The sequence below is a fragment of the Novosphingobium sp. AAP83 genome (genome assembly GCF_001295795.1).
Taxonomy (GTDB): domain Bacteria; phylum Pseudomonadota; class Alphaproteobacteria; order Sphingomonadales; family Sphingomonadaceae; genus Novosphingobium.
Genome location: NZ_LJHY01000058.1, coordinates 1 through 57,671, shown reverse-complemented (window position 1 = coordinate 57,671; position 57,671 = coordinate 1). Strand labels below are relative to the sequence as shown.

Genomic DNA, 57,671 nt, shown 5'->3' with positions numbered 1-57,671 from the left:
ACGCCAAACTGCTGCTCAATCGCGCGCACCCATGCCAGATGGGCGTAAAGGCTATCGACCGAGAGGCCAAGCAGCGCGCAATCGAGCGCAGCAAACTCTGCCTTCAACCGCGCAAGGCCAACGAATTCGGTGGTGCAAACCGGCGTGAAGTCTGCCGGATGCGAAAAGAAGATCAGCCAACGCCCGCGATAGGATGAAAGGGTCACGTCCCCCTTGGTTGAGCGCGCAGCGAAATCTGGCGCGACGTCTCCGATGCGGATCGTGCGTGCGACGGTGGCGATTAGGGTTTCAGTCATAAGTCCTTCCGTGTCGGCAGCGACAGCCATGCCCATGAGGAGCGTTTGACACAACTTTGTTATTTGATTACACAGTTTATGTAAATATGATTTATCTGGAGAATTCCGTGGCCGATTCGCTGCTCGATATCGCCCTGAACAAGGCCAACGCGCAGGTCTCTGCTGCACAAGCGGGCGTGCCAATCATCAAGGCGTTCTTTGATCAGTCGACTTTCACGGTCACTTACGTGGTTCACGATCCCGAGAGCCGACGCGCTGCGATTATCGACAGCGTGCTGGACTATGATCCAGCTTCGGGTCGCACCTCCTCCTCTTCGGCAGACGCGGTGATCGCTTATGTTGAAGAGAAGGAGCTTGGCGTTGATTGGCTGCTCGAAACGCATGCTCATGCCGATCACTTGTCGGCAGCGCCCTATCTCCAGCAAAAGCTCGGCGGCAAAATCGCGATTGGCGAGCATATCGTCACGGTGCAGAATGTGTTCGGCAAGCTGTTCAATGCTGGTGGCGATTTCCGGCGCGATGGTTCGGACTTCGACCAATTGTGGAAGGATGGTGACCAGTTTGCCATCGGAAACCTCAGCGTGACGGTGCTGCATGTGCCCGGACACACGCCTGCCTGCATCGCCTATGTCATTGGTGATGCGGTGTATGTGGGCGATACCATGTTCATGCCCGATTACGGCACCGCCCGCGCCGATTTTCCCGGCGGCGATGCGCGCACGCTCTATCGCTCGGCGCGGCGTTTGCTCTCTTTGCCGCCGGAAACGCGGCTGTTCATGTGCCACGATTATCTGCCTTCCGGGCGCACGGAATATGTCTGGGAAACCACGGTAGAGGCCGAACGCAAAGCCAATATCCATATCCATGACGGCCAGACCGAGGATGATTTTGTGGCGATGCGCGAGGCGCGCGATGCCAAGCTGGACATGCCGCGCCTGATCCTGCCTTCGGTGCAAGTGAATATGCGCGCAGGGCACATGCCTGCGGCTGAGGAGAATGGCGTGACGTATCTCAAGATTCCGGTGAACGCGGTATGATTGCGACGTTTCCCCATGCTGTGCCGGTGCAGGGCTTTACCGGTGGCCTGCTGATCGGATTGGCGGCGGCAATCATGCTGCTGGGCCTTGGCCGGATTGCCGGGGTGAGCGGCCTTGCCGCGCGCGCAACCGGCATTACCGACGCCGGAGCGCCGCGTGATGTGGCCATCGCTTTCGTGCTGGGGCTGCCGCTTGGCGCACTGGTGATCGCGCTTGTAACCGGGGGGATCGAAACCCGTTTCCCGCCGACGGTTTGGCCTTTGATTATCGGCGGTTTGCTGGTCGGCTTTGGCACGCGGCTGGGTTCGGGATGCACCAGCGGACACGGCGTCTGCGGCCTTTCGCGGCTTTCACGCCGTTCGATGGTGGCCACCGCGATGTTCATGGGCAGCGGCTTTGTTACCGTCGGACTGCTGCGGGCAGGGGGTATCTTGTAATGCGCAGTATTGTAGCTCTTGCATCGGGCGTGCTGTTCGGTGCCGGTCTAGCATGGTCGGGCATGGCTGATCCGATGCGCGTGCAGGCATTCCTTGATCTGTTCGGCAACTGGGACCCGACACTGGCCTTCGTCATGGGCGGAGCGATCATCCCGATGGCCGTTGCCTGGATTATCAAGGGCAAGCTTTCCACCCCGCTGGCCGCGCCCGCGTTCGAACTGCCCGGCACCACCAAGCTGGACCGCCCGCTGGCGATTGGCGCGATCCTGTTCGGCATGGGCTGGGGCATCGCAGGCCTTTGCCCCGGACCCGCGCTGGCGGATCTGGCCATCGCGCCAATGGCGGTGCTGCCCTTCGTGATCGCAATGTTCGCTGGGATGTTGGTGCAGCGCATTTTCCCTTTCAACAAACTTTGAGATGAAGGCTATCGCGCGCTATCTGCCGATCTTTGAATGGGGCCGCACGTATAACAGCACGGTCCTGACCAACGATCTGGTCGCCGCCTTGATCGTCACGATCATGTTGATCCCGCAAAGTCTGGCTTATGCGATGCTGGCGGGGTTACCGCCCGAGATCGGGCTTTACGCCTCGATCCTGCCGATCATGGCCTATGCACTGTTCGGCACCAGCCGCACTTTGGCGGTTGGCCCGGTTGCGGTGATCTCGCTAATGACGCTGACGGCGGCCAGCAGCATCGCACCGCCGGGGAGCCCGCAATTCATTGCCGCAACGCTGATCCTTGCGCTGCTATCGGGCCTGATGCTGATTGCGATGGGTGTGCTGCGGCTGGGCTTTCTGGCCAACCTGCTAACGCATCCGGTTGTTTCGGGGTTCATCACCGCCAGCGGGATCATCATTGCGACCAGCCAGTTGAAATCCCTGCTGGGCGTTCCCGCCAAGGGCGAGGCGCTGCCCGAATTGGTAACGACGCTGATCGCCAATATCGGTGCCACCAATCTCCCGACTCTGGTCATCGGCGTGACGGCAACCGCCTTCCTGTTCTGGGTGCGCAAAGGCTTGAAGCCCCTGTTGGTGCGGATGGGACTAAAAGCACGGCTGGCGGATCTGGTGGCAAAAGCGGGGCCGATTGTTGCGGTTGCGGCATCGACCATCGCGGTGATCGCGTTTGATCTTGAGGCCAGGGGCGTCAAAGTGGTGGGCGCCATTCCGCAAAGCCTGCCGCCGTTCAGCGTGCCATTGTTCGATGCCGGTTTGTGGCAGCGACTGGCAGTGCCCGCCTTGCTCTTGTCGATCATCGGCTTTGTGGAGAGCGTTTCGGTCGCGCAGACATTGGCCGCCAAAAAGCGCCAGCGCGTGGTGCCCGACCAGGAGCTGATCGGCCTTGGCGCGGCCAATGTCGCGGCCAGCTTTACTGGCGGCTATCCCGTGACCGGCGGCTTTGCCCGCTCGGTCGTCAATTTCGATGCAGGCGCGGAAACGCCCGCCGCCGGGGCCTTTACCGCTATCGGCATCCTGATCGCGGCGCTGTTTCTCACGCCACTGCTCGCCTCGTTGCCGATTGCCACGTTGGCCGCCACGATCATCGTCGCGGTGCTCAGTCTGGTGGATTTCAAAACACCGCAAGCCGTCTGGCGCTATTCCAAGGCGGACTTTGCCGCGATGCTGGCGACGATTGCGGTAACCCTGCTGGTGGGCGTTGAGCCGGGTGTGATCGCGGGCGTTGCGCTGAGCCTTGCCTTGTTCCTGTGGCGCTCATCGCGTCCGCATGCGGCCATCGTCGGGCGGGTGCCGGAAACCGAACACTTCCGCAATGTGAAGCGGCACAAAGTCTTCACCGACCCGCGCATCCTGACGATCCGGATCGACGAAAGCCTGACTTACCTTAACGCCCGCTGGCTGGAAGAGTTCGTGCTCGAAGAAGTGGCCGCGCAGCCTGCGCTGAGGCATCTGATCCTGATGTGTTCGGCGGTCAACGCGATTGATGCATCGGCGCTGGAAAGCATCGAGGCGATCAATCACCGGTTGTCGGATGGCGGCATCATGCTGCACTTGTCCGAAGTGAAGGGGCCGGTGATGGACGCGCTGGAACGCTCGCACTTGCTGCACGACCTGACGGGCCGCGTGTACCTTTCCCAAAACGCTGCGTTCGATGCGGTAATTGCATTTGCCGATGCCGACGAAGAAGCCCAGGCCCCCGCTGACCTTTGGCTCGCCAGAGGGCTGATCTGACGACGAAGCTGGATTAAAATTCTATAGTAGCAGCGGTTTATGCTGCCCAATGAGGCTGAACATGATCGAGCAAGAATGGGCCATAGTGCTGGCGCGGGCGCAGTTTGCGTTTACCGTCAGTTTCCATTTCCTGTTTCCCGCTTTTACCATCGGGCTGGCGAGTTTTCTGGCTGTGCTCGAAGGGCTGTGGCTGAAAACCGATGAAGGCGTTTACGCCAATCTCTACCGCTATTGGCTGAAGATCTTTGCCGTCGTGTTCGCCATGGGCGTCGTCTCGGGCATTGTCATGTCCTACCAGTTCGGCACCAACTGGTCGGTCTTTTCGGACAAGGCGGGTCCAGTGATCGGGCCGCTGATGGCCTATGAAGTGCTGACTGCGTTCTTCCTTGAGGCCGGTTTTCTGGGCGTCATGCTGTTTGGCATGAACAAGGTGGGGCGCAAGTTGCATTTCGTGGCGACGCTGGCCGTGGCGGTGGGCACGTTCATTTCCGCGTTCTGGATCTTGTCGGTCAACAGCTGGATGCAGACGCCGGTTGGCTATGAAATTGCGGCCAATGGCCAGTTCATGCCCGGCGATAGCTGGTTGACGATCATCTTCAATCCCAGCTTCCCTTATCGGCTGATCCACACCCTGCTGGCCGCTTACCTGACAACCGCCTTTATCGTGTGCGCTGTCGGCGGCTGGCACTTGCTGCGCGACAAGGCCAATCTTGGCGCGCGCAAGATGTTTTCGATGGCGATGTGGATGGCCACGATTGTCGCTCCGCTGCAAATCCTTGCAGGCGATTTCCACGGGCTCAACACGCTGGAGCACCAGCCTGCCAAAGTCATGGCGATGGAAGGGCATTATCAAAGCCATCCCGAAGGCGCGCCGCTGATCCTGTTTGGCATTCCCAACAGCGCAAAAGGCAGCGTCGATTATGCGATTGAAATTCCCAAGGCATCATCGCTGATCCTCAAGCATGATCTTGATGCGCCGATGAAGGGATTGGATACGGTTGCCAAGGCCGACCAGCCTCCGGTGGGTATCGTGTTCTGGGCGTTCCGGATCATGGTGGGGATCGGCTTTGCGATGCTGGGCATCGGTCTGTGGAGCCTTATCGCGCGCTGGCGCAAGCGGCTGTTCGATTGGTCGCTGCTACACAGGTTTGCAGTTGTGATGGGGCCATCCGGCCTGATCGCGGTGCTGGCAGGTTGGGCGGTGACCGAAGTGGGCCGCCAGCCATTCACCATTTACGGTGTGCTGCGCACGGTCGACAGCGCATCGCCGCTGGATGCACCTGCGGTGGCGGCCTCGTTGCTGGCGTTCATCGTGGTTTATTTCAGCGTGTTCGGCATGGGCATCTGGTACTTGCTGCGCCTGATGAAGAAGCCACCCGAAGCGCATGAACCACTGTTGAGCGATGCACCAATCCGCTCTGCTGGTCTGACGCCTGCACCGGCAGTTCTGGAAGGAGATCCGGCATGATTGATCTTACCGTGATCTGGGCGGGCATCATCGGCTTTGCCATTGTGGCCTATGTGGTGATGGACGGGTTCGATCTGGGCATCGGCATCCTGTTTCCCTTGTTCAAAGTGGGCAAGGACCGCGATACCGCGATGAACAGCATTGCGCCGGTTTGGGATGGTAATGAAACCTGGCTGGTGATGGGCGTTGGCGGCTTGCTGGCGGCGTTCCCGCTGGCCTATGCGATCATCCTGCCCGCGCTTTATGCCCCGATGATCGCTATGCTACTGGGGCTGGTGTTTCGCGGTGTGGCGTTCGAATTCCGCTGGCGTGATCCGGCGCACCGTGCGCTGTGGGACCGGGCCTTCACCGCCGGATCGGTGATTGCCACCTTTGCGCAAGGCATTGCGCTGGGGGCCTTGCTGCAAGGGATTACGGTTGAAGGGCGCAGCTATGCCGGCGGCTGGTGGGAATGGCTATCGCCGTTCAGCGTGCTGACCGGATTTGGTTTGCTGGTAGGCTACGCACTGCTAGGCGCGTGCTGGCTCAACTGGAAGACCGAAGAGGGATTGCAGCGGCAAGCGGTGACATATGCAGGCAGGCTCGGCATCGCCTTGCTGGCGATGATCGGCGCGATCAGTCTGGCGACGCTGACGCTGGAGGCGGAATATGCGCAGCGCTGGTTAAGCTTCCCCGGCATTGTCGCCACCGCGCAAGTGCCGCTGGCCACTATGCTCGTTACGTTCCTGTTTTACCGCAGCTTGCGGTTGAAGAAGGATGCGCAACCGTTCTTCTGGGCGCTGGCGCTGTTCGGTCTGTGTCTGGTCGGGCTTGGCGTTTCGATCTGGCCCGATGTGATCCCGGCGCGGGTGACGATCTGGGAGGCGGCAGCACCGCACCGCAGCCAGGTGTTCATGCTGGTGGGCGCATCGATCATGGTGCCGATCATCCTGGCCTATACCGCATGGTCATACTGGGTATTCCGCGGCAAAGTCGGCCACGACGGGTATCATTGATGCGCGATAGCCTGAAAAAACTGGCGTGGTTCGTTGGCATCTGGGCATTGAGCGTGATTGCCATCCTGATTGTGGGCTATGCGATCCGTATGGTGATCGCCTGATCTGCGGCGCAGTGGCAAAGTCCTGCGCCGCAGATTGAACGCAATTCGCGCTTATTCGTCCCACGGCGGAATTTCGCCTGCGCCGACCTGGCTGGAAATGCCGAGCAGGAAGCCGCCATAGACTTCGGTAGCGTTGGGGTATTTTTCGGCCATGATGGCGGCGAGTTCCTTCGAGGTTTTCGAACGGCTGCGCGCATCGACGAAAGCTTTGATATAGCCGCGCGTCCACGCAATGCTCATGCTATCATCGGGCAGGCCGGGGCGGGTGTGGCCTGCAACAATCCGCACGGGGTTCATGGCGTCTAGGCTGTCGAGGACTTTGAGCCACGCGTCGTGGTGCGCAGGGCCATGTTCGCCGAGCCAGACGTAAACGCCGTTGTAGAGGACATCTCCGGCGATCAGTGTGCGCGTTTCGGCATCCCACACAACGGTGGAATGGACATGATCGCCCTGCATCGGGCCGAGCACTTGCAGTTTGTGCCCTTCAAGATCGACACTGTCACCGACCATCGCCACCGGCTGCACCGGGCGCTTTGGGGCGTTGATGCCCAATTGCCCGCTCCAGCGCTTGAACTTGATCGGGATCGACTTTTCCATGTCCTTGGCGGCAACCGGGTGGGCCACCACTTTGGCATCGGGGAAGGCATCTTGCAGCACGTCCAGCCCGAAGAAGTGATCGGGGTGATCGTGGGTGATGATGATGGTTTTCAGCACCTTGCCGCTATCGAGAATGTCGGCCACCACGCGCAGTGCATCGGATCGCGCGAAAGGCACATCGACCAGCACGGCATCCTTCTCGCCCGTCACCAGAGTAACATTGGCGACCATGCTGACCGGGCTGGTGGCGATGATCTTGTAATCGAGCGGTTTGGCCTGCGCCGCGCTGATGGACAGCGCGGAAGCAGAGATCAGGGTGAGAATTCTGCGCATTATGGCGTCTCCTCTGCGGGCATTAATGGGCGGTTTGGCCGCCATCGATGGTGAATGTTGCGCCGTTGATGAAGCTGGCTCCGTCTGAACACAGGTGCAGGACAGTGGGGGCGATTTCTTCAGGGCGTGCAGCGCGGCCCGATATGTTTTGTGCAAAGAACATGTCGGTGAAGGCGTTGCTATCGGCCCAGTGCTGCGTCATCGGGGTGACGACAAAGCCCGGCGCGATGGCATTTACGCGGATGTTTTCGAGCGCATATTCGACTGCGGCCGCTTTGGTGAGGCCGGAAACCGCGTGCTTCATCGCGCAATAGGCGCTCATATTGGGGTCTGCGATCAGGGCGCCGACGCTGGCGGTGTTGACGATCACGCCGCCGCCAACGCTAAGGAAATGAAGGATTTCGGCCTGCATCGCGAAGAACACGCCCTTGAAATCGACATCGATAGCAAGGTCCAGTTCGTCTTCGGGCACTTCATGGATCGGGCGTTGCGGGGGCAGGACACCGGCGTTGTTGAAGGCCGCGTCCAGCCGCCCGAAACGCTCGACGCATTCGGCGACGAGTGCGGTGAGTTCTGCGGATTTGCGCACATCGGTGTGGCGGAAAATGGCACGGCCACCTTCGCCCACGATCATGTCGACGGTATCGGCGGCGCGGGCATCGATATCGCCGATCATCACGGCGGCACCTTCGCGCGCAAAGGCAAGCGCGGTGGCGCGGCCGATGCCGGTGGCAGCGCCGGTGATCAGCACGGCTTTTCCTTCAAAACGCATCATCAGATGATCCCCGATTTGCCCGGGGCAAGGATGCCGTTGGGGTCGATGGCATGCTTGATCTTGGCGTTGAAACCGCGATTCACCTCGCCATATTGCTGTGCCACTAGGTCCATCGAATTGACCCCGGTGCGGTAGCTGGCCCAGCCTTGCGCGCCAAAACGGGTGACCAGTTCGCGATAGCAGGCGTCGGCTTTTTTCTCTTGCTCGGCATCGGATTTGTCGAACAGGAGCGCGATGATGTGGTGCAGATCGCGCCAGCCGATGGCGTAAGCGGCGGTGTAGTCGAAGCCGTACTTCTCAAGGATGTCCTTGGCGAGAATGGTCTGGCGTTCGGCCTCCACTCCGCGCGCTGCGGCCACAGGGGCGAACCATGCAAGGCCGCCGCCCGCACCGCGCCAGCGCAGCAGGCCGATCTCGTCGAGATTAAGCCCGCCTTCCATCAGCGTGGCGTGGTGGTGGAACCACGGGTTATCGCCCATTTCGGCAGAGGTCAGCACTTCGCCGCCGCTTGCGCCCAGGCTGGCGCGGATGATTGGCTCCACCGCCGCCACGGTCTGTTCGGTGCCATAGAGCGCGAAGTAGGTGTTCCACATGCCCAGACCATTGGCCTTGGCCGCTTTCTTCAGCGAGGCCTCGTCCAGCGGAGCGCCATCGGGCACGATCTCATTGCGTCGCTTGAACATGGCGAGCTGGTACGACGCGCTCATCATCAGGTTGCAATTGGCCACAAGGCTGGAGACACGTAAGGGACGCATGGCCTCGATGATGCGCGGGACATCGCCCATTTCGGCGTGGCGCACCATGAACGGTTTGTAGACCGGCGGCTTTGGCATCAGCCACAAGCCCATCTTGGTGACAACGCCGAAATTGGATTGGGTGAACAATCCATCGAGGTAGGGTCCGTAGCCCCATTTGAACGCCTGCCATGCGGTGCTGCCCTTGATCGAGCCCATGCCGGTGCGCATCACTTGCCCATCGGGCAAGACCACTTCCATGCCGCACTGGAACATGAAGTGTTCGCCATAAGGGGTATATCCCACCCCGCGATCGAGGGTGTTGCCAACCGGCGATGCGATGGGGCCGACGGTGGGCACATCGATCCACAGCGGAATGTTGTTCTCTACCAGATAGTCCTTGAGCTGCTGGTAGGTAACGCCGGGTTCCAGCAGACAGGTGCCAAGATCGGCATCCACCTCAAGGATGCGGTTCATCCGTTTCAGATCAAGCACGACCTGGCCGGGTGTGGCAGGGGCAGCCATGCCATAGCCCATGTTCTTGCCGGTGGAGATTGGCCAGAGCGGCTGCTTGTAGGTATTGGCGATGCGGACGATTTCCTGCACCTGCTCCACCGTTTCGGGGCAAACCGCGCCGATGGGCACATGGCGGTTCAGCGGATCGGGCACATAGACTTTGGCATAAGGGGCGACCGCCTCTTCATCGCCGAACACCCATTCTGTGCCGACAACGCTGCGAAATGCCTTCATCGCGCCCGCAAAATCGGCCTTGGTCATGTGCGGGGCAAGCGGGGCGGGGCTCTGTGCGCTGGCTCCGGTGCCAAGGCCAAGGCTGGCCGCGCCGAGGATGCCTGCGCCGAGGAGGCCGCGACGGTCCAGATTGATCTCGCTCATTGGCCGTGCTCCTGCTTGCGCGCCGCGCTTTTCTGCACCCATGTGGCGAGCGCTTCGAGTTCGGACGGTGTAACTTCGGTGGTGCGAAAGGCGGGCATGCCGTTCTGGCCGTGGCGGACGATGTATTTGACCGATTCCGCAGGCAGCGCACGCCCGAGGATGATCGGGCCGACATTGCGCCCGTGGCAATAGCCGCAGGTCTTGGCGTAAATCTCGTCAGGCGTGCGCGCGCCTTGCACTTCCCCTAGCTTTTGGGCGGCCCCCAGAGGCACCGCTCCGGCCAGCATACTGGCAGCCACAATCGCCACGGCAATTCGCGTCATTCCCGGCTCCTCAATCCCTACAGGGTGCGGCCATTGCTGTGCCGCTTTCCCGGTCCTTTTGCTTTGACCAACATTACCAGTGCTTGGTGGGAGAGCTACGAAAAGCACTCCCCGCCTGTTCCATCTGGTGAAATTTCCAAAAACGGTGAGGCCCGATTATCCGCCCCGCAGCGTGGTGAGCAGCGGTTCAAGATCGGCCAGCAGGCAAGAGGGGCGGCTATGTTCGGGCAAGTCGGCATCGACCGACATCACACCTGTTGCCAAGCCCACCGAGAGGGCCCCTGCATCGTTTGCCATGCGCATTTCCAGCGCGGGGTCATCGCCCACCACGACCATATGCTTTGCCGCGCTGCGCGGCAGGCCCATAACGCCAAGGGCCGTTTCGAAGGCCACGCGTGACGGTTTGCCCAGAATGCGCGGGCGTTTGCGGGTCATAGCGGTGAGCATGGCATTGATCGGATAGCTGGCCCCGATGGCGCGGCCGTTTTCGGTGGCGAAGAAGGGCACGTTGCTGGCCGTGACCAGCCGCGCGCCATTCCACAGCGAATGGCAGCCTGCTTCTAGTGCATCGAAATCAAACTCGCGGAACCATCCAGTATAAACCGCTTGGACGCCTTCTGCCGCCTCCGATGGTCCGACCACTTCGAGGCCGGCATCGATAAGCGGCGCGGCGCAGCCCGCATTGCCCAGCACGCGCACTTTCGTCAGGCCGGTTTTGGCGAGCCAGATCGCGGCGGATGATGAGGGCGTGAGCATCTGGCGGTCTTCCACCGGAAACCCTGCGTTGCGCAGCGATTGCGCATAGGCGGCAGGCGGCTTGGCAGTGCCATTGGTAAACACGACAAAGGGCGTGCCCGCCGCCTTGAGCGTTTCGAGCACGGCGATGGCGTAGGGCAGCGCGCGGTGGCCGCCGCTTTTGGAATCCCCCAGCGCGATGGTGCCGTCCATATCGAAGATGAAGCCCGCTGCGCCGCGCAAGCGTGGGCCGAGGTCTGCGTTCAGTTTCAAAGCGATGCTCCGGCATGGAGGGCGAGGCGGAAAGTGCCGCGTTCAATCACGAGATCGCGCGCATTGGGCTTGGCTGCGAGCTGGCGCAAAAGCGACAGGATGGGCGCGGCCTGTGGCGAATAAGTGGCGCGCGAACGGCCGGCGGCAAGCATGGTGTCGACCTGTTCGCGCGGCATGACGGCGCGCAGCAGGAATTCCTCGTCGGGCAGGTTGGTGCCGAACTGGCGGCGCAAATCGGCCAGCGCGGGGAACATTGGTTCGTTCTCCAATTCGCGCGAACGGGGGCGGTCCATGATCGTGGCCAGCACTGCCGGATCGACCGGCGAGGTGGGCTTGCCGAATTTGCCCATGCAATAGCGGATCACCTGATCGGACACTTGCGCATAGCGGGTGTCGCCGATCACGTTGAACAGCGCCTGTGTCATGACCATTTGCGGGAACGGCGTGACCATGATCGGAAAGCCGAGATCGGCGCGGACTTGCCCGGTTTCGGCGATCACCGCGTCCATCCGGTCTGACAGGCCAAGCTCTTCAAGCTGGCGTGCTATGGTAGTCATCACACCGCCTGCGATCTGGTGGCGCAGGAAGCTGGCATCGAAGTTTTGCGGCATGCCGGGGGGCAGGCCTTCAGCCAAGGCGACTTGCTGCCAATAAGTGGTGAGGCGCTTGAGGGAGACTTTGTCTATGCCGACATCAAAGCCTGCTTCTTCAAGATTGGCGACCATGCGGTTGGCTTCGGGCAGCGAGGAGCCATCGCCGCCGGGGCCGACGCCGACGTGGATTGCCGAAATGCCAAGCCTGGCCGCTTCAAGGCTGGACATCATGCCAAGGCCGACGGTGGTGTGGGCGTGAATTTCGAGCGGGCGGTTGCCGATGGCTGCCTTGATCGCAGGAGCCAGCGTGCGCACGCGGTCAACCGATAGCAGCCCTGCCGGGTCCTTGATGTAGAACAGGTCTATGTCGGGGCTTTGGCCGACAGCGCGGGCGAAATCGGCATAGAACCGGTCGGTGTGGATTTCCGAGAGGGTGAAGGTGAGCGCGGCCATGACTTCGGCGCTGCCCTCACCCTTCACCAGCTTTGCCGCTTCGATCACGGCGGGCACCTCATGCATCGGATCGAGCAGGACGAAGCGCCCGACACCGTTTGCCTGAAGCGCGCGATAGACCAGCCGCATGAATTCGGGATCAGCCTGTTGCCATGCGATGAAACGCAAGCCGGTGGTGATGAATTGCAGCGGCGTCGTCGGCATGGCCTGTGCCATGCGGCGCATGCGTTCCCACGGATTGTTCCTGAAATATCGCACCGCCACGGCCATGTGGCTTGACGAGGAAAAATCGATCGCGCGAAAGCCGCAAGCCTCGGTAAGCGCGGCGGCTTGCAACATGTGCGCGGTGTGAAGGCCGGTGGCGCCCCACAGGCTCTGGTTGCCATCGCGCATGGTGACGTCGACGAGTCTTATCTCGGTCATTGGGCAAGTCCGTTGAGAAAGCCGGTATCGACGCCGCCTGCGATAAAGCGCGGGTCTGAAACGATGCGGCGATGGAGCGGGGTGGTGGTGGGCAAGCCCTCGATGTGCAGCGATGCCAGCGCCTTGTTCAGCCGCTCAACGGCCTGTTCGCGGGTCTGGCCATGCACGATCAGCTTGCCCATCAGTGAATCATAGAACGGGGGCACTTCGCCGCCGGTGCTGATATGCGTATCGACGCGCACGCCTTCGCCCGCAGGCCATGCCGCGCGGGTGGCGCGGCCCGGCGAGGGGCGGAAATCGGCATCGGGGTCTTCGGCGTTGATCCGCACTTCGATGGCGTGGCCGACCGGGCGGACCATCGCTTGCGTCAGCGAGAGCGGCTTGCCCGATGCCACCAGCAATTGCTGTTCGACGAGATCGACTCCGGTGATCGCTTCGGTGACAGGGTGTTCCACCTGAATACGGGCGTTGAGTTCGAGGAAATAGAACGAGAAATCGGTCGCATCGACGAGGAATTCGGCGGTGCCTGCGCCGCGATAGGATAAGTGGCGGGCAAGGCGCACGGCGGCTTGTTCAACCGCTTCACGCGCGGCCAGCGGCATGGCGGGCGCGGGCGCTTCTTCAACCAGCTTTTGGAAGCGGCGCTGAATAGAGCAATCGCGGGTGCCGAGGTGAATGGCATTGGCGCCATCGCCCAGAAGCTGGACTTCGACATGGCGGCCCATCGCGACGAAGCGTTCGACATAGACCGCAGCATTGCCGAATGCGGCTTGGGCTTCGGCCTGCGCCATATCCAGCGCACTATCGAGATCTTCGGCGCGATCGACGCGGCGCATGCCTTTGCCGCCGCCACCCGAAACGGCTTTGAGCAGTAGCGGATAGCCGGTTTGTGCAGCGCGGGTGTGGACATCGGCGCGGGTGGCCGCTGCGCCGCCGGGGAGGACCGGAAGCCCGGCTTCAACTGCCAGAGCGCGGGCGGCAAGTTTATCGCCCATGCCATCAAGTGTGGCGATATCGGGGCCGACAAAGCGCATTCCTGCGGCCAGCACGGCGCTGGCGAAGGCGGCGTTTTCAGACAGGAAGCCATAGCCGGGATGGACCGCATCGCAGCCCGAACGCACCGCAGCATTAACCACGCGCTGGACCGAAAGGTAGCTTTGGGCAGAAGGGCCGGGGCCGACGATGGCCACGTCATCGGCCATTCGCGCAGGAAGCGAGGCTGCATCAGCCTCTGACGCGCCCAGAACGGTGGCGATGCCCATCTTCTGCGCGGTGCGGATCACGCGCAGCGCGATTTCGCCGCGATTGGCGACAAACAGTTTGCGGATCATGTCATGCCAGCCGGAAGAGGGGCTGGCCTTTGGCGACCAGCGTGCCATCGGGCACAACGATTTCCGCAATCGTGCCACTGCGTCCGGCGTGGACCGGATTCATCAGCTTCATCGTTTCGACAATGCCGATCACGGTTTCGGGGCCAACGGTGTCTCCCGGCGCGGCAAACGCGGGAGCGCCGGGTTGCGGGGCATGGTAGAAGGTGCCGGGCAAGGGCGAACATATGGCGTTGGGATCAACCGCTGCGCTGGTGGGCTGCACAGCCACTTCGCCCGCTGCGCCTGCCCATTGCCATTCCTGGGTAAGGCTCTCGCCCGCTACGTCGCTCTTGGCGATCCGCAGGTGGAAGCGGCGTGTGGACAGGTCCAGTTCACGGTAACCCGACTTTTCGAGGATCGCGGCAATCTCGGCCACGTCTTCGTGGCTGAGCGGGAGATCATTATCCATTGTCAGATCAAACCTTTACGGCCAGCATTTCGCGCGCTGCGGCAATTACCGCATCGGAGAAGGCCTCGTCGTTGAAATGGGCGTCGATGGCGGTGACAGGCACGTTATCCGGCATGACTTGCGCCAGATATTCCGCGAAGGGGCCGGGTACGGAAAGGTCCTGCAAGTGGCCTTGCGCGCTGTCATGGCTGGAAAAACCGCCGAGCGGGGTGAACACGCGCACCGGGCCTTTGGCATCGCGCACATTTGCCGCAAGGTGATCGGCAAGGCGTTTGAGATCATCCACGCCCGTGCGCACAGCGGTGAGCTGCGGGTTGTGTTCGTGATAGCGGCGGCCGGGGAACTGCACCTCGGAGATGTTGAGCGGGCCGCCGATGATGAAGTCGGCATTGCCGGGGGCGATGATCGTGGGAATGCCTTTGGCGAGGCCAGCCTTGCCGCGATCCGGCCCGGAATCGGCCAGACCGCCGAAGATGTGATCGAGGATTTCGGTCTGCGACAGATCGAGCACCAACGCTGCGTCTTTGTCGTGCGCCAGGGCGTCGAGCGTGGGGCCGCCTGCGCCCGATGAGTGGAACACCATGACTTCGCAGCCATCGGATTCCAGTGCCTGCCGGATACGCTTTACGCTGGCTTCTGTGGTGCCCAGCGTGGTGATCAGGACCAGTGGCTTGTCAGGGCCTTTATCGCGTTTGTAACCCTTGGCCATGCCGGCGACGGCGTGGGCGGCATTGCGGAAAACGTCGTGGCTGATCGTGTTTATGCCGGAAATATCGGTCACCGCGTTCATCATCGCGATGTCCTTCACGCCCATGTAGGGCTTGGTGAAGCCCGAGGCCATGGTCGAGACGATCAGCTTGGGCAGGCCATAAGGGAAGCTTTGCATCAGCGCCCCTGCCAGTGCCGATCCCATTGATCCGCCAACCGCGAGAATGCCCGAGAGGGGGTTTTGCGCATCCCATGCATGGGCCGCAGCAATGGCACCGCGGATCATCGCATCCTGACATTTGCCTTCGTGGCCCAATGCCCGCACGCCTTCGATTGTCATGCCAGCGCCCTGCGCCACCGTTTCGGGCGAAATCTCGGCACCGCCCACAGTGCGGCGGACGCTGGGATCAAGGTGGACCACGTCAACGCCTGCGGCTTCGAGAGCGGCGCGGGTGAAGCGGGCTTCCTCTTCCTTGGTATCCTGCGTGCAGATGAAAAGGACGCTTGGCTTGGTCATGTTGGTTCCTCTCTCCTTTCCGTATAGCTGCGCCAGAGTGGTTGACTTTGCACGGGTGTTTCGAGAACTAGCGTTGCACAAGGTGAAACACAGATTTTGCCGGGAGAGGATTCGGAAGGAAAATGCCATGCTCGAACAGCGGGTAAAGACCGTGCGCGCGCTTGAACGCGGGCTGGACGTGCTGTTGGAAGTGCAGACGCGCAAAGCTGCCAGTCTGCACGAGCTGCATCAGGCAACCGGACTGCCCAAGGCGACGCTGCTGCGGATGTTGGTGACGCTGGGCCAGAAGGGGATGATCTGGCAAAGGTTGGCCGACGGAGCCTATCTGCCGCATGTCAATCAGGTGGAGCGGGCATCGTTCACGATGGCGAGCCGCATTGCCGAGATCGCCTCGCCCCATATGAAGGCGCTATCGACGCGGATGGCCTGGCCTTCGGTGCTAGGCGCGCCCCGGCTTGACCATATGGAGATCATCGAGACCAACAGTCCGTTGTTCCGGCTCGATTCGGCCACACTCGGACCCATCGGTGTGAAGCTCTCCTATATCCATACCGCCACGGGCCGCGCCTATTTGGCAGCGTGCGGGGATGCTGAACGGGATTCGATCATAGACCGGTTGCGCCCTGCCAATCCCCCGGAAGGAAGCGAGGCGGAACTGCGCCAGATGTTGAGCGGGGTCCGGCAACGGGGCTATGCCACCCGAGATCCCATGATGCCTTGGCCGGATCGTTCGAAACAGCTTGTTCTGCGCGATGGCCGGCGGTCGATGGCGGTGCCGATCATGGTCGAGGGATCGCCCATCGCCACGATCAATGTGACGTGGCCGACCCGCCGGGGCACAGACGAGGCGGTGGTCAAGCGGCACCTTGAAGCGCTGAAAGCAACCGCACGTGCCATTGGCGAAGCATTGGAGAAGAACCCTAGGTAAATTTCACCATGTGAAAACTGTATGCCCAGCTTATTATGTCTGGGCGCTGAATCGGCAATGCTCCGCAACAAGGGAGAAAAGTGCCGATGCGTCAGTGGTTGATATCCGCAGGTTCCACCTCGCTTGATGACGTCAAGTTGATCGAGGCCGATGCCCCGGCTCCGGGGCCCGGCGAAGTGGCCGTGCGTGTGCGGGCCTGTTCGATCAACTATCGTGACCAGATCATTCCTCTGGGTCTGTATATGGGCAGGCCGGTTGATACCGACACTGTGCCGCTGTCCGATGGCGCGGGCGAGATTGTGGCGGTGGGCGAGGGTGTGACTGCGTTGAACGCAGGCGACCGGGTTGCTGGCATCTTCTTTCAGGACTGGATGGACGGACCGCCCAATCCCGGCATGGGCGTGGCACTGGGAGCGCCGCCTGCGCCGGGGATGCTGCAAGACGTTGTAATTCTGCCCGAACACGGCGTGGTGAAACTGGCTGAGACACTCGACTTTGCGCAGGCAGCCTGCCTGCCTTGTGCCGGGGTAACAGCGTGGAACGCGCTGATGGAAGGGCCAAGGCCTGTTCAGGCTGGCGATACCGTGCTGGTGCTGGGCACCGGCGGCGTATCGCTGCTGGCGTTGCAGATCGCCAAGGCAGCGGGCGCGACCGTTATCGCAACCTCTTCCTCTGACGAAAAGCTGGAACGCGTTAAGGCGATGGGCGCCGATCACGTGATCAATTATCGCACCACGCCGGATTGGGGCGCAGAAGCGGCGCGGCTTGCGGGCGGCGGGGTAACCAAAGTGGTCGAGGTTGGCGGGGCAGGTACGCTCAAGCAATCGATCGCCGCAGTCGGCTTTGCCGGTGAAATCGCGCTGATCGGCGTGTTGACGCGCGAAGGGGACACCAACCCGCACGGACTGATGTTCAAGGGTGCGTCGATCCGGGGGATTTTCGTCGGGTCCAAAGACATGGCGCAGCGGCTCAACGCGTTCGTTGATGCCCATGGCATCAAGCCGGTCGTCGACAAGGCCTTTGCGATGGAATCGGCCAAGGATGCCTATGCCTATCAGTCGTCTGCGGGGCTTTTCGGGAAAGTCGTGATCACGCTTTAGACGCATTTTGGGCGCCGCCGTCCGCAGAGACGGGGCGCGGGAGAGGATGAGGATGGCGAACGTGCTGGGCTTCGGCCAGCCGCTTGGCGGTGTGATGCAGACTGCATTTGTGGTCGAGGACATCCGTGCCTCGATTGCGCATTTCCAGCGCGATTGCGGGGCTGGACCCTTTTTCCTGCTCGACCACTTTCTGGGGCCGGACCAGTTTCACAGGGGCGGGGAATCGCATGCTGACGTGGCGATTGCCATGGGCTTTGCCGGGCATATGCAAATCGAGCTGATCCAGCCGCTGGATGATCACCCTTCGGTCTATCAGGAGACCATCGGCCAGCACGGCTATGGCTTCCATCATTTTGGTATTGCCTGTGCCGATGTCGAGGCTGTGCTGCCGGATTATCTGGCGCGTGGCTATCAGATGGCTTTCAAGGCTGCGGTGCCGACCGGTGGCAGCGTTGCCTATCTGGAAGGCGGAGACGCAGCGGCATCCGGCTTTCTCGAACTGATCCCGGCAACGCCCGTTATGGATGCGCATTTTACGGCGATGTGGGCCGCTTCGCAAAACTGGAACGGGTCAGACCCCGTCCGACCGTTCATCTGAAGATATAAAAACAGGGGGGAAGGATGAACACAAACAACACTGCAGAGCCAAAGCGGGCCGGATACCAGATCTGGGTGACCGCGCTGTTGAGCCTGAATTTCGGCATCCTGTTTTTTGACCGCAATGCGCTCAACTTTCTGATGCCGTTCGTGCAGCCGGACTTGCAGCTTTCGAACACGCAAGTCGGCATGTTCAGTTCGGCGCTTTCGCTGACATGGGCGCTATCGGGGCTGGCGGTGGGCCGCATTTCGGACAAGCTGGGATCGCGCAAGCCGGTGATCGTTGTGGCGACGGTGGCGTTCTGCCTGTGCTCGCTCATCTCAGGCGCAGCGTCATCATTTCTGATGCTGCTGGGCGCGCGATTACTGATGGGCGCGGCAGAGGGCGGCGTGATGCCGGTGAGCCATTCGATGATCGTGGCCGAGGTTGCGCCCGAACGGCGCGGGCTGGCGATGGGCGTGGCGCAAAACCTCGGGTCGAATCTGCTGGGATCGGGCCTCGCGCCGGTCCTGCTGGTGCCGGTGGCCGTGGCCGTGGGCTGGCGCACGGGGTTTTACCTCGCCGCTCTACCCGGACTGTTCACCGCTGCACTGATCTGGTTCACGCTGCGCGAACCGCCGGTGCAAGTGCATGATGATGCCGCGCCAACGGTGACGCTGCGCGAAGCGTTCCGCCACCGCAACATGATCTTGTGCGCGCTGATCTCGATCCTGCTCGTATCCTATCTGGTGGTGTGTTGGGCATTCATGCCGCTGTTCCTCACCAAAGAGCGCGGCTTTGACCCAGAAACAATGGGCTGGCTGATGGCGACGCTCGGGATTTCCGCAGGGCTTGGCAGCTTTGTCGTGCCTGCGATTTCCGATGTGATCGGGCGGCGGCCGGTGATGATTTTCTTCTCATTTCTGGGGGTCATCCTGCCCTTGGCCGGGCTTTATTATCAGGGATCAACGTGGGTGCTGGCGGGGATATTCTTCTTCGGGTGGGGCCTGAACGGCTTGTTCCCGATGTTCATGGCAACAATCCCGGCAGAGTCGGTCGATCCCCGGTTAACCGCGACGCTGACCGGCGTGGTGATGGGCACCGGCGAAGTGCTTGGCGGTGTGCTGGCACCGTTCATCGCGGGCGCAATGGCCGATGTTTATGGCCTTTCTGCACCCTTGTGGCTGATGCTGGTCTGTGCAGTGTTGGCGGGGTTCTGCACGCTGGGACTGATTGAATCCGCCCCGCGCGTACTGGCGCGGCGCAACACTGCGGCATTTGCCTGAGCTTTACGCACAACGGAAGAACAACCATGGCTGCGCTTCTCAAGTTCAATACCAGCGATGTCGCTCCGTCCGAGCGTGCGCGTTACTGGAACGAGATCGCCGATCGGGCCTTTACCGGCACTTTCGTGAACGTGCCGAGCGAGGACTTTACCGGGCAAATGCTGGCGTGGCGGGTCGGCCAACTTGATATGATCCGCACCGATTCCACGCATTCGGCAGTGGGGCGCACGCCCCTGCCGCAGAATGAGGAGCGGTTGATCCTGCATCTGCAATGCCGCGGCACCAGCACGCACGAACAGAAGCGCGCTGAATGTGCGCTGCAACCGGGCGATTTTGTGCTGGCCAGCCCGCATGAGCCTTATTCGATCAAGCTGAGCGGCCATGAAATGCTGGTTGTTGAATTCCCTCGCGCGCCCTTAGTGGATCGCTTCGCGGGCGTTGATGATGCCCTGATGCAGCGGATGTGCGGATCAACGCCGGGCGGGCGGGTTTTCCACGATTTCCTGCTTTCGCTTTGGCAGCATGGCGAACGTGCGGGCGAGGACCCAGAATGGGAGAGCGGCGTCAACACCGTTTTCTATGATTTGGCTGCAATGGCCATGCGCGGTGCGCAGCGGCCGCAGGCTATGGTCGGCGATGCCGATTTGCGCGCAAAGGTGACGGCCATGGTGTCGGCGCATCTTGATGACCCGCTGCTGCGCACAGCATCGATTGCCGATGCCTGCCGCATTTCCGTGCGGACGGTCCAGAATGTGTTCGCGGCTATGGGCACGACGCCCACCGCCTATGTTCTGGAGCAGCGGCTGCGGCGGGCAGCCGATCGCTTGGTTGCGCGGCCCGATGCCAGCATCACCGAGATTGCGTTTGAACTGGGCTTTAACGACAGCGCCTATTTCACCCGCTGTTTCCGCCAGCAGTTTGGCGCAGCCCCGCGTGATTGGCGTTTGGGGCGCCGATAGGCTTCATAAAATCAGTGCATTACCGCGCAGCATTTGCGCGTTAGTCCTGATCGGTTTGCGCGCCAGTGCAAGCCACCACTTTCGTTAGCACCTATTACGCTCACGAGATCTTGGGGACCATCCTTGCGGGAGGTTCTACAATCAAGGCCAAAAGGGAGAGATAAGCATGAGATTGGCATCGATATCCATTGCAGCGCTGGCAACGGCCATTGCTGCACCAGCATTTGCGCAGGACAATGCGCAGGCTGAAGAAAACACCGGCGGTATCGCCCAGATCGTGGTGACCGCGCAGAAGCGTGCAGAAAACGTCCAGGACGTTCCTATCGCGATTTCGGCGTTCAGCGCAGAAGCGCTGCAAGAGCGCGCCATTGGCAGCGTCGCTTCGCTATCCAACATTTCGCCCAACGTAACGCTTGATGCCGGTACACCGTTCTCGGGTTCGTCGGCGGTGCTTTCGGCCTACATTCGCGGCATCGGTGCAAACGACTTTGCCTTCAACATCGATCCGGGTGTGGGCGTCTATCTTGACGGCGTTTATCTGGCGCGTTCGGTTGGTGCGAACCAGGATCTGCCCGACGTTGAGCGCATTGAAGTGCTTAAAGGTCCGCAAGGCACCCTGTTTGGTCGCAACACCATTGGCGGCGCGATTTCGATTGTCACGCACGATCCGGGTGATGAATTCCGCTTCAAGGGTGATGTGACAACCGGCCGTTTCGGTCTGCTGCAAACGCGTGGCACGGTTGATATGCCACTGACCGATGGCCTTGCTGCCTCGGTCAGCTTCTCGACCAAGAACCGCGATGGCTATGTCAAGCGCGTGGCCTTCCCGGGTGCGAGCAACTTCGCATCGACGCCGATCACCAATTACAAGGCTGCGGGTTATAACAACATCGGTCTTGGCACCGAGGGTGGCGACAACAGCTGGAACCTGCGCGGCAAGCTGCGTTATGACAATAAGAGCAATCTGCGGATCACCGTTTCGGGCGATTACAGCAACATTGACCAGTCGCAGTTGGCCAACACGCTGATCTCGACAACGCCAGCGGTGTTTGCAGGCACGTACAATTGCGCGATTGAAGGCATTGTAGCTGACAGCTGTGGGGGCGGTCCCCCTTCCTTTGCCTACATCGGCGGCATCGGCGGCCTGAACGGCATCTTTGATAACCCCAGCGTGTTCGGCGTGAATGTCGATAATGACCCGCGCAACAACCGTCTGCCATATGACAACCGGTTCGTTTCGAACGATATCGATGTGTCCTATGCCAATGGCAACAACTACTCGAAGATGCAGTCGTACGGCGGTTCGGGCACGATCGAGTTCGATCTTTCCGACACGATGATGCTGAAGTCGATCACGGCCTATCGCGAACTGCACTGGAATGCAGGGATGGACCTCGACAGTTCGCCGTTGAATTTCCTGCACACCAGCTTCACGATGAACCAGTACCAGTTCAGCCAAGAGCTTCAGCTCAATGGCTCGGCAATGGACAAGAAGCTGAACTATGTTCTGGGCGCATACTTCTTCAAGGAAGCGGGCGATCTTCATGACTATGTGACCTTCGCCGAAGGTCTGTTGCAGGTTGATGGTCCCAATGATCTTTCGACCAAGAACTATGCGTTCTTCGGCCAGATCGATTACCGCCCGACCGAACAGTTCGGGATCACCATCGGTGGCCGTTACACCAAAGAAGACAAGGAATTTGAAGGCTTCCAGTCCGATGCAAACGGCCTGACCTACAAAATCCTCAACCAGATCGGCGTGCCACCTTGCGCTTCGATCAATCCGATTTCGGATGCTTGCCGCGTTGCGGCCGGCTTCCCCAATCAGGGTCAGCCGCTGCGCTATTACATTGCCGGAACGCAGCGCAAATCGTTCAGCGACTTCTCGCCGAAGATCGGTCTGCAATATCACCCGAATGACGATGCAATGGTTTATGCCAGTTGGTCAAAGGGTTATAAGACCGGTGGCTGGACAACCCGCTTGTCCAACCCGCTGCCAACCGCGCCTGATTTTGACGAAGAAAAGGCAACGACCTGGGAAATTGGCGTGAAGTCAATGTTCCTCGACAACCGTCTGCAAATCAACGCAGCGGCATTCCACACCGATTACAAGGGCATCCAGCTGAACTTCCAGCAGGGCGTCTCGCCAACCATTCAAAACGCTGGCGATGCGCGGATCAAGGGCTTTGAAGTGGAGGTCGTTGCGGCCCCGACAGACGGCTTCATGATCAATGCTTCGGTTGGTTACACCGATGCAACCTACACGGCGGTTCTGGCAGGCGCGCAAGTTGCGGCCAACCCGTTCCAGGCAGGCGTGTTCCCGGGAGCAGAATTGCCCAAGACGCCAAAGTGGAAGTTTAACGTCAGCCCACGGTATGAATTGTCGGTTGGTGGCGATGCCAAGGTGGTGATCCTTGGTGATTGGACCCACACCACATCGCTGTGGAACGATACCGAACGGGCGTTCCTGCTTCAGCGTGGACCGACCGATATCGTCAATGGCAACATCAGCTATAAATCGGGCAACCATTGGGACCTGACTGCTGGCGTGACCAACATCACCGACGAGCGTTACCTTGTGACCGGCCAGGCCCAGATCGCAGGCGGTCAATTCTACGGCACCTACAGCCGTCCGCGCGAATGGTTCGTGCGGGTTGGCGTAGACTTCTGATCTAACGCTTGGGCGGGCGGGGCCGTATCGGATGGTCCCGCCCGCTTCCACCTTATCAGGGAAATAACAATGGCTGAAGCAGCGCACGCCGAATTCTGGAAAGACATCAAGCCAGTAGCCAAGGTGTTCCGCGAGGGCAGCTTGCCCGAAGTCTATCTCCCCAAGATTGCCGAGGGTGACGAACGCTATTGGGTGCCGATTTCGGAAACCGTATTTTCCAAGCCGGTCTGGATCAGCCCTTCCAAGAATATGTGGGCCGATGTGCTGATGAGCAAATCGGCGGGGCTGGTAAACCGTCATTACCACCCGCACCCGATCTGGGCCTATACGATCAGCGGCAAGTGGGCCTATCTGGAACATGAATGGACCGCGACTGCTGGCGATTTCGTCTATGAAACGCCGGGCGAGAGCCACACGCTGGTCTGCTATGAACACGAAGACCCGATGAAAGTGTTTTTCGTCGTCTCCGGCCCGCTGATGTGGCTGGACGAAGAGGGCAATACCGTAGGTCATTACGACGTGTTTGATTACATGCAGGCCGCGCGCGAGCATTACGACAAGGTCGGCATCGGTGCCGATTATGTCGATACCTTGATCCGCTAAAGGGACCAGACCATGACAGTGATGACCGCTCCGCCTTCCAACAAGGCTGAGATCGTTGACGTGCCTTTTGCGCACAAGGATCTGGTGGCGCGGTTAAGCCCCGGCGGGCGTTATATCGATGCGCAGACCGATATGGACAGCCCGTGGGTGCCGTTCGGCGATAATGCCGCGATCAAGCATCTGGCGTTCGATGTGCGGCAGAACCTCTATTCCAACATCCTGTGGGTGAAGGGGCCGGGCGTGATCGGTACGCATTTCCATCGCGGCACGATCACGATGGTCTGCCTTGAAGGCAGCGTGCGCTATCTGGAATACGATTGGGTGGCCACACCGGGCGGGCTGATCCTGGAAACACCGGGCGAAAGCCACACGCTCGTCACCGATCATCCGCAGGGCTGCAAGCTGTTCGGCTGGATGCAAGGCCCGATCGAGTTTTACGACGAGAACGCCACACTGGTCGATACCACCGACGTATGGTGGTTCATCAACCACTACGAGACGCATTGCCGCGAGAACGGCATTGCGATCAACCCCAAACTCTATCTCTGAGGCAATCATGGCCACGATGAGCGCACCGCCTTCGGGCGCATACAAAATCGTTGATGTTCCCGAACTTTACGGCGATCTGATCCGCACCAAAGGCGTCGAGGGCAGCTATGTCGGCTCGTCCGAGGCAGAAAGCCCGTGGGTGCCGTTTGGCGATAATGCCGCGATCCGTCATCTGGCGTTTGACGTGCGCGAGAACGTTTATGTCAACGTGCTGTGGATCAAGGGGCCGGGTGTGATCGGCACGCACAAGCATCGCGGTAAAGTGTGGGCAGTCGGGCTGGAAGGCACCTTCCGCTATCTCGAATACGATTGGGTCTGCGGCCCGGGCGATTTCATCACCGAAACCCCGGGAACGGCACATACGCTGGTGACCGACGATCCGGGAGGCATGAAGGCGCTGTTCCACATGCAAGGCGCCAACGAGTTCTTTGACGATCAGGGCAACCATGTCGAAACACTCGACGTGTGGTGGTTCATGAACCACTACGAAAGCTACTGCAAAGAGCACGGCATCGCGATCAACCCCGCGCTCTATCGCTGACGGTGAAGGCATGAGCGGCGAGAGGGTTCCGGTTCCGAAGCTTCCCGCCACGCCTGCGGGCACGTACTTGCGCAACACATGGTATGTTGCGGGCTGGGCTGCCGATCTGGGCGAGGCACCGCAGCAGCGCACGTTCTTGGAAGAGCCGGTCGCGCTGTTCCGCGATGCAGATGGCGTGGCGCAAGCGGTGAGCGGCCGCTGTCCGCATCGGTTTGCGCCCTTGGGGCATGGCAGCGTGGTAGAGGGCGCGCTGATGTGCCCCTACCACGGCTTACGCTTTGACGGGGCAGGGCGCTGCGTCCACAATCCGCATCCCGGCGGGCAGCTTCCCGATGCGCAATTGCAGGTCTATCCGCTGGTCGAGCGCAATGCGCTGTTGTGGATATGGATGGGCGATGCGGCAAAGGCGGATGCGGCGCTGATCCCGGACTTCGGCTGGCTATCGGACCCCAAGTGGGAGGCCGTGCGCGGCGCTACCGTGGCCGAGGGGCACTACGAGCTTTACAGCGACAATATCCTCGATCTCAGCCACGCCAATTTCGTGCATCCCGCGCTTGTCGCCAGCGCCTTTACCGAGGGTGAGCGCAAGTTCTGGCAGGATGGCGAACATGTCTTTGCCGAATATGTGCGGCTGAACGATCTGCTGTCTGTCGGCATATCGGCGGTGATGGATACGGCGGGCAAGCCGCAGGATTTCTACGGCCTCGTCCAATGGCATGCGCCCGCCGTGCTCTATTTCGATTTCCGCGCGGGCGATCCCGGCACGCCGCGCGAGGATTGCACGCTCCTGCCATCGCTCCACGCCTTCACACCCGAAACGCCTGATACCACGCACTATTTCTGGGCAACAGCGCGCGATTACAAGCTGGGCGATGCAGACTTTACCGCCGCGATGCGCGGCGCGCTGGAGTTCGCGTTCGAGCAGGAGGACATGCCGCTGATCCGCGATAGCCACCGGCTGATGCGCGGGCAGGACTTCTGGGATCTGCGCCCGCTCGTCCTTGGCGGCGACGGCGGCGGGGTGCGCGCGCGGCGCATGCTGCAACGCCTGATCGACCGCGAACACCAATAACCAAACGAGGATGCCAATGGGAACGCTCGACAAGTTCGATATCAAGGGGCGCAGCGCGCTGGTCACCGGCGCGGCATCGGGCATCGGCCTTGCCTATGCCGAGGCGATGGCCGAGGCGGGCGCGGCGGTGACGCTGGCCGATATCGACGCCGCCGGGGCCGAGCGCGAAGCGGCACGGCTGCGCGCCGAGGGCTATGAGGCACGGGCCGATACGATTGACGTGGCCGATTGGGATCAGGTGGTTGCCGCATTCGATGCCCACGCCAAGGCCTATGGCGGGCTGGACATCTGCTTTGCCAATGCCGGGATCGATACCGGCGCGGGCTTCTGGAACCCGGCTGGCCACCGCAATCCCGATGGCCAGGTTGATACGTATGATCCCAAGCGCTGGGAACGTTCGATCCAGGTGAACCTCAACGGCGTGTTCCATACCGTCAGCAATGCAGTGGGCTTGATGAAGCAGGAAGGCCGCGCCAACGGGCGCACCGGCGGTTCGATCATCACCACCGCATCCAACGCCGGACTGGTGACCGAGCCTATCGTCGGCCTGCCCTATATGCCTGCCAAGGCGGGCGTGCTGCACATGGTGCGCGCGCTGGGGCTGGAACTGGCAGAGTTCGGCATCCGCATCAACGCCATCGCGCCGGGGCCGTTCGTCACCAACATCGGCGGCGGCTGGCTCAAGAAAGACCCGGTCGCCCGCGCGGCATGGGACGCCATCGTGCCGCTGGGCCGCGTGGCCGAAACCGACCAGCTCAAACCGCTCGCCCTGCTGCTGGCGTCCGATGCCTCGGACTACATGACCGGCAGCCATTGCGTGATCGACGGCGGCATGATGCTCGGCAAATTCGGCTGATCGCTCACGAAGGATAGTGGGCCGATGCCATTTGCAAACATGATGGGTCCGGAAACCCACCCCGCTGCGACTAATTTCGCCTTTGGCTCAATAAGTCTCGCTCCCCTCCCTTGAGGGAGGGGGCTACCCCCTAAACGCCCCTCCCTCAAGGGAGGGGTTGGGGTGGGTTTACGACGCTTGTGTTTGCAACCAACCTCACCGCCAAAGGATAAGGAACACCCCCATGCGCGCCGTCGTCATGCAGGATTTGCACCAGCCGCTTGTCGTCGCCACAGTCGATGACCCGACGCCCGATGCGGGCGAGGTGGTGGTGAAAGTGGGGCGCTGCGGCATTTGCGGGTCCGATCTGCATATGACCGAAGACCCGGCCTATGGCATGGGGCGCGGCTCGATCCTTGGCCATGAATTTGCAGGCGAAGTGGTGGCGCTCGGCAAAGGGGTGGAAGGGCTCACGCTGGGCGATGCCGTTTCGGTCATCCCGTTGAAAAGCTGCGGCACTTGTGCTTCCTGCCGCGCGGGCGAAGTCGCGTGGTGCGATCACTTCGGCTTGCAGGGCGGCGGTTATGCCGAATATGCCAAGACCCGCGCCAACCAGTGCATCCGCCTGCCGCGCACCGCCGGCATGGACGACGGCGCGATTATCGAGCCGCTGGCCGTGGCGCTGCACGGCGTCAACATGTCGGGCATGAAGCCGGGCGATAAAGTGCTGATCCTCGGCGCGGGGCCGATCGGCCTTGCCGTCGCCTTCTGGGCGCGGCGCAAGGGCGCTGCGGATGTGATCATTCAAGACCTCGCCACCTTCCAGCAAGACCGCGCGCTGGCGATGGGCGCAACCGGCTTTTGCATCAGCGCGGGTGATCCGGCGGGCGCGGTGGACGCGATGCTGGGGGCCAAGCCCGATATCGTGTTCGAATGCGTCGGCGTGCCCGGCCTGATCGCGCAAGCGGTGGAACAGGTCCGCAAACGCGGCACAATCTGCCTGCTCGGCCTGTGCACCCGCCCCGATACCTTCAACAGCTTCGCCATGCTGTCCAAGGAAGTGCGCCTGATCACCTCGGCCTTCTTCACCCGTCAGGAATACGAAGAGGCCCTCGACGCCCTCGACGCAGGCGCCGCCGAACCCCGCGCGCTGGTGACCGATACCATCACGCTGGCGCAAACCCCGCAAAAGTTCGAAGCCCTGCGCAACCGGACACATGATTGCAAAGTGCTGATTGCGCCGGGGTTGTAGGGACTGGCACTCCATCACCGTAATTCCAATTCGGGGTTCCAAAATTGCCCACTCGGCGTCGGTCAGACTGCTTGGCAAAAGCAGTTCGGCTCTGGCATACTGCCGACGGATGGTGCGGATTCAAATGTGCAACTCCGCAGATGTCTCGCAGCTACGACCGAATCACATCACACTGATATTACCCAACTTCTTTGTCAGTCAGCCTCTAAAATCTGTAGTCCTGAATTCATAAAAATTTACAAAAGCATGTTAAAAGCCAGACTGGAGCAGTATTCATATCGAAGTTCTTGAGTGATGAAATATTTCTTTGTATTTTTTTTGGTATGAGTGATTCGTCAATTTCTCAAGATATGCAAGGATATGAAGCTTTATCTGCTTATGATCGAGCCATTGCAATAGAAAATTTGGATTTTGATCAAAAAATTCAAATACTTACAGTGATACATAATCACTATATGATGGATATTGAGCAAATTTGGAAGAGGTCAACAATATTTTTATTTCTAAGTTCCGCTCTTCTGGCTATTATTTTTTCAAAAGATAGTATAAGTGATCCTTTGTACAGAATAATTTTTTCAATGTTTGGTCTATTAACATCCTTAACATGGATTTGTGTTTCAAAAACAAGTTATAATTGGATTAAAATTTGGCGGTCGAAATTTATTGAGGTGGAGAGTTTTGTAAATCCATTCTTGTCATTTTGTATAGGCGAAATGAAAAGATCGAAATGGAAAGACGTAATGGGGAGGCCGCAAATATACTCCATTATCTTATCGGGAATTTCAGTTCTTTCTTGGAGCGTTATATTCGGTTTGCAGATTTACGATTATAAACACCCCGAACTTAAAGAAGCTAGTAAGGCATTAACTTCGTCCGAAAAAAATCAGCGGATAACGGTGGCAGGTCCGAAAACCCCGAAATAGGCCCTGTAATTCCAGAACCAGCAAACCCAATTGCTCCTTACATGCGCGGCGGAGTTCTCCGGAGCAGGGTCTCCAAATCTCGGGCGGTGTGCAGTACGCGCGCGATGCCGATGGGCCGCATCGCAGGGTCATAGCCGATCAGGTACGATAGCACCGGCCAGAACCGCACGTCTTCGTCCGTCAGGTCAATGCGCCGATGCCCGGCGCCCGGCGTTTCGCCAAGAAAACGCAGTGCCTTGGTGATCTGGCCGAGCACGTGCCTCGCCACCTGCACGCCTGCCGCATCGACATAGTAGTCACGGATTTGCTCGATATCCCGCTGCGCTTCGGGCGAGAGAATGAAGCGGGCGGGCACTATTGGTCTTGGCGCTCGATTGCTCCGAGATCGGTGTCGAGCCGCGCCATGAAGGCCTCACCATCGGTGCCTTGGCCGGTGCGCAAGGATGCCATTCCGGCGGCGATCTTTTCGCGCATGGAGGCCTTGTAGAGTTCCTGCATCTGGTCGCGCTCCTCCATCAGGCGCAACGCTTCACGCACAACTTCGCTGGCGGACGTGTAGCGCCCAGCGCTGACTTTATCATGGATCAGCGTTTCCAGTTCCGGCGTCAGGCTGACGTTCATGGCGGCTCCTTGCTCCATTTGCAGCCATGATAGGCCGATAACGAGAAATAACAAAGTTCGTTATCGACCTTCCTCCGCGCCTCCGCGCTTAGCCAAAGGAAAAAGCACAAACCGCTGTCCTACACGCCGCCAAATCCTTATCCGTCAAACCGCTCTTTGAACCGGTAAAACCCCCGGCACAGCCCGCCCGCACGCAGCGCATTTCCGCTGCGGGCAGGGGCCAATGCGCCCGCGAAAAGCCCGCGCCACCGGCCCCCTGATTTCTTCTTCAGAACAGTGTAAACTGTGTAAACCTGTTCAGGCTAAATGCCGCCAAGCTGAACAAATCGGCACTTGCCGGAGGAGGAAGCAGGCGGCGGTCTTGCGCTCGACGCCGGCCTAAATCGCGTTGATATCCACCACCGTCGGAATCGTATCGTTCAGCAGCACGATCTTCTTGCGCGCGATCTTCCACGCGCCGTCCACCCGAACCAGCCGGTATTCATAGCGGCCGAAGAAGCAATCAGTGCGGTTCATGCGGACGTCGAAGCGGTGGCAGGTGAAGGCGGCGGAAACGTCTGCGCTTTCATCGCCTGCGGCGGTGAGCAGGACGTTGGTGATCTGGTGGACCACGCGCGGCAAAGGGGCCGAGGCGGTGGACAGGCCCGAGGTGAGGCGCATCACGCGGTCCTCCAGATTGCGGCGGCCTTTGTAGTAGATCAGCGACAGTTCGCTATCGGGGTCTTGCGTGGTGGTGGTTTCATCGCGCCACGCGGGCATCCAGAATTCGGTATCGGGCGTGAAAAGATCGAGCCATTCGGCAAAGCGGTTTGTGTCGATCAGCAGGGCTTCGCGATAGAGCAACTCTTCGGCGGCGGCGCGGGTGAGCGGGGCGGTCATGCGGCGAACTCTGCTTTCATGCGCTTTGCCCAGGCGCGGTAATAGGCGTGGTAGAGCGTTTCATCGCACAGTTGCGAGTCTGCCAGCACGCTGCGCTCCGGGTACAGGTCGATCCGGTCGGCAAAGCGGTTGCCGCCTTCGACGCTTGCGGTCATCCCGCGGGCATAGCCTTGCAGCCAAGGCTCCAGCGTCCCGGCAAAGCCGATCTGGCAGTTTTCATAGGACACCGTGTCATCGGGCGTGGCCATGCCGGTGGGGTTGAAGAAATCCTCGTACTGGCGGATGCGCTGGCGGCGGGCGGCGGCGCTCTCCCCCTTGGGCGCGATGCACCAGGTGCGCATTTCGGTAAGGCCGGGGCCAAGCGGGCGGATCACGCGCAATTGGCTCGATGCGTTTTCGGCCACTTGCAGGTTGGGGAAAATGGTGAGGTTGTGCATGTTGAACATCCAGTCGCGCCGGGCCTCGCCGTGGCGTGTCGCCAGTTCGCCCGCGCGCTCATACAGCGGGATGGCAGGCGTTACACCGAACACGCCCCAGTTGAGCACATGGCCATTGGCAAAGCTGAAGCTGCCGCCGCCCACCCCTTGCGTCTCTTCCTTCCAGTAGTCGCTGTTCTCCCACACCGAGGCGACGACATCGCCGCTGATCTCCTGCTGCCGCCGTTCCAGCACGCGGATGTAGGATGGGTGGGCCGAGGTGAAGTGATAGGCGTCCGAGCAATTTTCGAGCTGGAGCTTCCAGTTGGCCTGATACGTGAAAGTGACCTGTCCGGGCACGAGTTCAAGGCCGTCATCGCTTTGATCGGCGACAAGATCGAGCAGCTTGGCGGCCTCGCCCAGATGGTCGGCCAAGGGCGGTACGTCAGCGGCGACGCTGCCGAACAGGAAGCCGCGATGGTTGGCAAAGTGAGGCAAGGCGGCAAGGTTGTGGCTATCGCGGTCAAAAGCTTGGGCATAGCAGCCCGCCTTTTGCCACTTCACCGCCTTGTTGCGGCCCGCGCTGTCAAAGCTCCAGCTGTGATAGGGGCACACATGGAGCCGCGCATTGCCCTGCCGTACTTGCGCCAGCCGCGCCCCTTTGTGCGGGCACGAATTGATGAACGCGCGCAAGATGCCCTCGCCATCGCGCTGGACAAGGACGGGTACGCGGCCTGCGGATGTTGTGAAGAAATCGTGGGCGTTGGCCGCTTGCGATTCCAGCCCGAGAAACACCCAGCCGCCTTCGAACAGCACGCGCATTTCAGCGTCGAACACTTGCGCGTCAGTAAAAATCGCGCGGTTGACGCGGAACACGCCGTCTTGCGGGCGGTCATCGATCAGATCGATCAGGCGCAAAGTCATAGTACCACCGCTTCGACCAGCGTGGGGCCAGTGGCGGCGAAGGACCAGCGCAGGGCTTCATCGAGGCTGGCAGCATCGGTGGCGCGGCGCGCGGTGAGGCCGTGGCCTTGCGCCAACAGGCAGAAATCGAGCTCGGGGAATTTGGTGCCGACCAGTTCCTGCATGCCGAAGTGCTGCCCGAAATGGTGCAGCGCTTCATAGCGGTTGTTCTTGATGATCACGAAGCTGACCGGCAGCTTATGCTGCACGGCGGCATGCAAGCCCTGAATGGCGTACATGGCCGAGCCATCGCCGAGGACCGCGATCACCTTGTCGTTCGGGCGGGCCATCGCCATGCCGACGGCGGCGGGCAGCCCGTGGCCCAAGCCGCCACTGGCGGTGGTGTAAAACGTATCCTTGCGAACAATGGGCAGGCGATCGTGCATCGGGCCACGGCTGGACGGGGCTTCTTCGACGATGATCGATTCCGGGCTGCGCAGCGCAGCGATCTGCTGGAGCACGTAAGCGTCGGTCATCGCGGCGCCATCAAGCGGGGGCAGCGGCTGGCGCGGGGCGTGCTGTGGCCTTGCGGTTGGCGGCGGGCCTTGGAGCAGCAGTTCAATCGCCATGTCGCACTGGGCGACAATGGCGGTGCCAGCCGGTGCCCAGGCGGCGTGAACGTGATTGTCGCCGATCAGCCAGACATCGCAGCCTGCGGGCACATGCGGGCCGTGGCCTTCGACGTGGTAAAGGCTCATCGGGCCGCCCAGCGCGAGCACGAAATCATGCGGGGCGAGCGCTGCCACAATCGCTTCGCGCCCGGCGGTCAGAAATCCTGCGAAGAGCGGATGATCTTCGGGGAAGCTGCACCGCGCAGACATTGGCGCGACTTTGACCAGCGCATTGTGGCGTTCAGCTAGCGCGATTACGTGGTCCCAAGCATTGTCGCGCGCGACGCCTGCGCCGACGACGATGAGCGGGTTTTTCGATTTGGACAGAGCAACACCGCAAGCAGCGATGGCGTCAGCATCGGGTGCGCGGATGGCATGGACGGTGCGCATTCGGAACGGTTCGCAATCGCGGTCCCAATCGTCAATCGGGATCGAAACGAAGGTCGGGCCGCAGGGCGGTTCCATCGCGACCAGCCATGCGCGGTGTAGCGCTGCGGGGACGTCTTCGGCGCGGGCGGGTTCGCACGACCATTTGACGAAGGGGCGGGGAAATTCTGCCGCTCGCTCGGCAAAAAGGAAGGGTTCGTAGGGCAGGATCGAGCGCGCTTGCTGGCCAGCGGTGACGACAAGTGGCGTCTGGTTTTTGAAAGCAGAGAATACATTGCCCAAGGCATGACCGACTCCTGCCGAGCTGTGCAAATTTACGATGGCTGCGCGCTTTGTTCCTTGCGCATAGCCATCGGCCATGCCGAGCACGACGCTTTCCTGTAAGCCCATGACATAACGAAAGTCGGCTGGAAAGTCTCGGAACATCGGCAGTTCGGTTGATCCGGGATTGCCGAACACCGTGGTCATGCCAAGCTCGCGCAGCAGGCCGATGGTCACTTCGCGGACGTTGGGCATGGTCTCTCCGGATTGTTATGGTTTGCACCGCTGAATGAACCTTTGCGGGCCTTGAAACAATTGCAATTTTGGCCGAGGTCATAAGCTTTATGCATAGATTGCGAGGCACGCGCGTTGCGGGTCTGTTTGGATAACACCGATATAGGCTGTCTGGCGATCCTGGTCATCTGGTGCCGTTGACAGTGTACATGGAAAAGGACTCGATTGATGAAGCGGATCGTGATCGTTGGTGCAGGCGCGATGGGCTGCTTGTTTGCCGCGCGCCTCGCGCTGGCGGGCAGCGCGGTTACGGTCGTCGATGTCGATCCGGCACGGCTGGCGCTGATCGCGGCGGAAGGCATCGTGCTGCATGACGATGCGGGCGAACATATCGCTTGTGTGGAGGCAAAGCTTGCAGCCGAAGTGACAGGGCCGGTTGATCTTCTGATGCTGTTCACCAAAGGGATGCACAGCGCTGCTGCGGTCAGGTCTGTTGCGCATCTGGTGCACACGGAATGCGCCGTGCTGACGCTTCAGAACGGCCTTGGCAATGTGGAGGCGATTGCAGAGGTTTTCCCTGCTGCACACATCTTGTGGGGCGTCACAGATTTTCCGGCTGATCTTGAAGCTCAGAATGCTGTCGCGTCGCATGGCGCTGGCCACATTGTCCTCGGCAATTATCCGGACGGTGCTGACGAACTCGCGGGCAAAGTCGCTGGGCTTTTTGCCTCTGCGGGATTGCATGCCGTGGCTGATCCACAGGCTATAATCGCGGTTTGGGAAAAGGTGGCGTTCAATGCGGCGCTAAATGCTTTGTGTACGGTTTCAGGTTTGCCGGTGGGCGGGTTGGATCACCCGGCTGGCCGCCGCGCAGCCAAGGCGGTGATCGATGAAATCGTGACGATTACGAAGGCCCTGGGCGTCGCGATTGATCGGCCACGTCTTGATGACAAAGTCCGCTTTGCGCTGGCCAACCACCGGACCCACAAACCTTCGATGCTGCAAGACCGCATCGCGGGTCGCGCGACCGAAATTGAATCGATCAATGGCGCTATTATTGCTGTTGCGGATGAGCATGCGATCCCGGCACCGGCGCTTCGTTTGCTGACAGATCTTGTGAGGCTGTGCGAGGGTAAGTGACACGGTGCGGCATTGAATCGCAATTATGATAAACTTTTGATATTTGTGATTTTCATGATTTTCATATTGAGATTCACTGAATTTATTTTGAATTAAAAAATGATCGATCTTGTTATTATATTTTACAAATAATTTATTGCGCAGGCCTAATAACCATCTTAGCCTTCACTTTGAAGAGGCGGGTTAAGGTGGCTCATGGCACAAGATTTTTCGCGGCGTGCAGTGATGGGAGGCGGGCTGGCGCTGGGGGGATTGCTGCTTATCCCCGGTCGAGCCGCAGGCGCAGGTTTGTTGGATGGTCTGGGACTGACCAGATTGCTCGGCAATGCTTCGGACAGTGCTCTAACCAAACTGGCTTTGCCGGACGGCTTCTATCGTGATGCTGCGACGCGCATCATACTGCCCGGCACAGGCGGCAAGCTGGCGAGAAGGCTGTTGCAGGGCGGTGACAAACTTGGCCTGACGACCAAGCTCTCCAAGTCCCTGAACGATGCAGCCAGTTTTGCAGCCGGAGAGGCGAAGCCTGTTTTTCGCAGTGCGATTAGCGGGTTAAAGGTAACAGATGTTCCCGGCATCATCACAGAGCGGACGGGTGGCACCAGCTATCTTGAGCGGACCGCAGGTACCGAACTGGGCGGCAAAGTCCGTCCGCTGATCGCCACGGCATTGGCCCAGGTGGGGGCCTTTGACCAGTTGGCAAAGCTTGGGAGCATGGGTTCTGTGCTGGGCAGCCTTGGTTTGTCTGACGCCCGGTTGATCGACAGCGTCACAAGCCAGGCCATGCGCGGCATCTTCAGATATATGGGGACTGAAGAAGCCGCACTTCGCAGCAATCCGGGAAAGATTTTGGGCAAAGTTTTCTAAGCGCCGGGCAATCGGATCGTTGTGGTTTCCGGCTTTAGCGCTTACGCAACGCTGTCATTTCCTCTGTCCCAAGCGCAAGCCGCACGCCAAGGGAGCCTGTACCGCCAAGGACAGGCTGCTTTCTTAGGCAGATGTTCAATGCGATGATTTGGCTATAACCTGCGCATGCGTTGACAATACGGGTCATCAGGTATTCTTGCGTCTCATAATTCTGGGCCTGCGCGATCTGGTTGATTTGCGCAATCAGCGGGTCATAATCGAAAACTAGCGCCATATCATCAACGCTCACCTGAACGAGATCAGGTGCGATGGTGAGCGTCAAATCAAGAATATGGGCATCGGGAACAACATCTTGCGGCCCGTATGTGCCGATGGCTGCGGCAATCCGGAGGTCGCACAATTCGATCTGGGCCACGCGCATCACAACCTGTTCCTTGCCAGTTACCTGCCGCTTGTTCCTGAACAAGACAGCGTTTTTCGGCAACATGGGCTTTCGGGGTGTGTTAGAGGCAGGGTTGCAAGCACCGCGCCGGGTTGCTGAAGCAGTTAGAGGACCATACCGGATAGGCCATGGCATTGCGTTTAAGACTTCCCAAGCCCGATGGGTTCATGCTGTTGCTCCTCGCCACAGTTTTGGCGGCAAGTGTGTTGCCGGCACGCGGTGAGGCGCTGGCGCTGTTTGATCATGCGGCTGATGTGGCAATCGTCCTTTTGTTTTTCTTGCACGGGGCCAAGCTTTCCCGCCAAGCCATCGTTTCAGGGATCAGCAATTGGCGGCTGCATCTTATGGTGCTGGGGTTTACCTATGTCCTGTTCCCTGCGCTTGGCCTTGGCGCGGCGCAGATCGCCGGGGGCATGATCGATCCTGTGTTGGCGCAAGGGCTGGTGTTTTTTGCGCTGCTGCCCTCGACGGTGCAAAGTTCCATTGCATTTACCGCGATGGCGCGAGGCAATGTCGCGGCGGCGGTTTGCAGCGCTTCGCTTTCCAACTTGCTTGGCATCGTGCTTACGCCGCTGCTGGTGGCGTTTTTGATCCATTCATCCGGCACGGCAGGTGTGGACGGACTTGCTTCGGTGCAGAAAATCGCCACGCAATTGCTGCTCCCGTTCATTGGCGGGCATCTGCTGCGCCCTTTGATCGGCAACTGGATAGAGCGGCACAAGAAACTGCTGCAACCTGTTGATCGGAGTTCGATTTTGCTGGTTGTCTATTCCGCGTTCAGTGCAGCGGTAGTGAACGGCGTTTGGCAGAGGGTAGGAGTGGTTGATCTGGCCGTGCTGGTTATCGCTTCTGTTGTTATCTTGGGCATTGTTATCGCAACAAACGGTCTGGTGGCACGCGCTGCAAAGTTGCCACGCGAGGATGCGATAGTGCTGCTGTTTTGCGGTTCGAAAAAGAGCCTCGTTTCAGGTGTGCCCATGGCGGGCGCCCTGTTTGCCCCGGCTCAAGTGGGCGTTGTGATCCTGCCACTGATGATCTTCCATCACCTGCAACTGTTCGTTTGCGCATGGCTTGCGGCACGGTATGCGCGAGAGTCTGAATGTGTGGTGACGGGCGTAAGGCATTGATAGGATTGTTGAATGGCGCACAAATGAGCACTACTTATGGGTGGTAGGCAGTCAATTGTGCGCCAACTCAAGCCTAAAACGAGAACTTGATCGTTCCGCCGAAGGTACGGGGATCACCAACCTGTCCCGCAATCAGGCCGGTGTTGCCGCCAGTGCCTGCCAGAAGCAAATCGATGTAATTCTGGTCAAACGCGTTGCGCACCCAACCGAAGACATCGAACCGATCAGTGCGGAAGCCTATGCGGAAGTTGTGGATCGAATAGCCATCGACGTTGGTGTAAATCGATGGCGAGGGGTTGGACGACCAGCTTGAACGGTAGCTGGCATCATAGCCGAGGTAATACTGGCCATCTTCGCCAAAAAGCGCCGCTGGCAGATTGGTTTCGGCTCCCCACGATGCGGCCCACTTCGAAACGCCCGGCAGAACCGATCCCGAAACATCCACAAACGGCGGGCTCACGCCCCCTGCGGTGCCCGGTGCACTGATCGCGCCGGTGTAAGTGCACTTGCCCGTCACGACGATGCCGGTGCTTGATCCGCCCGAAAGCTCTGGCGGCGGCGGTGCATCGCAGAAACTGGTGAACGTGGCATCGGTATAGGCGCCATTGAGGTAAGCGCTGAACCGGTCGCTTGGGCGAACCGAGAGGTCTGCTTCAAAGCCACGGCTGCGCACTTGGTCGGCATTGGCAAGATAGCCGCGCACGGTGCCAAGCTGGCCATTGCTGACGCTGGCCTGGAAGTTCTCGATCTCTGTCCAGAAGCCGGTGAGGTTGAAGGTGGCCTTGCGGTCCCAGAACTGGGTCTTGATGCCCGCTTCGAAGTGATCGACCTTTTCGGGCTTGATCGTGAAGGCTGATTCAATCGGCACACCGTTGGCATCGGTGGGAACGCCGTTCAGGTTGATCCCGCCGGTTTTGAACGAGCGCGCGTAAGTCGCATAGAGATTGACGTCGTCTGTGGCTTTGTAACGCAAGTTCAGGTCATACGACAGGTTCCACGCGCTGAACTCGGGCTCGAAAAACTGCGATGCCTGCACGCCGCGCTGCTGGGCAATCCACGGATCGTTGAAGTAGGCCGAGCCCGGAACCGGGGAGACGACCTGACGCGTCCCGTCCGATGCGGTGCCGGTTACGACCGAGTCATAGAGGCCCTTCTTCTTGTCATAATTGACGCGAATGCCCGGTGATACGGTGAAGCGGTCGGTCACGTCCCAGTTGACCTTGCCGAAGGCGGCAAGGCTGGTGTTGTCGAGCCGGATATCGTTGGTCGCAACAAACCGGTTCAGCACGTTGGGATTGTTTGACAAGGCGTTGGTCGGGTTGAGTAGCCACTTGCTGGCGGCAAGGCCGGTTTCCTGAACGCCGCTGGTGCGCACGCTCTGGTGGAAGCCGAACAGCCCAACTACGAAGTCAAAGCCGTCGCCCTTGTGGTTGAAACGGAATTCCTGCGTGTATTGGGTCTGCTTCGTGGGGTTTTCCACTTTGGTGTAGACGGGCAGCCCCACGTAGTCGCGGTCATTGGCCGGGCCCCAATCCCAATAGCGCCATGCGGTGATCGAGGTCAGCGTGTTGCTCTCATTCAGATCCCACACCGCGCGCGCCGAAAGGCCGCCATGCTCGTTGCGTGCCGCCAGACGGGCATCAACATCGGTCAGGCGGTCATAGGGATCGACATTGGGCAGCGGATAGTCTGCGCGGGGGTAGCCGGGGAAGTAGGTGAGCAAAGCGTGAAGCTGGCGATTGGCTGCACGCTGGGTCCGGCCAAAACTGGCGAAGGGAAGCGCGCAGCAGATCGGGTCCTGCAAGTTCCAGTCACCCGATACGGTCACGGCAAGATCGGAGTTTGGCTTCCACAGCAAAGCACCGCGCAAGCCGATGTTGTCGATCGACTGGATCTACGAATTGGTCGCCACGTTATAGATCGTGCCGCGACGGCTGGTGGTGGAACCGCTGATCCGCGCGGCCAGCGTATCAGACAGCGGCCCCGAAATGGTCGCTTTGCCCTGCTTGAAGTTGAGGTTGCCAAGCGTAACCTCGGCCTTGCCGCTCAGGTCGAAAGTGGGCGCAGACGTGGTGATGTTGATCGCGCCCGATGTCGTGTTCTTACCATAAAGCGTGCCTTGCGGTCCGCGCAGGGTTTCGATGCGGTCCACATCCACGAAGTCGAGCGTGGCAGACGCAATGCGGTTGTAATAGACATCGTCGATGTAAATGCCGACGCCTTGCTCAAAGCCATCGTTGGTCAATCCGAACGGTGCGCCGATGCCGCGGATGTTGATGAAAGTGTTGCGCGGGTTCTGTGAATAGAACTGCAAGGTCGGCTGAAGCTGCGTCAGGCGCGAGATGGCGAACGTGCCTTGCGCGGTAAGGCGTTCGCCGCCCACAACCGAGATCGCAATCGGCACGTTCTGCACGTTTTCCGAGCGGCGTCGTGCGGTGACAAGGATTTCTCCGCCCTGACCTTCAGGCGCGGCATCCGCATCGGCAGGCGCAGCTTGGGCGTCATCAGCGATTGCAGTGGCGGGTGCATCGACCGGTATTTCAGCCGCAAATGCGGTGTTTGAAATCAAGGCAAGGGGCGCTGCCCCTGCGGTTAGCAGGATACGGAGATTCATTGTCTGGCCTCATGGATTTGCCCGAACAATGCCTCCGGTGGTCCGGTCAGCGGTGCGGTGGATGTTTGCTTTTTGAATTCGTTTGCGAACTGATCAGCTTGGCTTGAGCCGCCGCTTCTCGGTCACGTCAATCTGGACCACCCGTCCTTCGTGGATGGTCAATGCGATGGTCCCGTAACGCAGGCCCTCCAGCGCCTCGCGCACGCTCGCGATGCTTTCCTCAAGCTGTCGCGCCCGCTCCGGGTCTTGCGCCGACTTATCAATCTCGTCAGTCATCATTGCCCCCTTGTAGAAGGTTGCAACATAAACTCAAGTTATTTAGTAGACATCAAACGAATGCTGCTGGGAGATAAAGTCCAGCTTTATACTCTACCCAATGAGTTGAATTTTGTTGCAGGTGAGTATGGCACTGTTTAGCGAGATCAAAGTGGTCTGGCCTGCTGTCAGTCCGCCCCGGCCACCTTGATCTCTTTGCCAAGGATGGCCTGCACATAGATACGCTGCACAAAGACGTAGCAGACGATAGTCAGTGGTGAGGCGAGGAGGACGCCGAGGAAACCGAACAGCAGTCCGGCCGCCAGTACTGCGAACAGCAGCAGGGCAGGGGGGACGTCCACCGCGTGCCTCTGGATCATCGGTTGGAGCACGTTTCCTTGCAGTTGCTGGATCACCAGAAACAGCACCAACGTCCACAAGGCAGCGACGGGTGAGATGGTAAAGGCCAGCAATACTGCCGGAATGCCGGAGAGCACCGGGCCAACCATGGGGATGATATCCAGCAGGCCCGCGATAATCGCCAAACCGCCTGATGCTGGAACGCCCAGCAGCGAAAGCCCGCCCCATGTCAGCGCGCCGATCACCAGCGACGAGATGGCTTGTCCCATCATCCAGCCGCGTAGGCCGGCACCGGCATTGTCCAGCGCTTGTGCCATGACCGGCTCAGCCTTTGCAGGTAGCAACAGCAGCAAACCACGGCGATAGACGTCAGGGTTTCCGGCCATGAAGATTGCGCCGACGATCACCAACACAAAATCTGCCAAACCGCTACTGGCAGCAAGCGCATAGCCTCCTGCCTGGGTGAGGATGCGGGAGATATCCTCGGCACCGACTTTTGCCAGATCGCGGGCCTGATCGCCGAGGCCGTAATTATCAAGGAAACCTTGAATTCGTTGCAGCGCAGCGGGCACTGTTTGTTCAATCGTGTCGAACTCATTCGCAAGCTGGGTGCCGAATAGCACAAAGCTGCCGATAAACACCGCAAACAGCCCTATTACCGCCAGAATCAAGCTGAAGGTCCGGCTCATGCCGGTGATTCGGGCGATCCATCCGGCAATGGCCTGAAACACTGCGCCAAGCACGATCGCTGCAAATACCAGCATGAAAAAGCGGTTAAGCTCAATCGCCAGCCAAAAAACGCCGATAATGGTGACAACGATGACGGTTGATATTGCGACCTGTCCAAACCCGATGGAGCTTGGCGTTTGGGGCATTTCAATCCCGCGCGATGGGGGCGTAGCGTTTTTTGCAGGTTCATCCATACAGAATTGATACCGCGCTTTTCGGGGTTTGAGGAGTGCTCAATGAAGCCCCGACTTTCATAGCGCCATTCCGCAGCTTGAGGCCCGATGCCAAAAACGCCAGGTTCGGCAACTAACGCTTTTTCTTCGCTGTTGTTGCGGTGAAATCAGGGTCTTTACCGGCCACCCAATCAACAAATTTGCGCACTGTAGGATTGGCCAGCAAGCCATCAACATCCATGCCGTGACGCTGCAATTCCGAATTGGTGAAATTGGCGATCAGGGTTTGCTGGCAAATCGGGTGCATGGGCACAACATCGCGTCCGCCCCGGCTTTTTGGAACTGGGTGATGCCATACCACGGTTTTGCCCGTTGGTCGGCCGCAAAGCCAGCATGGGGGCACGATAACCGGTGCTTCGTCCTCGTCGGGCAAGTCTTCATACGAACTATGTTTTGAATGTTTGCGGGCCATTATGCTGCCTGTATTTTCAAGTTTTCCGCCCATACCACACAGGATGGCCGTGCTGGCAAGGGAATGTCGCCGTAAAGGCCAAGGAACAGCTTTAACGATGGCTTCGGCGCGCAACGGAGCTATTTCCGCGTCATTCGCGTAAAGCGGCGTTTTTGATCTGGATGAGTGGTCCCAAGATGTAGTCGAGGATCGTTTGCTTGCCAGACAGGATGTTCACCTCGGCGGTCATGCCCGGAAGCACGGGGCGGCCGTTGCCGAAGTTTGTAGCATCTGCCCGCAGCCGTGCGCGGTAGTAAGTTTCACCCTTGGGGTCTTGCAGAACGTCGGGAGAAACATCGTAGACCTGCCCAGTGAGGCTGCCATAGACGGCTGAATCATAAGCGGAAATCTTGATCGTCGCGGGCAATTTGTCCCAAACTTCGCCGCGATCCTTTGGTGCGATGCGAGCCTCGATCATGATGATCTTGTCGACGGGCACGATCTCGGCCAAGGGTTCGCCGCCCCGGATCACGCCGCCAACGGTTTGGATGAACAGCTTGTTGACGACGCCATCCATGGGGGCGCGGATTTCTTCGCGCTGCGCCTTGTCCTGAAAGGCCAGCATGGCTTCATCCGCTTTGGCCAATTCCAGCCTGAGGCGGGAGGCCTGCTCTTCGGTTTCCTGCACCATCCGCGTCCACACTTCGCCCTGACGAGCAGAAGCGGAAGAGATTTGCGCGCGGGTTTCCGGGATCTGGTTTTGCACATCGGCGATGCGGGTGCGCAATGATAGCAAGGCCGAGCGCTTTTCCAGAACGTCACGCTCAGAGATCGCTTCGGCCTGGAATGCGCGTTCGAGCTTGCCCAATTGCACCATCAGCAGCGCTTCTTCGCTGCGCAAATTGGCGAGCCTTGCGCTGAGTGACGAGAGCTGCGCGCGCTTAGCGTTAGCTTCGCCCGAGGCGATGCCATCGACCGAGCCACGCTGCATGATGCGCGAGGCGAACAGGGCCTCTTCGGAGCGGGCAATTTCCGGGGCGAGTGTGGCCAGCGCAGGCGGCGTGATGAAATAGCGCGCGCCGCCCACTTCGGCGTCCATCCGGGCGAGCATGATTTTCTTGGCGGTGACGTCAATCCGCGCGTTTTCGAGGTCGGACGCGGTGATCTGGTTTTTGACCAGCATCAGGATCTGACCTTTTTCAACGCGCTGCCCTTCCTGAACGAGGATTTGCTGCACAATTCCGCCTTCAAGGTGCTGGATTACCTGATTTTGCACAGAGGGCAGGACGCGTCCTGAGCCACGGGTGACTTTCTCGATCTCGAAGATACTGGCCCAGCATAGAAAGCTGATGATCATGACGCCAAGCACGAGCAACAGCTTGCTGGCCTTGCGGGTTTTGATGCGCCCGCTCCATGGTTTCAGAGCAGTTTCCTGATCGGTGGCACCCATGACTTTACCAGAAAAAGCGTTGGCCAGTTCGCGGCTGGAGACGTTTTCATAAAGAAATGCGCCGCCCATCTTGCAAATGATAAGGTCTCTTAATCCTGCAATAGACATGAAACTGGCCCTCGTTTGATCGAAAGCAAATAGGGCGGATCATGCTTAAAGGCAGAGAACGCGAGGCTATGGGAATCTGCGTATTGGCCCGTGAACCCCAATTTACCTTTGTTTGGTTAATTCTCCGACAAGGAAATAGGGGCCGGGCCACACATGCAATCATCTGCCGCCAGTGTTAAAATGAGCTTGCTGGACCGCGCTTTCTTGTTCTTTACAGGCAAGACACCGCGTTACGATCAGCCGACTCATGAGCGGCAAGTGCTTTACCCGCTGAGTGTCGTCGCGGCTTTGGAACATCTGGCTGCCCACTGCGGATATACCGCCGATGCCGCGATGCTGACCGCAGCGCTGCCCGTGAAAGACGGCTTTTTCGATCCGCGCTATGTGCCGATTGCGCTGGCGAGGATCGGGATCGAAACCCGCGATTATGGTGCAGGCTTGGGCGAGGCAGGTTTGGAAGATTTGCCCCTGCTGGCGATGGCCGGAGGTGATGGTGCCATCATCATTACGGGCGCACCAAGTCGTACCACATTTACCATCATTGATAGCCAAGGCGAGCGCGAGGTCCTACGAAGCGGCCTGGGCGTGCTTGGTGACATCACGGTTCTGGCATGCGGTCACGGCGACCCGCAAAACGGGTTGGATTTTGAAGACGAGCGCAGCTTCGTCCGCAAAAATCCCCGGCTGTGGATGTTGGGCATATTCATGTCCGAGCGCCGCCGGTTGGTGCAGATGGTTTTTACGGCGGCCTTGTTGAATTTGTGCGGCCTTGCCCTGCCTTTGTATATGCGCGCTATTTACGACAAGGTTGTGCCCAATCTGGCGATTGAATCGCTGTGGGCACTGTCTGCTGGTGTTCTTTTGGCGCTGGTTTTCGAATTCGCCTTTCGCCAGATCCGATCGAGCTTTGTCGATGCGGTGGGCGTGCGGGTGGCGCAGATCGTTCAGAACCGGGCGATGAACAGCTTTATGGGCGCACGCGTCGGCGGCCAGAAACTGAGCGTTGGATCGATGATGAACGCGCTGCGGGATGTTGATTCCATTGCGCTGTTTGTGCCGCAACTGATTTTGACGTTCCTGATCGACGTGCCGTTTTTTCTTTTGTTTGTAGCGCTGATAGCCCTGATCGGTGGCTATACCGCGTTTGCACCTGTGATTGGCGCGATAGCGTTACTGGTCGTTGGCATGGTTGCCAGTTTTGCCGCCCGGCTTTCGGCCACGCGCTGCGCCAAGCTGATCCATGCGCGCAACAATCTAGTGGTTGATGCTGCAAGCGGGATTGAGACGATCAAGGCGAATTTGGCTGAGGGCCACTTCCTGGGCCGCTGGGATAAAGTTTCAGACCACATCGGCGTGACCGCCACATCGGCGCGCCAATGGAACGACGTGCCGCAAGCGATGGCCGGGTTGCTGGTGCAACTGGTGACGGTGCTGGTGGTGATCATCAGCGTTTTCCAGATCAAGGCGGGTGTGATGACAACGGGCGCGTTGATTGCGGTTTGTATGCTGACCAGCCGGGCCATGACGCCGGTGACCACGGCTGTGTCTTTGTTGTCCAAAGCGCAGCAGGCGCGGACGCAGTTTGCTGGTCTGGCGGAATTGCTGGAGCTTGAATCCGAGCGTGAAATTCCTGATCCTGGTGTGCGGCAGCAGACGATAAAGGGCGAATTCACCCTTGCATCAGTGATTTACCGGCATGAGGATAGTGCCGCTTTTGCGCTGCAAGATGTGTCTTTGACGATCCGGCCGGGTGAGAAGATAGCGCTGATCGGGCGTTCGGGGTCCGGCAAATCAACGCTTTTGCAGGTGATTGCAGGGATGCTGGAGCCCAAATCCGGCCAATATCTGATCGATGGCTATAGCGCGGCGCACTATTCGGTGGCGCAAATCCGGCAGAAGGTGGTGTTTTGTAGCCAAGATGCGCAGCTTTTTGACACGAGCATCTGGGACAACATCCTGCTCGGGCTTGATGAACCCTCCGCCGAGATCGTGACCAAAGCCGTGCGCGCGGCAAACCTCGACAGTTTTGTGGAACGCAGCGTCGAGGGTTACAATCGCAAGCTTGGCCCCGGTGGCAGGAACCTTTCGGGTGGTCAGAGAAAAAGTATTTTGCTGGCCCGGGCGATGGTGCGTGATCCGGCCGTACTCCTGCTGGATGAGCCGACCGAAGCGATGGACGTTGGCAGCGAGAAAACGGTCATGGCCGGTTTGAGCCAGGCCACGATGGACAAGACGCTGATTATTGCCACGCATCGCATTGCGCTGCTGGATATCGTCGATCGGGTGATCTGGCTGGATAACGGCCGGATCATTGCGGATGCGCCGAAGTCCGAAGTGATCGCCAAGCTGCAATCGCGTCCGATGCCGAGGGCCGCATGATCAATCAGCGGCTCATGCAACACGCTAAACCAGCAGGAAACAGCTAGTGGCAGGCGGATCATCAGAAGGTGAAGTCAATCACTGGCCAGCGTTCGTTGACGTGCTCACGACGGTGATCATGGTCGTCACGTTTCTGCTCGTTATCATGAGCGCGGCGGTGATGGTCTTGTCGCAGCGTGTGGTGGCGCAGTTGAAGACCAGCATGGCTGCTGAATTGGCGGCGAGCGGCAAGGCGAAGGGGGCAGCAAGCGATCAGGATGCCGCAAGCGCCAAACAGCAATCCAAAGGGACCCAGATCGACGCCGAAAAAGGCACGTCGATTGCCGAACTTGGCGATGTGTTGCGCACACAAAATCCGGTAACCGGGCGCGATGAATTGACGATCCGTACGCGCGAAAGCCCGGACCTGCTGAAGGTCAAAGTCAAGGCGATGGAGCGCCCCGATGCCACTACCGGCGTCGAGGTGAAAACGGCTGACATGCTGTTGCAGATCGATTTTGAACCCACCGCCATCCGGTATAGCGCAGACAACACCGAGGCCATCGTCAAGTTTGTCGGACAACATGCCAAGGATGGCATGAAATTCGAAATTTGGGCGCTGACGCCGCAAGATGCATCTTTGTCAGAAGCGCAGCGGATCGGGTTTTATCGCGCCGCGGTAACACGAAACTTGCTGGTGAAAGCCGGCATCAAACCATCCAGCATTACCACGCAGGTACGCGTCACGGATTTGCGGTCGAAAGAAGGCCACACCGTTCGCGTTGTTATCAAGCCCTGATGTGTAGCAGGAATCGGGAAAGCTTTAAGTCATGGAAAAGAAGATACGTTCTGACCTTCTGAAGATGATCGCGATCATGGTCGGGCTGGTCGGTATTGGCATCTATGCCCGTGACTTCGTGATCGAAGGCATCATGGCGAAGGCAGCCCTGAACCTTTCGATCTTTGCTCTTTTTGGTGTTGCAGCGGGCATTTCCTTTAAGCACGTGCTCGGCCTGAAGAACGAAATTCTCGCCATGAAGGCGTTGAAGATCGACTATGGATCGCAAGAGCAACGTCCAAGCGATCCCTACAAAACGCCGGCAATCGTGTTCAAGGAGCCGCAGCTGCTTGGCCAAGGCTATCGCATGATTGCCGAAGAGATGGGCAAGCAGGAGACGTTGAAGATCTCGGACGCTTCGGCACAGTTGATCCTGCACGATGTGGATATGCGCATCAATGATCGCAAATCGACGCTAATGTACTTCTCGGGCCTGATGGTATTTCTGGGCCTGCTCGGTGCGTTCATGGGCCTGATGAAGACGGTGAGTTCGGTTAGCGATCTGATCGGATCAATGGACCTGAACGGCGGGGCAGACAGCTTCGGCAAGATGATCGAAGGCATGAAGGCACCGCTGAACGGCATGTCGGTCGGCTTTTCGTCATCGTTGTTCGGCCTTTTGACATCGATGGTTCTGGGCGCGCTCGAACGGTTCATGACCGGTTCGATGAAAGTGGTGCGCAATGAATTCGAGCACTGGCTTGCCAACGTATCATCCTTGGAAACGAACGCTTCGGAAGGGGCAGGGCAGGGGCAAGGGTCCAGTGCGGGGATTGTGCGGGCGCTTGAACTTGGCGGGCGCCACTTGCGCGACTTGCGTGAAACCATCCTTGATTCTGCGATGGTGGGCCAGGAAACCAACCGTGCGGTGATGGGGCTTGCCCAATCAATCCAGGTGCTGAACGGTTCACTGGCCCGGATCTATGACCCTGAGCCCTTGTTGAAGCCGATTACAGCCTGTGTGGCAGACTTGGCGCATAACCAGACGGTGCTGGTGCAGCAATTCCGGACCTTGCATGAACAGGCAGCCGAAGACCGGCGCTTCATCCGGGAAACCTTAAGCCAGATGCGCGCCCAGCAAGGGGCGGTGCAGGCCATTGATCCTGAACGCCTGCACGGCCAGCTTGAACACATTGGCACGCTGAACGCGCAATTGCTGGAGGTTGGCCTGGCCACCAATGCGCGCAGTTTAAGCGAAAATGCGCGAACCGGCTGGTTAGGATCGTTTACGCGCTGGATTTTGCGCATCGGCGATGATCGGGCTGTGGCCAAAGCGCGCCGTGAACTGCTGCGCGATATTCGCCATATGAACGCAGCCCAACGCCGTCTGGTCAAGAAGGTGGATGCAACTCTTGGCGATGGCATGGAAAGAATGGGGCAAGAGCGCACGGTGAATGCGCGCCAGTTGGCCCAACTTGCCGGCACAACCGAGGCGAATAGCGAAATTCTGGCCGAACTTTCGCGGCGGCTGAGCAGCATTGAACAGGTGACGGGCCACGATGATAGCTCCGCTTCACCCGCAGCAAGCCTCTATGGTGCGCGGCTGGAGCTGGCGGTACTGCGCCAGCGTTTGCAGGCGGCGCAGGACGATGGTGGCCCACAAACGGATGCATACCGCGTGGTGCCCGAGCCGGAACGGTTGCGCGCAAATGACGGAGGTCGTTCGGTATGATTACTCTAGGCAGCATCTTCAAGCGCAAGCGCAAAGACTTTAGCCGTGCGGCGCGACGGTATAATTGCCGGATCGAGGGCAATCTTGTGGTAGGCGATCGTCTGGTAAACTTTGACGGGATCGTGACCGATTTTTCGAGTGGCGGCGCGCAATTCCGACCCAAACTGTTGTATATCATGGACCGCCGCGATGTGCCGATCACGCTGACCTTTGGCGGTGTTGAAATTGCCGGGCGGATCATGAGCACCAGTCCGGCAGGGTTCGGATTGCGGTTCGATGATCCGATCAGCGAGGCGCAAATCGAAGGCCTGATCGGATTGGCGAACAAGCAGCCCGGGCTGGTGCATTAGGACGTGGCCCAGCCAGACGGGAACCATCCGAACGAGGGCGTTTTTGCCCCTATTTTTGGCATCCGCATTCATACTTAATGTGGCGCGAACCAAGATTAACCACGTCGGTTCATAGCTATTCGCATAGGTTTACTATGCGAGGAAATAACACGTGGTTGGGCAAAAACGGCAAAGTTCGTCTTTCCCTTTCGGAAAAGCGCCGGGTTTGGGCTCTGTCTTGGGGGCCGTTGCAGTAAGCCTGACGGCATCAGGTGTTGTTTTTGCCAATTCAGCGCCTTCGGATTTTGGTGAATTGCCTGACAGGATGGTGGTGGCCGCATCAATATTCACCGATGATGCCACGGTGACCTTTGGTTATGTACCGCCCGCCCGCACGAGCAGTATCGTTATTGCTAGTCCTGCGGCGATTGCCAGTATTGGTGCAGCGCCGGTATCAATCGCCGCCCTGCAAACGGAACCTTTGCTGCCGGGGGCAGGACTGCCGACTTTACCCGAGCTGACGCCCGCGCGAGCGCCTGTGGAAATTGACAAGGAGCTGCCGGCCGTTGCGCCAATGGCGATGACGCCGATCAAGGCGTCTGCAGCGTCTGCCATGGTTGTGGTTGATCCGCAGCCATCTGAAGCCATGGCTTACGATAATCCTGCCAGCAATCCAGATAGAATGGCGGACAGCATATCGGAAAGGCCGCAGGGCATTGAATCGCTGCGCGATGCGATCATTGAGGCGTTGAGGGCGAACCCCGAAATCCAGATCGCGCTCGCCCGGCAGGATGACGCCCGCTACGGTGTGCATGAGGCATGGTCAGGCTATTTGCCCAAAGTTGACATGCAGGTTGCGCTGGGCGGTGAACTGATGGTTCCTTCGACCGGCGACCAGACAATGCTGCGGCGGGCCGAAGGCGTGGTGACGCTGAACCAGAACATCTGGGATTTTGGCACAACGATTAACGACATCAAGCGCGCCCGCGCGACTTATCGCAGTGCGCAATGGGGCACGCGGGAGCGGATCGAGGCGATCTCTTACGAGATCAGCGCGGCGTACCTGACCATGCTTGAGCGCACGAAGCTTATTGCACTGACGGAATCCGAGATCGCGGCGACGCAGAAGATCCTCGATATGGTGGTGATCCAAGAGGATCTGGGGCTGACCAGCTCTGCTGATGTGAGCCGCGCCAAGGCGCGTTTTCAAGTGCTTCAGGCTGAATTGATTGACCGTCGTAGTGCCTTAGCACAGGCTGAAGAGGCCTATCGCAGGCTGACATTACATTTGCCGGGCAAAGTAGTTGATCTGCCATCAACCAACGGCAAACTGCCGACCAATCAGGAAGATGCGGTCGCGTTAATCGATACGCAAAGCCCGCGTTATGCACAAGCCAAGGAAGACCGGCGTTCGTTGGAGCGGCAAAAGGCCAGCCAGACCGGCACTTTCCTGCCCAAGGTCGGGGTCATGGCGCAGGGCAACTGGCGCGATGACGTATCAGGGCCGACCGGATTGAACCGCGATGTGCGGGCGATGGTCACGCTGTCCTACAGCTTCTTCAATGGCGGACGAGACATTGCGGTGCGCAACCGCATTTCGGCGCGTTTGCGCGAGGCCGATTACGAGCTTGACCGCCGCAGACGTGAGGTTGAGCAGGATTTGCGCATTGATTTCAACAGTCTTGCCTTTGCGCGCGAGAAGATTGCAACGATTGAATCTGAAATTGTTGCGGCGGAAAAGACCGCAGATGTTTACCGCCAGCAGTTCCGCGAGAGCCGCCGTTCGGTTTTCGATCTGCTTGATAGCCAGCAAATCCTGCATGCTGCACGCGCGCGGCAATATTCCAACCAGATCGCATTGCAACTGGCCGAGTTTCGCGTGCTGCAAAAGCTGGGCGGCCTGTTTGATCTCCTGAGCTCTGGCGAGCCTTTACCCAACATTGTGGCGCAAAGCCCGCAGCAGACGCGATCAAAGCTCGACTGAAGTATAAGCTTCTAAAATTACAGCAAAAAGTTTGAGTGAGCGCAAGGCTCAAGCGTCAAGTTACTCTCCCTAATTACGGTTAATACCTACGTAGGTGCGAACCAGACCGTAGATGTTTCCGGAGAGACTTGACCAACCAACAGGTTAGGCATTCGGCGAATGGTCAAGGCACGCGAATTCAAAAACGGCGCGAAAGCAACGCTTTTGCCCAAGAATGCTGCGCAGCTTGCGGACGAGGCTGTGCCTGCGGGAGAGAAGCTGAGCCAGGCCGGGCAAGGGTACGGCACGGCCAAAGTGGTCAATCTTGGCGCAGATGACCGGGCAGAGCTTGGTGTTGCCTATGGTCCGTTCAAAGTTGAAATCGTCGATATCGACGCAATCCTGACTTTTGCGGACGGCACGAAAATCATCATTCCGGGCATGGCGCTGGCCGCCTTTTCGGGCCGCAAGCCGTTGCTGGTGTTTACCGACAAAGAGGTGCTGGCCGAAGCATCGCTGTCAGACGTTGGTGAAATCCGCGAGAGTTCGGTTGCCATCGATTTTTCGTTGTCATCGGCAGATGCGGAAAATCCCAGCGACAATGCGGCCAAGGCCGACGGCGAGAAGCCTCCTGCGGGCGGGGCTGTCCAGCCGGGCGATGCAGCCGATGCGCAGCAAAGCGCAGCGGCGCAGGAGGAAAACAACCACAAGTCGGATGCAGAAGCATCGCGCCTGACCGACAAGATCAGCAGCACACAAGCATCAGCCGGTGCACCCGCCAACGTCAATCCGCCGTCGAAAGCTTCGGACACGCCAGCGCCAGACGATGCGCTGGGACCGGCAGGTATCGGCAAACTGGTGCCGACGCTGGAATACAAGCTGTTCAACAAGGAGGGCGTCACCACCACCACCGAGAATGGTGTGACGACCGTGACCGGATCGACCGGTGGTCCGGGCAGTGCGACCAATGCGGCCTTTCCGCAGCAATCGGCCAAAGAGACGATCACCGGTACGGCAAGCGGTGACCTGATCTATGCCGACAGTCAGAAGCAGGCTCCCGAGGGCGCGTCTTTGCGTGTGCTCAAGGTTGAGGCGATGGTGCCTGCGGGCAGTCTCGACTTGCTGCAAATCACGATCCCTTCGCTTCCCGATGGCTATGGCATTGCCAACGGGGTGAAGACCGAGCGTGGCTGGGTGGTTGATATCGATGCGGGCAGCATCGAAAAAGTGGCCACTATGAAGGACGCGACGACCGGCCTTGATGTGCCGGTTCCGGCGTCGCAGTCCCGCTTCACATTCGAACTAGAGTTGCTCTATCAGGTGCCTGCCGACGGGCAGGCCGCAGCATCCAGCGGGTTTCAGGACGAGTTCTTCCTGCCGGTCCAGCTTGGCCTGTCGTCCGATGGCAAGACGGCGGTCAATGCGGTTTCGGTCTCGAGCGCGTTTGGCATCAAGGTTGTGGCCAGCGATGCCGATATGACGGTCAAGAACCCGGTCAGCGGGGATCCGATCTATGTGCTGTTTTCCAACCCGCCGGGCAACGTCATCAATGCTGGCGACGGCAATGACACGATTGTTGCCGGGATCGGTGCCGATGAAATCGATGGCGGCAGCGGCTTTGATATCATCAGCTATGCCAATTCGCGCGACAGCGTTACGGTGGATCTGGGCGCTGGCAAAGGCTCGGGCGGCGCTGCCAGCGGCGATACGTACAAGTCGGTCGAAGGGCTGGTCGGTTCGGCGCAAGGTGATAAGCTGACAGGGGATGGGGGCGATAATACGATAGATGGCGGCAAAGGTGCCGACACGATCGATGGCGGCGCAGGCATCGACAAAGTTGATTATTCCAAAGCTTTCCCGGCGCCTGAAGCCACACTGCCGGTGGCGGGGACAACCCCGCCGGATACTACAGGGCTGGAGATCTATCTTGACGGCACGCCCTCCAAGGGCGGCGAGGCGGAAGGTGACCAGTTAACCGGCATCGAATATGTTATCGGTTCGGGCAGGGATGATACGATCACCGGGGCCGCCGCCAACGAGACACTGGAAGGCGGCGCTGGCGATGATGTTCTGATCGGCGGCGGCGGGGCAGACCGGCTTGATGGCGGTGACGGCGAGGACCTTGCCGATTATTCGGCTGCCACCAGTGGCGTGACCGCTTACCTGGATGGTCGCGCCGGTGAACGCGGCGATGCTCAGGGCGACGTGTTGGCAGGCATCGAGAACCTGAAGGGCTCGGCATTTGACGATGTCCTGACCGGCGATGCTGGCGACAACCTGATCGAAGGCGGTGCTGGTGCTGACCAGATCGACGGCGGTGCAGGCAAAGACACAATTGATTTTTCGGCCAGCACCGTTGCGGTTGAGGTCTATCTTGATGGCCGTATCAGCCGCGGCGGCGATGCGCAGGGCGATACTTACGCCAATATCGAAGTGCTTATTGGTTCGGAATTCGACGACCGTTTGGCGGGCGGAACCGGCGCACAGACCCTGACCGGCGGGCTCGGCGATGATACGCTTGAAGGCGGCGCGGGCGCGGATATTCTGCAAGGCGGCGATGGCACCGATATCGCAAGCTATGCTGGTGCACGCAATGCCGTTACCGTCTCGCTTGATGGCACGCAGCAAAGCGGTGATGCCATTGGCGACGTTTATACGAGCATCGAAGGCCTTGAAGGAACGGCATTTGACGACATCCTGATCGGCAGTGTTAGCGGCGATATCCTGATCGGCGGCGCGGGCGATGATACCTTGCTAGGTGGCGCAGGCGCTGACACACTGGATGGCGGAGCAGGCTTTGACGCGGTTGATTATTCGGCCAGCTTCCAGTCTGTTGACGTGCGCCTTGACGGCACCCGCAGCTTTGGCGGGGATGCGCAGGGCGATGTGATCACCAATGTCGAACAGGTTACCGGTTCAGCCTTCTCCGACACGATACTCGGCAATGCCGACGTCAATCTGCTGGAAGGCGGGGCAGGTGACGATACGCTGACCGGCGGCGCTGGCGCAGATACGCTGGACGGTGGATCGGGCCTTGATACGGCTTCTTACGCTGGCAGTGCAGCAGGTGTTTCTGTAGCGCTGGATGGCTCTGCCGGACAAGGTGGCGATGCGACAGGTGACATTCTGCAAGGGATCGAGAACCTTCGCGGCAGTGCGTTTGACGATAGCCTTTCCGGTAATGAAGATGCCAACGTCCTGACCGGCGGAGCGGGCGATGATACGCTGGTGGGCGGCCTTGGCGCTGATACGCTGGTGGGCGGGGAAGGCCTTGATACGGCGGACTATGCACTGGCCCAAGGATCGGTGACGGTACGCTTGGATGGCAATGCTTCAAGCGGGGATGATGCCGAAGGCGATGTCTTGCGCGGGGTTGAACGCGCCGTGGGCAGCCGTTTTGCCGACGTTCTGATCGGCAGCACCGCTGGCGATGTGCTGGAAGGCGGTGCGGGCGACGATACGCTGCGCGGTGCCGCAGGCGCAGATACGCTAATGGGCGGCGCGGGCCGCGATACCGCAGATTACTCCGATTCAGCAGGTGCCGTTGAGGTTAATCTTGCAACAGGCATCGGCCGTGGCGGCAGCGCCGAACAGGATAGCTTTGATAGCATTGAAAACGTGCGCGGCTCCGATCAGGCCGATACCCTTACCGGCGATGCGGGCGACAACCTGCTAAACGGTGGTTTTGGCAATGATACACTGGCTGGCGGCGAAGGTGCCGATACGCTGCAAGGTGGCGGCGGTTCGGATATCGCCGATTATTCTGCCAGTGCTGCGGGCATCGAGGTTTCGCTATTGGCCGGGACAGCTGCTGGCGGAGATGCCGAAGGCGATGTTCTGGATGGTATCGAGGGTATTCTGGGTTCTGCGTTTGCGGATGTTCTGACCGGCGACACCGGCAACAATTCGCTGGTAGGCGGGGCTGGCGATGATACGCTGACCGGCGGCGCGGGCGCAGATGTGCTGGATGGCGCAGACGGGATCGACACCGCAGATTACAGCACGTCATCATCGGGCATTACCGCTACGCTTGATGGCAATCCCGGGCAAAGCGGCGATGCGCAAGGCGATAGCCTTCGCGGCATCGAACGGCTGATCGGTTCAAGTTTTGCCGACCGTTTGGGCGGCAGCGACGATGCCGATACACTGTTGGGTGGCCTTGGCGATGATACGCTGCAAGGCATGGGCGGAGCTGATGAGCTTGATGGCGGCGGCGGCATCGATATCGCCGATTACTCTGCCAGCGACGCAGCGATTGTGGCAGGGCTTGATGGCCGTGCCAATACAGGTGGCGATGCAGCAGGCGACGTTTACACCAGCATCGAAGGCATCACCGGCTCCAGCTTTGGCGATGTTCTATATGGCTCGGCCAATGCAGATATCCTGCGTGGCGGCGGGGGTGACGACACCCTGACCAGTTCGCTTGGCGCAGATAGCCTTGAAGGCGGTGCTGGCTTTGACACGGGTGATTTTAGCGCATCGACCAGCGCCGTTGATGTTAACCTCCAGAACGGCACTGGCTCTGGCGGTGATGCAGAGGGTGACCAGCTTAGCGGCATCGAACGCATCCTTGGATCCATTTTTGACGACACCCTGACCGGTGGCAGCGCCAGCGACGCACTGCTTGGCGGGGCTGGCGACGATACCTTGCAAGGTGGCGGCGGGGCTGATTTGCTCGATGGTGGTGCAGGGCTTGATACGGTCACTTATGCACTTTCGTCAGCAGGCATCCAACTAACGCTTGATGGCAGCTCGGGCCAAGGCGGTGATGCCGAGGGCGACCGAGTCAGCAATGTCGAGCGCGTTATCGGTTCGCTTTATGACGATACGATCATAGGCGCAGGTGCGGCTGAAGTGCTTGAAGGCGGCGCGGGCAATGACCGGCTTGTTGGCATGGCAGGCGACGATACACTGACCGGCGGCACTGGCGATGATACGCTTGAAGGCGGCGAGGGTGGCGACCGCTTGTTGGGTGGCGAGGGTGACGATGCGTTTAATGGCGGAGCCGGGGCAGATACCCTGATCGGCGGCACAGGTTTTGACACCGCCAGCTACGAGACATCGACAATCGGCGTGACGGTTGCGCTTGATGGTAGCCTTGGCCTCGGCGGCGACGCAGAAGGTGATAACCTGAGCGGCATCGAGCGGCTGGTCGGCTCTGCCTTTGATGACCGGCTTACCGGCAGCTTGAACGCCGATACGCTTGAAGGCGGTGCGGGCAATGATACGCTAGAAAGTGGCGCGGGCGCAGATTTGCTGACCGGTGGCAGCGGCAATGACGTGCTGATCGGCGCTTCGGGAGCCGATACGCTGGACGGCGGTGCCGGTTTTGACACGGTCGACTATACCACATCCAGCGCGGGCATTACGGCTTATCTCAATGGATCAGCCGGGCTTGGCGGCGATGCCACCGGCGATACGCTGCTGGGTATCGAACACGTCATCGGCACCGGTTTCAACGATGTTCTGGCGGGTGCCAGCGCCGATGAACTGCTGCAAGGCGGTGGCGGCAATGATACGCTGATCGGCGCAGCGGGCGCGGATACACTCGAAGGCGGCGCGGGCACCGATACGGCAGATTACAGCGGCTCCGGCACGGCTGTAGACATCGATCTTCAGGCAGGTTCTGCCCAGGGCGGCGATGCCCAGGGCGATGTCTTGTCATCAATTGAAGTGCTGATCGGGTCTTCTGGCGATGACCGTCTGGCAGGCACAAGCAATAACGATACGCTGACAGGCGGGTCGGGCAATGACCTTCTGATCGGCCGTGATGGCAACGATGACCTGCTGGGCAACTTTGGCGACGATACGCTGGATGGCGGCGCGGGTGCAGACGTGCTCGACGGTGGCTCGGGCATCGATACGGTGGATTATACCAGTTCGGCGTCGGCAGTATCGGTCGGGCTTGATGGCACAACCGGTGTGGGCGGCGACGCGCAGGGCGATATCCTTATCAGTATCGAAAACCTGACCGGTTCGGGCTTTGACGATACGCTGTGGGCGGGCAACACGGCTGCTGCGCTGAGCGGCGGTGCGGGTAACGATTCCTTGCGCGGTGGCGCAGGATCAGACCGGCTTGATGGCGGTGCAGGCAATGACACGATCATCGGCGGTGCAGGCGCTGATCGCCTTGATGGCGGTGCGGGCGTTGATACGACCGATTATTCCCAGTCTATCGGCGGGGTTAATGTCGGCCTTGATGGCAGAGTGGGCATCGGCGGAGAGGCTGAAGGCGATACGCTGTTCGGCATCGAAGTCATCGTCGGATCAAGCTTTGACGATAGCCTGACCGCAGGCACCGCCGATAGCACGCTGGTCGGCGGGTTGGGCAATGACACGCTGACCGGCAGCCTCGGCAATGATTCAATGCTGGGTGGTGGCGGCGATGATGTGCTGACCGGCGGCGCAGGCGCGGATACCCTTGCCGGGGGAAGCGGCACAGACACGGCCAATTATGGCACGGCTGGCGCTGGCGTGAACATTGCGCTGGACGGATCTGTCGGTAGCGCGGGCGATGCGCTGGGCGATGTCCTGAGCGGCATCGAAGTGCTGGTGGGCTCTGCCTTTGCCGATACGCTCGGCGGCGGCACGGGAACCGACACGATTTTTGGCGGGCTTGGCAATGACCGTATTCTGGGCAGTGCCGGTTCTGATGAAATCGACGGCGGTGACGGCAACGATCTGGTCGATTACAGCGCCAGTGAAAACGCCGTCACAGTCTCGCTTGATGGTTCGCTCGGGATCGGCGGCGATGCTTCGGGCGATGTGCTGCTTTCGGTCGAAGGCGTGGTCGGGTCGGCATTTGACGATGCGCTTACCGGCGGCACGGCCGACGATACCTTGATTGGCGGTGCGGGAAGTGACCTCTTGCGCGGCAATGCGGGCGCGGATTCGCTGTTTGGCGGGGTGGGTGATGATACGCTGGATGGCGGGGCCGGATCAGATCTTCTGGACGGTGGTGCGGGCGTTGATACGGTTGACTATTCCGCATCCAATGCTGGCGTGCGGGTCAGCGTTGATGGATCGGTCAGCACCGGTGGCGCTGCCGATGGTGACATGCTTCTCAGCATCGAACGCCTGATCGGTTCTTCCTTCAATGACACGTTGCAAGGCACGATTGCTGACGATTTGCTTGACGGCGGATCGGGCGATGACTGGCTGTCTGGCGGAGCTGGGGCTGATACGCTGGATGGCGGTGTTGGTTTTGATACGGCGGATTATTCTGGTGCGGGTGCCGGGGTTACGGCGAGCCTTGCGGCGGGTGCGGGGACGGTTGGTGATGCGGCGGGCGATGTGCTTTCGGGCATTGAGCGGCTGGTGGGTTCGGGGTTTGATGACACGCTGACGGCGGGTTCCGGTGGTTCTGCGCTGGAAGGCGGCGCGGGCGCAGACCGGTTGGTTGGCGGTGCCGGCACCGATACGATGCTGGGCGGCGCTGGCACGGATACGCTGGTGGGCAGCGCGGG

At 59.8% G+C, this 57,671-nt stretch carries 49 protein-coding genes and 1 pseudogene (1 of these 50 running past the window's edge); 29 read left to right on the top strand and 21 right to left on the bottom strand.

Going from position 1 to position 57,671, the window contains the following annotated elements; translation table 11 throughout:
- A protein-coding gene (locus tag IP81_RS17675; RefSeq protein WP_054109331.1) for a peroxiredoxin crosses the window boundary here: on the bottom strand, positions 1-296 show its start. Its footprint begins 334 nt before the window's first position; 296 of the gene's 630 nt are visible here — the first part of the coding sequence; the start codon lies at positions 294-296; its stop codon lies beyond the left edge, outside the window.
- Positions 297-415: 119 nt separating this feature from the next.
- Between IP81_RS17675 and IP81_RS17670 the strand changes: the two genes are divergently transcribed.
- The 7 genes from IP81_RS17670 (at position 416) to IP81_RS20605 (ending at position 6,527) form a co-directional block, all read left to right on the top strand.
- Complete coding sequence (locus tag IP81_RS17670) at positions 416-1,333, top strand: MBL fold metallo-hydrolase (RefSeq protein WP_054109330.1); 918 nt, start codon at positions 416-418, stop codon at positions 1,331-1,333.
- A complete protein-coding gene (locus IP81_RS17665) occupies positions 1,330-1,770 on the top strand; it encodes a YeeE/YedE family protein (protein ID WP_054109317.1) in 441 nt (146 codons plus the stop codon). The genes IP81_RS17670 and IP81_RS17665 overlap by 4 nt, the downstream gene beginning before the upstream one ends.
- Positions 1,770-2,186 (top strand): DUF6691 family protein, encoded by a 417-nt coding sequence (locus tag IP81_RS17660; RefSeq protein ID WP_054109316.1) that lies wholly within the window; start codon positions 1,770-1,772, stop codon positions 2,184-2,186. The genes IP81_RS17665 and IP81_RS17660 overlap by 1 nt, the downstream gene beginning before the upstream one ends.
- Position 2,187: 1 nt before the next feature.
- Positions 2,188-3,960, top strand: a complete 1,773-nt coding sequence (locus IP81_RS17655; protein WP_054109315.1) for a SulP family inorganic anion transporter — start codon at positions 2,188-2,190, stop codon at positions 3,958-3,960.
- A 61-nt stretch (positions 3,961-4,021) separates the two neighbouring features.
- A complete protein-coding gene (locus IP81_RS17650; RefSeq protein WP_054109329.1) occupies positions 4,022-5,428 on the top strand; it encodes a cytochrome ubiquinol oxidase subunit I in 1,407 nt (468 codons plus the stop codon).
- Complete coding sequence (cydB, locus tag IP81_RS17645; protein WP_054109314.1) at positions 5,425-6,423, top strand: cytochrome d ubiquinol oxidase subunit II; 999 nt, start codon at positions 5,425-5,427, stop codon at positions 6,421-6,423. Before IP81_RS17650 ends, cydB begins: the two co-directional genes overlap by 4 nt.
- Positions 6,423-6,527 (top strand): DUF2474 family protein, encoded by a 105-nt coding sequence (locus IP81_RS20605; protein WP_157573333.1) that lies wholly within the window; start codon positions 6,423-6,425, stop codon positions 6,525-6,527. The genes cydB and IP81_RS20605 overlap by 1 nt, the downstream gene beginning before the upstream one ends.
- A gap of 51 nt (positions 6,528-6,578) precedes the next feature.
- On the opposite strand, the gene IP81_RS17640 is transcribed toward IP81_RS20605, so the two are convergent.
- The 9 genes from IP81_RS17640 to IP81_RS17600 form a co-directional block, all read right to left on the bottom strand.
- A complete protein-coding gene (locus IP81_RS17640; protein ID WP_054109313.1) occupies positions 6,579-7,457 on the bottom strand; it encodes an MBL fold metallo-hydrolase in 879 nt (292 codons plus the stop codon).
- A 22-nt stretch (positions 7,458-7,479) separates the two neighbouring features.
- Positions 7,480-8,232 carry an SDR family NAD(P)-dependent oxidoreductase gene (locus tag IP81_RS17635; protein WP_054109312.1) on the bottom strand — a complete coding sequence of 251 codons (753 nt, stop codon included), beginning with the start codon at positions 8,230-8,232 and terminating at the stop codon, positions 7,480-7,482.
- Positions 8,232-9,860 (bottom strand): FAD-binding oxidoreductase, encoded by a 1,629-nt coding sequence (locus IP81_RS17630; RefSeq protein WP_082356282.1) that lies wholly within the window; start codon positions 9,858-9,860, stop codon positions 8,232-8,234. Before IP81_RS17630 ends, IP81_RS17635 begins: the two co-directional genes overlap by 1 nt.
- Positions 9,857-10,183, bottom strand: a complete 327-nt coding sequence (locus IP81_RS17625; protein ID WP_054109311.1) for a cytochrome c — start codon at positions 10,181-10,183, stop codon at positions 9,857-9,859. Before IP81_RS17625 ends, IP81_RS17630 begins: the two co-directional genes overlap by 4 nt.
- A gap of 156 nt (positions 10,184-10,339) precedes the next feature.
- Complete coding sequence (locus tag IP81_RS17620; protein ID WP_231627105.1) at positions 10,340-11,191, bottom strand: HAD-IIA family hydrolase; 852 nt, start codon at positions 11,189-11,191, stop codon at positions 10,340-10,342.
- Complete coding sequence (locus IP81_RS17615; protein ID WP_054109310.1) at positions 11,188-12,660, bottom strand: biotin carboxyl carrier protein; 1,473 nt, start codon at positions 12,658-12,660, stop codon at positions 11,188-11,190. Before IP81_RS17615 ends, IP81_RS17620 begins: the two co-directional genes overlap by 4 nt.
- Positions 12,657-13,991 carry an acetyl/propionyl/methylcrotonyl-CoA carboxylase subunit alpha gene (locus IP81_RS17610; RefSeq protein WP_054109309.1) on the bottom strand — a complete coding sequence of 445 codons (1,335 nt, stop codon included), beginning with the start codon at positions 13,989-13,991 and terminating at the stop codon, positions 12,657-12,659. Before IP81_RS17610 ends, IP81_RS17615 begins: the two co-directional genes overlap by 4 nt.
- 1 nt (position 13,992) lies before the next feature.
- Positions 13,993-14,439, bottom strand: a complete 447-nt coding sequence (locus IP81_RS17605; RefSeq protein ID WP_054109308.1) for a biotin/lipoyl-containing protein — start codon at positions 14,437-14,439, stop codon at positions 13,993-13,995.
- A 7-nt stretch (positions 14,440-14,446) separates the two neighbouring features.
- On the bottom strand, positions 14,447-15,664 hold the full coding sequence (locus IP81_RS17600; RefSeq protein WP_054109307.1) for a Tm-1-like ATP-binding domain-containing protein: 1,218 nt from the start codon (positions 15,662-15,664) through the stop codon (positions 14,447-14,449).
- Between the two features lie 127 nt (positions 15,665-15,791).
- Here IP81_RS17600 and IP81_RS17595 point away from each other — a divergent pair, with 127 nt between their 5' ends.
- The 13 genes from IP81_RS17595 to IP81_RS20595 all read left to right on the top strand — a co-directional run bounded on the left by IP81_RS17595 (position 15,792) and on the right by IP81_RS20595 (position 28,960).
- Positions 15,792-16,592, top strand: coding sequence for an IclR family transcriptional regulator C-terminal domain-containing protein (locus IP81_RS17595; protein ID WP_054109306.1), 801 nt, complete (start codon positions 15,792-15,794; stop codon positions 16,590-16,592).
- A gap of 86 nt (positions 16,593-16,678) precedes the next feature.
- On the top strand, positions 16,679-17,692 hold the full coding sequence (locus IP81_RS17590) for an NAD(P)-dependent alcohol dehydrogenase (RefSeq protein WP_054109305.1): 1,014 nt from the start codon (positions 16,679-16,681) through the stop codon (positions 17,690-17,692).
- 52 nt (positions 17,693-17,744) lie between these two features.
- Entirely contained in the window at positions 17,745-18,290 is a 546-nt protein-coding gene (locus IP81_RS17585) for a VOC family protein (protein ID WP_054109326.1), read from the top strand.
- A gap of 23 nt (positions 18,291-18,313) precedes the next feature.
- A complete protein-coding gene (locus IP81_RS17580) occupies positions 18,314-19,555 on the top strand; it encodes an MFS transporter (protein WP_054109304.1) in 1,242 nt (413 codons plus the stop codon).
- Positions 19,556-19,581: 26 nt separating this feature from the next.
- Entirely contained in the window at positions 19,582-20,514 is a 933-nt protein-coding gene (locus tag IP81_RS17575; protein ID WP_054109303.1) for a helix-turn-helix domain-containing protein, read from the top strand.
- 166 nt (positions 20,515-20,680) lie between these two features.
- A complete protein-coding gene (locus IP81_RS17570) occupies positions 20,681-23,185 on the top strand; it encodes a TonB-dependent receptor (RefSeq protein ID WP_054109302.1) in 2,505 nt (834 codons plus the stop codon).
- Between the two features lie 69 nt (positions 23,186-23,254).
- A complete protein-coding gene (locus IP81_RS17565; protein ID WP_054109301.1) occupies positions 23,255-23,788 on the top strand; it encodes a 2,4'-dihydroxyacetophenone dioxygenase family protein in 534 nt (177 codons plus the stop codon).
- A 12-nt stretch (positions 23,789-23,800) separates the two neighbouring features.
- On the top strand, positions 23,801-24,337 hold the full coding sequence (locus IP81_RS17560) for a 2,4'-dihydroxyacetophenone dioxygenase family protein (RefSeq protein ID WP_054109300.1): 537 nt from the start codon (positions 23,801-23,803) through the stop codon (positions 24,335-24,337).
- Between the two features lie 7 nt (positions 24,338-24,344).
- The gene (locus tag IP81_RS17555; protein ID WP_054109299.1) at positions 24,345-24,878 is read left to right on the top strand and encodes a 2,4'-dihydroxyacetophenone dioxygenase family protein; all 534 of its coding nucleotides are present in this window, start codon (positions 24,345-24,347) and stop codon (positions 24,876-24,878) included.
- A 10-nt stretch (positions 24,879-24,888) separates the two neighbouring features.
- Positions 24,889-25,950 (top strand): aromatic ring-hydroxylating dioxygenase subunit alpha, encoded by a 1,062-nt coding sequence (locus tag IP81_RS17550; RefSeq protein ID WP_082356281.1) that lies wholly within the window; start codon positions 24,889-24,891, stop codon positions 25,948-25,950.
- Positions 25,951-25,966: 16 nt separating this feature from the next.
- On the top strand, positions 25,967-26,806 hold the full coding sequence (locus IP81_RS17545) for an SDR family NAD(P)-dependent oxidoreductase (protein WP_054109297.1): 840 nt from the start codon (positions 25,967-25,969) through the stop codon (positions 26,804-26,806).
- Positions 26,807-27,029: 223 nt separating this feature from the next.
- Positions 27,030-28,037, top strand: coding sequence for a Zn-dependent alcohol dehydrogenase (locus tag IP81_RS17540; RefSeq protein WP_054109296.1), 1,008 nt, complete (start codon positions 27,030-27,032; stop codon positions 28,035-28,037).
- Positions 28,038-28,324: 287 nt separating this feature from the next.
- A complete protein-coding gene (locus IP81_RS20595; RefSeq protein WP_157573332.1) occupies positions 28,325-28,960 on the top strand; it encodes a hypothetical protein in 636 nt (211 codons plus the stop codon).
- 37 nt (positions 28,961-28,997) lie between these two features.
- Here IP81_RS20595 and IP81_RS17535 read toward each other — a convergent pair whose 3' ends face one another.
- From IP81_RS17535 to mdlC, 5 genes are all read right to left on the bottom strand, one after another.
- A complete protein-coding gene (locus IP81_RS17535) occupies positions 28,998-29,315 on the bottom strand; it encodes a type II toxin-antitoxin system RelE/ParE family toxin (protein ID WP_054109295.1) in 318 nt (105 codons plus the stop codon).
- Positions 29,315-29,581 (bottom strand): type II toxin-antitoxin system ParD family antitoxin, encoded by a 267-nt coding sequence (locus IP81_RS17530; protein ID WP_054109325.1) that lies wholly within the window; start codon positions 29,579-29,581, stop codon positions 29,315-29,317. Before IP81_RS17530 ends, IP81_RS17535 begins: the two co-directional genes overlap by 1 nt.
- Positions 29,582-29,959: 378 nt before the next feature.
- Positions 29,960-30,460 carry an aromatic-ring-hydroxylating dioxygenase subunit beta gene (locus IP81_RS17525; RefSeq protein ID WP_054109294.1) on the bottom strand — a complete coding sequence of 167 codons (501 nt, stop codon included), beginning with the start codon at positions 30,458-30,460 and terminating at the stop codon, positions 29,960-29,962.
- The gene (locus tag IP81_RS17520) at positions 30,457-31,800 is read right to left on the bottom strand and encodes an SRPBCC family protein (RefSeq protein ID WP_054109293.1); all 1,344 of its coding nucleotides are present in this window, start codon (positions 31,798-31,800) and stop codon (positions 30,457-30,459) included. The genes IP81_RS17525 and IP81_RS17520 overlap by 4 nt, the downstream gene beginning before the upstream one ends.
- Positions 31,797-33,353: a benzoylformate decarboxylase gene (gene mdlC / locus IP81_RS17515; protein WP_054109292.1), complete on the bottom strand. Its 1,557-nt coding sequence runs from the start codon at positions 33,351-33,353 to the stop codon at positions 31,797-31,799. The genes IP81_RS17520 and mdlC overlap by 4 nt, the downstream gene beginning before the upstream one ends.
- A 207-nt stretch (positions 33,354-33,560) precedes the next feature.
- Between mdlC and IP81_RS17510 the strand changes: the two genes are divergently transcribed.
- Positions 33,561-34,472, top strand: a complete 912-nt coding sequence (locus IP81_RS17510) for a ketopantoate reductase family protein (RefSeq protein ID WP_054109291.1) — start codon at positions 33,561-33,563, stop codon at positions 34,470-34,472.
- Between the two features lie 195 nt (positions 34,473-34,667).
- A complete protein-coding gene (locus tag IP81_RS17505; protein ID WP_054109290.1) occupies positions 34,668-35,336 on the top strand; it encodes a DUF4197 domain-containing protein in 669 nt (222 codons plus the stop codon).
- Between the two features lie 34 nt (positions 35,337-35,370).
- Here IP81_RS17505 and IP81_RS17500 read toward each other — a convergent pair whose 3' ends face one another.
- Positions 35,371-35,757 (bottom strand): dihydroneopterin aldolase, encoded by a 387-nt coding sequence (locus IP81_RS17500; protein WP_054109324.1) that lies wholly within the window; start codon positions 35,755-35,757, stop codon positions 35,371-35,373.
- A 149-nt stretch (positions 35,758-35,906) separates the two neighbouring features.
- Between IP81_RS17500 and IP81_RS17495 the strand changes: the two genes are divergently transcribed.
- Positions 35,907-36,905, top strand: a complete 999-nt coding sequence (locus tag IP81_RS17495; RefSeq protein ID WP_054109289.1) for a bile acid:sodium symporter family protein — start codon at positions 35,907-35,909, stop codon at positions 36,903-36,905.
- 73 nt (positions 36,906-36,978) lie between these two features.
- Here the strand turns inward: IP81_RS17495 and IP81_RS17490 are convergent.
- From IP81_RS17490 to IP81_RS17470, 5 genes and pseudogenes are all read right to left on the bottom strand, one after another.
- A pseudogene (locus tag IP81_RS17490) lies at positions 36,979-39,519 on the bottom strand (TonB-dependent receptor).
- A gap of 93 nt (positions 39,520-39,612) precedes the next feature.
- Entirely contained in the window at positions 39,613-39,795 is a 183-nt protein-coding gene (locus IP81_RS17485; protein ID WP_054109323.1) for a YezD family protein, read from the bottom strand.
- A gap of 167 nt (positions 39,796-39,962) precedes the next feature.
- Positions 39,963-41,057, bottom strand: a complete 1,095-nt coding sequence (locus IP81_RS17480) for an AI-2E family transporter (protein WP_054109288.1) — start codon at positions 41,055-41,057, stop codon at positions 39,963-39,965.
- Positions 41,058-41,169: 112 nt separating this feature from the next.
- Positions 41,170-41,508 (bottom strand): hypothetical protein, encoded by a 339-nt coding sequence (locus IP81_RS17475; protein ID WP_054109322.1) that lies wholly within the window; start codon positions 41,506-41,508, stop codon positions 41,170-41,172.
- A 130-nt stretch (positions 41,509-41,638) separates the two neighbouring features.
- Positions 41,639-43,045 (bottom strand): HlyD family type I secretion periplasmic adaptor subunit, encoded by a 1,407-nt coding sequence (locus IP81_RS17470; protein WP_082356279.1) that lies wholly within the window; start codon positions 43,043-43,045, stop codon positions 41,639-41,641.
- A 153-nt stretch (positions 43,046-43,198) separates the two neighbouring features.
- Between IP81_RS17470 and IP81_RS17465 the strand changes: the two genes are divergently transcribed.
- The 6 genes from IP81_RS17465 to IP81_RS17440 all read left to right on the top strand — a co-directional run.
- Positions 43,199-45,424: an ATP-binding cassette domain-containing protein gene (locus tag IP81_RS17465; protein WP_082356278.1), complete on the top strand. Its 2,226-nt coding sequence runs from the start codon at positions 43,199-43,201 to the stop codon at positions 45,422-45,424.
- Positions 45,425-45,470: 46 nt separating this feature from the next.
- Complete coding sequence (locus IP81_RS17460) at positions 45,471-46,202, top strand: hypothetical protein (RefSeq protein ID WP_054109285.1); 732 nt, start codon at positions 45,471-45,473, stop codon at positions 46,200-46,202.
- 31 nt (positions 46,203-46,233) lie between these two features.
- Positions 46,234-47,913, top strand: a complete 1,680-nt coding sequence (locus tag IP81_RS17455; RefSeq protein WP_054109284.1) for a hypothetical protein — start codon at positions 46,234-46,236, stop codon at positions 47,911-47,913.
- Positions 47,910-48,263, top strand: a complete 354-nt coding sequence (locus tag IP81_RS17450; RefSeq protein WP_054109283.1) for a PilZ domain-containing protein — start codon at positions 47,910-47,912, stop codon at positions 48,261-48,263. The genes IP81_RS17455 and IP81_RS17450 overlap by 4 nt, the downstream gene beginning before the upstream one ends.
- A 310-nt stretch (positions 48,264-48,573) precedes the next feature.
- A complete protein-coding gene (locus IP81_RS17445; protein ID WP_197274692.1) occupies positions 48,574-50,226 on the top strand; it encodes a TolC family protein in 1,653 nt (550 codons plus the stop codon).
- Between the two features lie 159 nt (positions 50,227-50,385).
- Positions 50,386-57,671 (top strand): hypothetical protein (locus tag IP81_RS17440; protein WP_054109281.1); only part of this gene is annotated, 7,286 nt, incomplete at its 3' end.

Bases quoted from the DNA above. Each gene is read 5' to 3' on its own strand.
- IP81_RS17600 (WP_054109307.1), bottom strand. From the start codon at position 15,664: ATGACCAAGCCAAGCGTCCTTTTCATCTGCACGCAGGATACCAAGGAA.
- IP81_RS17485 (WP_054109323.1), bottom strand. From the start codon at position 39,795: ATGACTGACGAGATTGATAAGTCGGCGCAAGACCCGGAGCGGGCGCGA.
- IP81_RS17525 (WP_054109294.1), bottom strand. From the start codon at position 30,460: ATGACCGCCCCGCTCACCCGCGCCGCCGCCGAAGAGTTGCTCTATCGC.
- IP81_RS17560 (WP_054109300.1), top strand. From the start codon at position 23,801: ATGACAGTGATGACCGCTCCGCCTTCCAACAAGGCTGAGATCGTTGAC.
- IP81_RS17580 (WP_054109304.1), top strand. From the start codon at position 18,314: ATGAACACAAACAACACTGCAGAGCCAAAGCGGGCCGGATACCAGATC.
- IP81_RS17650 (WP_054109329.1), top strand. From the start codon at position 4,022: ATGATCGAGCAAGAATGGGCCATAGTGCTGGCGCGGGCGCAGTTTGCG.
- IP81_RS17570 (WP_054109302.1), top strand. From the start codon at position 20,681: ATGAGATTGGCATCGATATCCATTGCAGCGCTGGCAACGGCCATTGCT.
- IP81_RS17615 (WP_054109310.1), bottom strand. From the start codon at position 12,660: ATGACCGAGATAAGACTCGTCGACGTCACCATGCGCGATGGCAACCAG.
- IP81_RS17665 (WP_054109317.1), top strand. From the start codon at position 1,330: ATGATTGCGACGTTTCCCCATGCTGTGCCGGTGCAGGGCTTTACCGGT.
- IP81_RS17500 (WP_054109324.1), bottom strand. From the start codon at position 35,757: ATGCGCGTGGCCCAGATCGAATTGTGCGACCTCCGGATTGCCGCAGCC.
- IP81_RS17540 (WP_054109296.1), top strand. From the start codon at position 27,030: ATGCGCGCCGTCGTCATGCAGGATTTGCACCAGCCGCTTGTCGTCGCC.
- IP81_RS17455 (WP_054109284.1), top strand. From the start codon at position 46,234: ATGGAAAAGAAGATACGTTCTGACCTTCTGAAGATGATCGCGATCATG.
- IP81_RS17625 (WP_054109311.1), bottom strand. From the start codon at position 10,183: ATGACGCGAATTGCCGTGGCGATTGTGGCTGCCAGTATGCTGGCCGGA.
- IP81_RS17470 (WP_082356279.1), bottom strand. From the start codon at position 43,045: ATGTCTATTGCAGGATTAAGAGACCTTATCATTTGCAAGATGGGCGGC.
- IP81_RS17610 (WP_054109309.1), bottom strand. From the start codon at position 13,991: ATGATCCGCAAACTGTTTGTCGCCAATCGCGGCGAAATCGCGCTGCGC.
- IP81_RS17630 (WP_082356282.1), bottom strand. From the start codon at position 9,860: ATGAGCGAGATCAATCTGGACCGTCGCGGCCTCCTCGGCGCAGGCATC.
- IP81_RS17495 (WP_054109289.1), top strand. From the start codon at position 35,907: ATGGCATTGCGTTTAAGACTTCCCAAGCCCGATGGGTTCATGCTGTTG.
- IP81_RS17450 (WP_054109283.1), top strand. From the start codon at position 47,910: ATGATTACTCTAGGCAGCATCTTCAAGCGCAAGCGCAAAGACTTTAGC.
- IP81_RS17605 (WP_054109308.1), bottom strand. From the start codon at position 14,439: ATGGATAATGATCTCCCGCTCAGCCACGAAGACGTGGCCGAGATTGCC.
- IP81_RS17590 (WP_054109305.1), top strand. From the start codon at position 16,679: ATGCGTCAGTGGTTGATATCCGCAGGTTCCACCTCGCTTGATGACGTC.
- mdlC (WP_054109292.1), bottom strand. From the start codon at position 33,353: ATGCCCAACGTCCGCGAAGTGACCATCGGCCTGCTGCGCGAGCTTGGC.
- IP81_RS17565 (WP_054109301.1), top strand. From the start codon at position 23,255: ATGGCTGAAGCAGCGCACGCCGAATTCTGGAAAGACATCAAGCCAGTA.
- cydB (WP_054109314.1), top strand. From the start codon at position 5,425: ATGATTGATCTTACCGTGATCTGGGCGGGCATCATCGGCTTTGCCATT.
- IP81_RS17545 (WP_054109297.1), top strand. From the start codon at position 25,967: ATGGGAACGCTCGACAAGTTCGATATCAAGGGGCGCAGCGCGCTGGTC.
- IP81_RS20605 (WP_157573333.1), top strand. From the start codon at position 6,423: ATGCGCGATAGCCTGAAAAAACTGGCGTGGTTCGTTGGCATCTGGGCA.
- IP81_RS17655 (WP_054109315.1), top strand. From the start codon at position 2,188: ATGAAGGCTATCGCGCGCTATCTGCCGATCTTTGAATGGGGCCGCACG.
- IP81_RS17555 (WP_054109299.1), top strand. From the start codon at position 24,345: ATGGCCACGATGAGCGCACCGCCTTCGGGCGCATACAAAATCGTTGAT.
- IP81_RS17585 (WP_054109326.1), top strand. From the start codon at position 17,745: ATGGCGAACGTGCTGGGCTTCGGCCAGCCGCTTGGCGGTGTGATGCAG.
- IP81_RS17635 (WP_054109312.1), bottom strand. From the start codon at position 8,232: ATGATGCGTTTTGAAGGAAAAGCCGTGCTGATCACCGGCGCTGCCACC.
- IP81_RS17480 (WP_054109288.1), bottom strand. From the start codon at position 41,057: ATGGATGAACCTGCAAAAAACGCTACGCCCCCATCGCGCGGGATTGAA.
- IP81_RS17660 (WP_054109316.1), top strand. From the start codon at position 1,770: ATGCGCAGTATTGTAGCTCTTGCATCGGGCGTGCTGTTCGGTGCCGGT.
- IP81_RS17595 (WP_054109306.1), top strand. From the start codon at position 15,792: ATGCTCGAACAGCGGGTAAAGACCGTGCGCGCGCTTGAACGCGGGCTG.
- IP81_RS17575 (WP_054109303.1), top strand. From the start codon at position 19,582: ATGGCTGCGCTTCTCAAGTTCAATACCAGCGATGTCGCTCCGTCCGAG.
- IP81_RS17510 (WP_054109291.1), top strand. From the start codon at position 33,561: ATGAAGCGGATCGTGATCGTTGGTGCAGGCGCGATGGGCTGCTTGTTT.
- IP81_RS17520 (WP_054109293.1), bottom strand. From the start codon at position 31,800: ATGACTTTGCGCCTGATCGATCTGATCGATGACCGCCCGCAAGACGGC.
- IP81_RS17640 (WP_054109313.1), bottom strand. From the start codon at position 7,457: ATGCGCAGAATTCTCACCCTGATCTCTGCTTCCGCGCTGTCCATCAGC.
- IP81_RS17530 (WP_054109325.1), bottom strand. From the start codon at position 29,581: ATGAACGTCAGCCTGACGCCGGAACTGGAAACGCTGATCCATGATAAA.
- IP81_RS17505 (WP_054109290.1), top strand. From the start codon at position 34,668: ATGGCACAAGATTTTTCGCGGCGTGCAGTGATGGGAGGCGGGCTGGCG.
- IP81_RS17550 (WP_082356281.1), top strand. From the start codon at position 24,889: ATGAGCGGCGAGAGGGTTCCGGTTCCGAAGCTTCCCGCCACGCCTGCG.
- IP81_RS17475 (WP_054109322.1), bottom strand. From the start codon at position 41,508: ATGGCCCGCAAACATTCAAAACATAGTTCGTATGAAGACTTGCCCGAC.
- IP81_RS17465 (WP_082356278.1), top strand. From the start codon at position 43,199: ATGCAATCATCTGCCGCCAGTGTTAAAATGAGCTTGCTGGACCGCGCT.